The sequence below is a fragment of the Clostridium sp. TF11-13AC genome, from assembly GCF_003481065.1.
In the GTDB taxonomy this organism is placed as follows: domain Bacteria; phylum Bacillota; class Clostridia; order Lachnospirales; family Lachnospiraceae; genus Otoolea; species Otoolea fessa.
The window spans coordinates 403,700-461,370 of record NZ_QUKJ01000001.1 but is presented as its reverse complement, the minus strand read 5'-3'; the positions used below and the strand labels follow the sequence as shown (position 1 = coordinate 461,370).

51 protein-coding genes, 1 riboswitch and 1 other annotated feature (2 of these 53 running past the window's edge) are annotated in these 57,671 nt (G+C 47.6%); of the genes, 1 reads left to right on the top strand and 50 read right to left on the bottom strand.

What is annotated here, in order from left to right:
• The 28 genes from DXD12_RS01965 to DXD12_RS01825 all read right to left on the bottom strand — a co-directional run.
• Positions 1-42, bottom strand: the start of a protein-coding gene (locus tag DXD12_RS01965; RefSeq protein ID WP_118637172.1) for a WavE lipopolysaccharide synthesis family protein. It extends 1,095 nt beyond the left edge of the window; only the first 42 of its 1,137 coding nucleotides appear in the window; the start codon lies at positions 40-42; its stop codon lies beyond the left edge, outside the window.
• A gap of 3 nt (positions 43-45) precedes the next feature.
• A complete protein-coding gene (locus tag DXD12_RS01960; RefSeq protein ID WP_118490786.1) occupies positions 46-1,302 on the bottom strand; it encodes a hypothetical protein in 1,257 nt (418 codons plus the stop codon).
• 20 nt (positions 1,303-1,322) lie between these two features.
• Entirely contained in the window at positions 1,323-2,462 is a 1,140-nt protein-coding gene (locus DXD12_RS01955) for a glycosyltransferase (protein ID WP_118637170.1), read from the bottom strand.
• Complete coding sequence (locus tag DXD12_RS01950) at positions 2,459-3,688, bottom strand: Coenzyme F420 hydrogenase/dehydrogenase, beta subunit C-terminal domain (protein WP_118637168.1); 1,230 nt, start codon at positions 3,686-3,688, stop codon at positions 2,459-2,461. Before DXD12_RS01950 ends, DXD12_RS01955 begins: the two co-directional genes overlap by 4 nt.
• Before the next feature lie 12 nt (positions 3,689-3,700).
• Positions 3,701-4,852 (bottom strand): polysaccharide pyruvyl transferase family protein, encoded by a 1,152-nt coding sequence (locus DXD12_RS01945; protein ID WP_118637166.1) that lies wholly within the window; start codon positions 4,850-4,852, stop codon positions 3,701-3,703.
• Positions 4,849-5,913, bottom strand: coding sequence for a glycosyltransferase family 4 protein (locus tag DXD12_RS01940; RefSeq protein ID WP_118490778.1), 1,065 nt, complete (start codon positions 5,911-5,913; stop codon positions 4,849-4,851). Before DXD12_RS01940 ends, DXD12_RS01945 begins: the two co-directional genes overlap by 4 nt.
• Positions 5,910-7,280, bottom strand: coding sequence for a sodium:alanine symporter family protein (locus tag DXD12_RS01935; RefSeq protein WP_118637164.1), 1,371 nt, complete (start codon positions 7,278-7,280; stop codon positions 5,910-5,912). Before DXD12_RS01935 ends, DXD12_RS01940 begins: the two co-directional genes overlap by 4 nt.
• Positions 7,281-7,299: 19 nt before the next feature.
• Complete coding sequence (locus DXD12_RS01930) at positions 7,300-8,175, bottom strand: ATP-grasp fold amidoligase family protein (RefSeq protein WP_118637162.1); 876 nt, start codon at positions 8,173-8,175, stop codon at positions 7,300-7,302.
• Between the two features lie 2 nt (positions 8,176-8,177).
• Positions 8,178-8,675, bottom strand: a complete 498-nt coding sequence (gene pssE / locus DXD12_RS01925) for a PssE/Cps14G family polysaccharide biosynthesis glycosyltransferase (protein ID WP_118490772.1) — start codon at positions 8,673-8,675, stop codon at positions 8,178-8,180.
• Positions 8,676-9,140 carry a PssD/Cps14F family polysaccharide biosynthesis glycosyltransferase gene (gene pssD / locus DXD12_RS01920; protein WP_118490770.1) on the bottom strand — a complete coding sequence of 155 codons (465 nt, stop codon included), beginning with the start codon at positions 9,138-9,140 and terminating at the stop codon, positions 8,676-8,678.
• A gap of 23 nt (positions 9,141-9,163) precedes the next feature.
• The gene (locus tag DXD12_RS01915) at positions 9,164-9,712 is read right to left on the bottom strand and encodes a serine acetyltransferase (RefSeq protein ID WP_118637160.1); all 549 of its coding nucleotides are present in this window, start codon (positions 9,710-9,712) and stop codon (positions 9,164-9,166) included.
• Positions 9,713-9,722: 10 nt separating this feature from the next.
• Positions 9,723-10,970 carry a nucleotide sugar dehydrogenase gene (locus DXD12_RS01910; protein WP_118637158.1) on the bottom strand — a complete coding sequence of 416 codons (1,248 nt, stop codon included), beginning with the start codon at positions 10,968-10,970 and terminating at the stop codon, positions 9,723-9,725.
• Positions 10,971-11,698: 728 nt separating this feature from the next.
• On the bottom strand, positions 11,699-13,159 hold the full coding sequence (locus tag DXD12_RS01905; protein ID WP_118539089.1) for a sugar transferase: 1,461 nt from the start codon (positions 13,157-13,159) through the stop codon (positions 11,699-11,701).
• A 114-nt stretch (positions 13,160-13,273) separates the two neighbouring features.
• The gene (locus DXD12_RS01900) at positions 13,274-13,909 is read right to left on the bottom strand and encodes a hypothetical protein (RefSeq protein WP_118472779.1); all 636 of its coding nucleotides are present in this window, start codon (positions 13,907-13,909) and stop codon (positions 13,274-13,276) included.
• Between the two features lie 37 nt (positions 13,910-13,946).
• Positions 13,947-14,975: an LCP family protein gene (locus tag DXD12_RS01895; RefSeq protein ID WP_118637156.1), complete on the bottom strand. Its 1,029-nt coding sequence runs from the start codon at positions 14,973-14,975 to the stop codon at positions 13,947-13,949.
• A complete protein-coding gene (locus DXD12_RS01890) occupies positions 14,972-15,691 on the bottom strand; it encodes a CpsD/CapB family tyrosine-protein kinase (RefSeq protein ID WP_118472777.1) in 720 nt (239 codons plus the stop codon). The genes DXD12_RS01895 and DXD12_RS01890 overlap by 4 nt, the downstream gene beginning before the upstream one ends.
• A gap of 6 nt (positions 15,692-15,697) precedes the next feature.
• Positions 15,698-16,489, bottom strand: coding sequence for a Wzz/FepE/Etk N-terminal domain-containing protein (locus DXD12_RS01885; RefSeq protein ID WP_118472776.1), 792 nt, complete (start codon positions 16,487-16,489; stop codon positions 15,698-15,700).
• A gap of 79 nt (positions 16,490-16,568) precedes the next feature.
• A complete protein-coding gene (locus DXD12_RS01880; RefSeq protein ID WP_118472775.1) occupies positions 16,569-17,345 on the bottom strand; it encodes a CpsB/CapC family capsule biosynthesis tyrosine phosphatase in 777 nt (258 codons plus the stop codon).
• A 1-nt stretch (position 17,346) separates the two neighbouring features.
• Positions 17,347-17,556, bottom strand: coding sequence for a hypothetical protein (locus DXD12_RS15510; protein ID WP_243105326.1), 210 nt, complete (start codon positions 17,554-17,556; stop codon positions 17,347-17,349).
• A gap of 406 nt (positions 17,557-17,962) precedes the next feature.
• The gene (locus DXD12_RS01870) at positions 17,963-19,921 is read right to left on the bottom strand and encodes a fructose-1,6-bisphosphatase (RefSeq protein ID WP_118523389.1); all 1,959 of its coding nucleotides are present in this window, start codon (positions 19,919-19,921) and stop codon (positions 17,963-17,965) included.
• Between the two features lie 292 nt (positions 19,922-20,213).
• Positions 20,214-20,696 carry a GNAT family N-acetyltransferase gene (locus tag DXD12_RS01865; RefSeq protein ID WP_107000411.1) on the bottom strand — a complete coding sequence of 161 codons (483 nt, stop codon included), beginning with the start codon at positions 20,694-20,696 and terminating at the stop codon, positions 20,214-20,216.
• A 387-nt stretch (positions 20,697-21,083) separates the two neighbouring features.
• Complete coding sequence (locus DXD12_RS01860) at positions 21,084-23,735, bottom strand: valine--tRNA ligase (RefSeq protein ID WP_118637154.1); 2,652 nt, start codon at positions 23,733-23,735, stop codon at positions 21,084-21,086.
• A 110-nt stretch (positions 23,736-23,845) separates the two neighbouring features.
• A complete protein-coding gene (locus DXD12_RS01855; RefSeq protein WP_022358726.1) occupies positions 23,846-24,037 on the bottom strand; it encodes a DUF6472 family protein in 192 nt (63 codons plus the stop codon).
• A gap of 186 nt (positions 24,038-24,223) precedes the next feature.
• Positions 24,224-24,520 (bottom strand) — a binding site (T-box leader).
• Positions 24,521-24,687: 167 nt separating this feature from the next.
• Positions 24,688-25,620: a type II secretion system protein gene (locus tag DXD12_RS01850; RefSeq protein WP_243105325.1), complete on the bottom strand. Its 933-nt coding sequence runs from the start codon at positions 25,618-25,620 to the stop codon at positions 24,688-24,690.
• A 189-nt stretch (positions 25,621-25,809) separates the two neighbouring features.
• Positions 25,810-26,691, bottom strand: coding sequence for a MetQ/NlpA family ABC transporter substrate-binding protein (locus DXD12_RS01845; RefSeq protein WP_118468685.1), 882 nt, complete (start codon positions 26,689-26,691; stop codon positions 25,810-25,812).
• 111 nt (positions 26,692-26,802) lie between these two features.
• The gene (locus tag DXD12_RS01835; RefSeq protein WP_022358729.1) at positions 26,803-27,468 is read right to left on the bottom strand and encodes a methionine ABC transporter permease; all 666 of its coding nucleotides are present in this window, start codon (positions 27,466-27,468) and stop codon (positions 26,803-26,805) included.
• Position 27,469: 1 nt separating this feature from the next.
• Complete coding sequence (locus DXD12_RS01830) at positions 27,470-28,483, bottom strand: ATP-binding cassette domain-containing protein (protein WP_118482122.1); 1,014 nt, start codon at positions 28,481-28,483, stop codon at positions 27,470-27,472.
• Between the two features lie 425 nt (positions 28,484-28,908).
• Entirely contained in the window at positions 28,909-30,000 is a 1,092-nt protein-coding gene (locus DXD12_RS01825; protein WP_118637152.1) for a glycosyltransferase family 2 protein, read from the bottom strand.
• Positions 30,001-30,306: 306 nt separating this feature from the next.
• On the opposite strand from DXD12_RS01825, the gene DXD12_RS01820 reads away from it, so the two are divergent.
• Positions 30,307-31,446 (top strand): DUF362 domain-containing protein, encoded by a 1,140-nt coding sequence (locus DXD12_RS01820; RefSeq protein WP_118637150.1) that lies wholly within the window; start codon positions 30,307-30,309, stop codon positions 31,444-31,446.
• Between the two features lie 113 nt (positions 31,447-31,559).
• Here DXD12_RS01820 and DXD12_RS01815 read toward each other — a convergent pair whose 3' ends face one another.
• The 22 genes from DXD12_RS01815 to DXD12_RS01715 all read right to left on the bottom strand — a co-directional run.
• A complete protein-coding gene (locus DXD12_RS01815; RefSeq protein ID WP_118637148.1) occupies positions 31,560-32,978 on the bottom strand; it encodes a D-alanyl-D-alanine carboxypeptidase family protein in 1,419 nt (472 codons plus the stop codon).
• Positions 32,979-33,383: 405 nt separating this feature from the next.
• The gene (locus DXD12_RS01810; RefSeq protein ID WP_118637146.1) at positions 33,384-34,370 is read right to left on the bottom strand and encodes a diaminopimelate dehydrogenase; all 987 of its coding nucleotides are present in this window, start codon (positions 34,368-34,370) and stop codon (positions 33,384-33,386) included.
• 181 nt (positions 34,371-34,551) lie between these two features.
• On the bottom strand, positions 34,552-36,417 hold the full coding sequence (locus DXD12_RS01805; protein ID WP_118482126.1) for an ABC transporter ATP-binding protein: 1,866 nt from the start codon (positions 36,415-36,417) through the stop codon (positions 34,552-34,554).
• The gene (locus DXD12_RS01800; RefSeq protein WP_107000415.1) at positions 36,414-38,096 is read right to left on the bottom strand and encodes an ABC transporter ATP-binding protein; all 1,683 of its coding nucleotides are present in this window, start codon (positions 38,094-38,096) and stop codon (positions 36,414-36,416) included. The genes DXD12_RS01805 and DXD12_RS01800 overlap by 4 nt, the downstream gene beginning before the upstream one ends.
• 105 nt (positions 38,097-38,201) lie before the next feature.
• Positions 38,202-41,429, bottom strand: a complete 3,228-nt coding sequence (locus DXD12_RS01795) for an SNF2 helicase associated domain-containing protein (protein ID WP_118637144.1) — start codon at positions 41,427-41,429, stop codon at positions 38,202-38,204.
• Between the two features lie 22 nt (positions 41,430-41,451).
• Complete coding sequence (gene argS / locus DXD12_RS01790) at positions 41,452-43,221, bottom strand: arginine--tRNA ligase (RefSeq protein ID WP_022358738.1); 1,770 nt, start codon at positions 43,219-43,221, stop codon at positions 41,452-41,454.
• A 196-nt stretch (positions 43,222-43,417) separates the two neighbouring features.
• Positions 43,418-44,194 carry a peptidoglycan recognition family protein gene (locus tag DXD12_RS01785; protein WP_118490748.1) on the bottom strand — a complete coding sequence of 259 codons (777 nt, stop codon included), beginning with the start codon at positions 44,192-44,194 and terminating at the stop codon, positions 43,418-43,420.
• A gap of 305 nt (positions 44,195-44,499) precedes the next feature.
• A complete protein-coding gene (efp, locus tag DXD12_RS01780; protein WP_022358740.1) occupies positions 44,500-45,057 on the bottom strand; it encodes an elongation factor P in 558 nt (185 codons plus the stop codon).
• 70 nt (positions 45,058-45,127) lie between these two features.
• A complete protein-coding gene (locus DXD12_RS15750; RefSeq protein WP_270228417.1) occupies positions 45,128-45,259 on the bottom strand; it encodes a hypothetical protein in 132 nt (43 codons plus the stop codon).
• 36 nt (positions 45,260-45,295) lie between these two features.
• Complete coding sequence (locus DXD12_RS01775; RefSeq protein WP_107000417.1) at positions 45,296-45,811, bottom strand: YqeG family HAD IIIA-type phosphatase; 516 nt, start codon at positions 45,809-45,811, stop codon at positions 45,296-45,298.
• Positions 45,811-46,308: a transcriptional regulator NrdR gene (nrdR, locus tag DXD12_RS01770; protein WP_118637142.1), complete on the bottom strand. Its 498-nt coding sequence runs from the start codon at positions 46,306-46,308 to the stop codon at positions 45,811-45,813. Before nrdR ends, DXD12_RS01775 begins: the two co-directional genes overlap by 1 nt.
• A 263-nt stretch (positions 46,309-46,571) precedes the next feature.
• Complete coding sequence (locus DXD12_RS01765; protein WP_118637140.1) at positions 46,572-46,820, bottom strand: YlmC/YmxH family sporulation protein; 249 nt, start codon at positions 46,818-46,820, stop codon at positions 46,572-46,574.
• Between the two features lie 87 nt (positions 46,821-46,907).
• Entirely contained in the window at positions 46,908-47,831 is a 924-nt protein-coding gene (locus tag DXD12_RS01760) for a hypothetical protein (protein ID WP_118637512.1), read from the bottom strand.
• 5 nt (positions 47,832-47,836) lie between these two features.
• Complete coding sequence (locus DXD12_RS01755; RefSeq protein ID WP_118293199.1) at positions 47,837-49,066, bottom strand: sirohydrochlorin cobaltochelatase; 1,230 nt, start codon at positions 49,064-49,066, stop codon at positions 47,837-47,839.
• A gap of 41 nt (positions 49,067-49,107) precedes the next feature.
• Positions 49,108-49,285, bottom strand: a riboswitch (cobalamin riboswitch).
• 297 nt (positions 49,286-49,582) lie between these two features.
• A complete protein-coding gene (locus tag DXD12_RS01750; protein WP_147353105.1) occupies positions 49,583-50,344 on the bottom strand; it encodes a hypothetical protein in 762 nt (253 codons plus the stop codon).
• 199 nt (positions 50,345-50,543) lie between these two features.
• The gene (cmk, locus tag DXD12_RS01745) at positions 50,544-51,221 is read right to left on the bottom strand and encodes a (d)CMP kinase (protein ID WP_118468709.1); all 678 of its coding nucleotides are present in this window, start codon (positions 51,219-51,221) and stop codon (positions 50,544-50,546) included.
• Between the two features lie 23 nt (positions 51,222-51,244).
• Entirely contained in the window at positions 51,245-52,510 is a 1,266-nt protein-coding gene (locus DXD12_RS01740; RefSeq protein WP_107000000.1) for an NAD(P)/FAD-dependent oxidoreductase, read from the bottom strand.
• A 37-nt stretch (positions 52,511-52,547) separates the two neighbouring features.
• The gene (locus DXD12_RS01735) at positions 52,548-52,964 is read right to left on the bottom strand and encodes a VOC family protein (RefSeq protein WP_227589675.1); all 417 of its coding nucleotides are present in this window, start codon (positions 52,962-52,964) and stop codon (positions 52,548-52,550) included.
• Between the two features lie 177 nt (positions 52,965-53,141).
• The gene (gene pap, locus DXD12_RS01730; protein WP_117795621.1) at positions 53,142-54,650 is read right to left on the bottom strand and encodes a polyphosphate:AMP phosphotransferase; all 1,509 of its coding nucleotides are present in this window, start codon (positions 54,648-54,650) and stop codon (positions 53,142-53,144) included.
• Between the two features lie 52 nt (positions 54,651-54,702).
• Positions 54,703-55,203, bottom strand: a complete 501-nt coding sequence (locus DXD12_RS01725) for a DUF3783 domain-containing protein (RefSeq protein WP_117795623.1) — start codon at positions 55,201-55,203, stop codon at positions 54,703-54,705.
• Between the two features lie 234 nt (positions 55,204-55,437).
• Positions 55,438-56,541, bottom strand: coding sequence for a hypothetical protein (locus DXD12_RS01720; RefSeq protein ID WP_118637138.1), 1,104 nt, complete (start codon positions 56,539-56,541; stop codon positions 55,438-55,440).
• Between the two features lie 377 nt (positions 56,542-56,918).
• Positions 56,919-57,671: the final stretch of a phosphoribosylformylglycinamidine synthase gene (locus DXD12_RS01715; RefSeq protein ID WP_118637136.1), read on the bottom strand. Its footprint extends 3,012 nt past the window's final position; the window shows 753 of its 3,765 coding nt (coding positions 3,013-3,765); the start codon falls outside the window, past its right edge; the stop codon is at positions 56,919-56,921.

Genomic DNA, 57,671 nt, shown 5'->3' with positions numbered 1-57,671 from the left:
GAAAAAATCCGTGATTCTTTCCACCGTATGTTTTATTTTCATTGTCTATTTCTCCTCGTCCAACTCATCATTCAATTTGTGTTCCATATAGCACATAAGAAAGACCATACCCAATGTCCAACTTGGCTTATTCCACCAAAATGTAATATTGTATAGCAAGATTGTCAATGAAATAACAAAGCCAAGAGGCCAATATATATTTTTTATCTTATATAATTTCCAAGCACTTTTATATAATTTATAAAACCACTTGATAACAACACTTGCTCCTAGCAATCCATAAACATATACAAAAGCGAAAATCCCATTGTCCACCAACCCGATTCTTTCGTTTCCCACCGCAATATATGCTGTTGATGCAGTGCCAGAATATCCAATATTAGGATATCCGCATCCAAAAATTAAGGTTGCAGGACTTTGTTTAAGCTGTCTCACAAATTCATCTCTAGCTACTTTTCGGATTGCCATCGTGTCAATACCTGTTGTAGTATTATAAAATTGCATCTGCAAAGCTTCATTAAAACGTTCAAAAAATGCACTATTAATAAATACCACAACTGCAATAACACCAATCAAAATCATACATATTTTTCTAAATGAAAGCCTTTTCATCAGTAATATCATTACTGCATATCCAAGAACTACTGAAGCTAATTCCAATCTTGATTGTCCAATAATCAATTCGTATACAAGTTCTATCGCTACAAAAAACAGATATTTTTTGTTGTTCTCTTCCAGATATTTGCTAAGGCCCAAGAATCCGATAATAACACACATAAAACTGTCTACATATAAGCGTGTCACTCTTGCTGCCTTATATACATGCACAAACTGAACATAATCAATTAAATTCACTTGAAGCCAATAGATTATGACAGAAAGAACTCCACAAAACAGCAGACCGTTAACCACTGTATTGATATCGATTTTATCTAAAGCAATTAGCTTTCGGATAGTAAAATAACTTACTAGTATAAAGATATAATTTCGTTGTGGAGCAAATCCCATTGATAACGGTTGACCAATAAGAAAATTACATTGAACGATTGATATAATCGCCAAAACAATCAATGCACTAACATCGGATGAAAAATACATCCGAACAGATTTTCTATTTAACCTATATCGAATATACAAAAGAACAATTCCTGCCATAAAAAGCAGAAACCAAGTCATCGCATAATTAAGAAATATGATCCTAAATGTATCTGTATTGATTAGATAAAAGCAATGTTCCATCAACACAAAGACAAAGATTATAAAATATGAGTTTAATGATTTTGTTCCCACCTTAATTTCCATAAATTACTTTCCTCTACTGTTTATATTCGCGCAGAATGAACATAAAAATTCTCTAGTTGTTGAGCTGTATTTTTAATGTCGTATCCTGCATCTATTACTTCTGCTCTGCAATCCGAGCGTTTATCACAATCTGGCACAACTTTCAGCATTTGATCTGCCCAATCATTTGGATTCCATCCATGTACACGAATAAACTTCGGTGTAATATCAACTTCATCAACAATAGTGTCTGCACAAATCGTAGGCAATCCAGCAGCTTGTGCTTCTATTGCAACAATTCCAAGACCTTCAAATCTTGATGGGAATATGAACATATCCATAGCCTGTAATACGCCCGGAATATCATACGTCACACCATAGAAAATCACAGAATCTGCAATTCTCATATTTTTTGCCTTATCTTGAATGCTTTGAAGAAGTTCACCCTCTCCAACAAGCAACAATACGCTATTCAGACAGTGTTTGTGAAATTCCGCAAATGCTTCCAGAATAAAATCATGGTTCTTCTGATATACAAAACGACCTACATGACCTACTACAACCTTATCCTGTATACCAAGTTCTTCCCTGATTCTTTTTCTGGCATCTTTATTGTAAGCATACTGCTCAACATCAATACCATTCTTTACTAAGGTATAGTTTCCACTTTCGTACACAGATTTAGGAAACATGAATTTTGCTGACTTTTCTGAAATTGTGAAATAATCCGTTACAACTACCTTCATCAGCAATTTATAAATTGGGATAAAAGCATCTCTCAACGGCTTTTGACTTTGGAAATTATCATTATGCGAGTGCATGACAATCGTTGGAACGCCAGCGATTTTAGCTGCAATCGCTACCATGACATCATATGGTGTTGAAGCATCCACATGAACAACATCATATTGCTCCCGTTTGAACAGGTTGACCATGGCTCTCATTTTGATAAAAAATTTCAAAAAATCATTCTTTATGTTCGCAACATCAATTACCTGTTTTTTTCCACCAAGAGAAATTGCTTTATCCTCTAAAAATTCTTTTTTATTTCTAAAAACCAGATAATCAAATTGAATATTATCTGCTATCAGCTCATTGATCGTAACTGTAAGTTTTGAGATACCTCCGCTTCCCAGAGGTGCCATATGTATAACTTTTACGGTCTTTTGATTATCATTCATTTTCTTTTTCTCCTGTTCATTCTTACCTTTTTCATTGTTCTAAAGAAGAAATGCGAAAATGGCATCTTATGGATAATCGGCTTCAAAGCAGTCGCCATTTTGTCTTTTCTCGATGCAGGCAGATATTTTTGAATCAAATCATCATAAGACATTCGCCCAGAATCTTCAAAAAATTGCGATCTATTTTTCGGTATTTCAAAAGTATAATCTTCTTTATAGATTTTGCTTTTCAAATCATCGTTTTCTAATGTCTCAACATGAATCTTTTTAATCTTTTCCGAACCAATATCATTCAGAAAATCTTCACCTTTTCTTGTATTGATCTGTACAATGGATGTTCCTCTATCATCATCCATTTGCTTAGAGTAATCACCAATCTGCCAGAAATCTCCAATCGTAAAATCTGACATCTTATTTCTTCCACGATAAACACACTTATAACAGGACGGTCTCAATCCTAGTTTGGAGAACATTGTCTTTGTATATGTTTTAACATCAACAATATCTTCCAATGCCTGTCCATTTTGCAGCATTACCTTAATATTGACACCTGCATATCCATATTTTTTATCGCGGAAATATACTCTTGAAACTTTACTGCCATGTTTTTGAGCAATATCCTGAATCCATTCTTTGTAAAGCCCTGGTGACGGAACACCATAGCAAACCAGATCAACCGTAAGCAAGTGTTCTTTTTCTTTTTTGCCAAGATAATATAGTAAACCTTCTACCTGGCATGGAGTACCTACAAACAAAACTGTTTTATCGCTTGTAATTAGTTCTTGTCTGATTTTTTTGAATGTGTCTTTCAAATCTGACTGAACATATTTCGAGCCATACAAATCATTCAGCTCATCAAACTCCCTTGCTTCCTTATGCACAACAATGGCTGTATCATCAAATCCTGCCGCCCAAATTGTGCCACCTGAAGAAATCACCTGTTCTGCCAACAAACCAAACATACCGCCACTTGTACTAACTTTGCGAACATTCTCATTTATGTTCTGACAAGCGATATATTTAACACGATCTGTTCGTTCTTCCTCATGTTCTGATAACTGTGAGCATACTCTCTCACACAGACCACAATTCACACATGAATCAGCATCAACTACCGGATACAGAAATCCTTCTCCATCACATTGCATTGATATGCAATTTTTCGGACAAACACTCGCACACGCGGTACAGCCGCAACATTTTGTTTTATCAGATATCTGTATCATCTTCTATCTCTCCTACTTCAGAGCTGTCTCCAAGTATTTAATTGAGTCTGCTCTTAATTTTTCCAGTTTTTCTTCAACAGCGTTGTAATTGATGTCCTTTTCGACATTCATAACGTCTCCGCTGTATCTTCTCTCACTAAGCCCCAATAAGGTACAAAGGCTATCAATTCTACTATTTCTTGAATTTGCTCCTGCATTAAAGCGGTTAAACGTCATAAATTTTTTGTGATTCAGAATGCTGAAAACAGAGCCGTGGAAAGAATCTGTCAAAATATACTCAGCATGACGAATCAAATTCACAAAGTCTACTGCATCCATATCGAAGAGCTGAATATCGCCAAAACTCAAATCACATTCCACATAATTATCCAAGAACGGACAAGTAATCAGTTTCAGCCCTGTCTTGTTTTTGAACTCATTAGCAAACTTTCTATGCTCTTCATTTGTTCCCAAAAAATAGCAGAACACATACGGTTCTTCTACAACTTCTTTTTCCGGAAGCATTTGTTTCCATCCCTCTGCGTCAAACAACAGAGTGGGATCGCATACTACCTGCGCTGTTTTCCCTGTTAATTCTTTAATGATTTTTTGTCCAGCAAGTTCTCTGGTACTCAAATGCTGAAAACGGTTCAAATATTTTGCGGTAGCCTTTTTTTGAGAATTTGGAATTTGGCTCACTCCAAAGCTCGTTGCATATGCAATCTTGGACTTATTATCGGGTGCAAACTCAAGCGTGTAGAAATGGCTTCCCAGATTATTCGGCAGCCAAAGCTGGTCACTTCCACAAAGAAATGCATCATAGTTTTTCTTGCATTTTGCCACAAGTGTTTCCCAACCACCATAAGATTCCGAAAACAATGGAGCAAAATACTTGTCTACAAAAGCATCAAAACGTTGATTTCGTTGTTGCACTTGTGCCTGATAAAAAGGTTTGCTTTTTAGTGCATTATCTTTTTGGTTCCCAGAAAGTTTCGATTTCAAAAACGAGATATTAAATAATCTAGGAATTGTTTGAACAATAAAAGTTGGCGTTATTTTTTTTTTATAACGAATTATTTCCGACTTATAACCAAGCTCCTCAACTTTTTTTACTGTGGCAAGCACCTGTAATTGACTTCCGAAATTTTTTGTGTCATAGCATACTGCTAATCCGATTTTTTTCATACTCTTTTCTCCTGCATCACATCAATATAATATTGAGCTATTTCTTGATGCATCGCGTCCATGCTGTACTTTGTATGAATAAGCGCAATATTATTTTTTCCTATTTTTTCTACTGTCTCTTGATTCATACAATATGTTATTAAAGCTTCTGAGAGCTTTTCAGTGTCTCCTGGCTCTATTAATATTCCATTTTCTTCTTTCACTACTTCTGGAATTGCGCCAACCGTTGTGCTTATAATAGCCTTTCCACAAGCCATACCTTCCAAAATCGCCATCGGAAGTCCCTCATTATAAGATGGAAGCACTAATACACTAGATTTTTTTAGCAGTTCTAATTTTTTATCAAAATCAGCCCATCCCACAATAAAGATATTGCTCTTGAGATTTTTTTCCTCAACGATCTGCTTGCATCTGTCAATATCCCCATCGCCAGCCAAATAACATTTAATGTCCGGTATTTGACCCTTAACTCGTTCTATTGCTTTGATGAGGTCATACGTTCCTTTTCTTTCTCCAAGTCGCCCAAGAGATACAAAAGTATGTGGATGATCTTTGACACTCGTTATAGCGGGTTTCAATCTCTCAGTGTCTATACCATTTTCAAGAACAACACAATTTTTTAATCCAAATGTTTCATCAAACTTCTTTTTCCATTCGGCAGACAACGCAATAACCTCATCTGCTTCTTTCAATATTGAAACAATCTTATCCTTTTGATTGCTTTTTTCATAAAAGAGCATATATTCAGCACCGTGAATATGTAAAATTACTTTTTTGCCCCACTTTTTCGCGGCATGAACATACAAACCTTTTCTGAATGTACTTCCGTATGAAGCTGCATGTATATGGTAAATATCATAATTTCTTTTTGTGAAATAAAACCTAATAAATGAAAATAGCGAAAAGAATAAAACCTTTAATTTATTTCCGTCAATATAGGATTCATAAATATCTATATTAAATTTAGAATTTAATGTCTTATCTTTTTCAATTTCTTCTATAACCGTTGCCATTCCACCCTTTGATCTTGTCGGACTTGGCCCAACTACCAAAATTCTCATTTTTTTATTTTCTCCACATTGTTTCTCTTAAAATAATCATTTTTCATTTTAACGGCTTCATTACTCAACAAAATAATACCAATAAGATTAGGAATTATCATCAATCCGTTAAATGTATCGGCCAAATCCCATGCAAAGCCGAGTGTACTTTGTGATCCAATTAGAATAATAACAACCCATAACGCCTTGATAATCGGCTTTATCTTCTGTCCAAAAATATATTCTCCAGCTCTTTCTGCATAGGTGTAATAACTAATCAAACATGAAAATCCAAAAAGAACAACCGAAGCCAGACAAATAAATCCACCAATTCCGCCAGGTAAAAGTGAATCAAAAGCTCTCATCGTCAGCACCGCACCATCAAGACCACTACTCCATAATCCCGAAAGTACAATTGCAATTCCGGTTACACTACAAATAAATACAGTATCAAGAAATACTTCAACTGGTCCCCATACAGCTTGTTCAATGGGATTGTTTACTTTTGCACCACAATGCACCATTGCCGCAGTTCCCAACCCAGCCTCATTAGAATAAATACCTCTCGCAATACCATATCTCATGCATACAAATACCGAACCCACAATTCCGCCAGTTGCCGCTTTCGGATTAAATGCTGCTGTAATAATTTCTACGATTGCTCCCGGAACCTGAGTAATATGAACAATCATGATTAGCAGCCCAGCAAGAATATACGCTCCGCCCATAAAAGGTGCAACAACCTCACAGACATGACCAATTCTTCCAATTCCACCAAATACAATAATCCCGACCAATACTGCTAAAATCACTCCAGTTACTACTGTCGGGATACTATATCGTTCATTTAATGTCAATGCAATTGTATTGGTATCAACCACACCAGATATAACAAATGCAAACGGAATAACCAAAATCGAAAACAGAATACCAAGCCATTTTTGGTGCAAGCCGTCTGCCAAATAATACATTGCACCGCCGCTGACCGTCCCATCCTTATGTATTTTACGATATTTAATACCCAGTGCAATCTCAGCAAATTTAGTTGCCATACCGACAAAAGCCGCTAAAATCATCCATACAAGTGCTCCCGGTCCGCCCATAACAATTGCCGTTGCTGCACCTGCAATATTTCCGGAACCAACTATCGCAGATACCGATGTCATCGCCGCTTGAAAACTCGTAAGTTCGCCTTGTGCGGTCGGCCCTTCATCCTTTTTCTTAAAAGCCTTTATAATTGTTTGCTTCACAAGCCATGCTGGATGGCGAAACTGCATAAATCCGAATCGGACTGTATAATAGACACCAGTTCCAAGAATCAGAAGCATAATGGGAACGCCCCATACAATTCCATTCACAAAATCATTAATCTTAATAAGTGTTTCCACAATAAACCTCTCTTAAATTTTATTTTTCCTGTAACACACGGCCCAATTTAATTCTTTTAGCCATTTCAAGATCAAACGAGCGTGGGGTAAACGGATCAGATCCTGCTCCATCTGTAAATGTCAACTCACCAAAATAAATGTGGTCGTTTGCCATGTACAAATCCACCCTTACAAACTGGAATGGTTTTGCCAGCTTTCGTACCACATCTATCATTTCAGGAAAATTTTTCCCTTGTGGCAGAACATAATCACTATTTTTTACTCCACCGTTAATAATACCCTCTAATTTATTTCCGTCCATATCGTACATATCAACAGTTTCATCTGTATAACGGTCTGTAAAAACGCCATAATAGAGAGGTTCTCCATCATAGCAGTAAAACTTATAATCTCTTAACGCTCCCGATTCATCTTCCAAATATTCTTCTGCAATTATTCTATTCTTCACGCCTTTATATTGTGGTTCTTTTTTCATCTTGTAAAAATCATCTTTCAACCACTTATTCATCGTAGTAGCGGCATTCTTTTTATTAAGAGAATTTTTATCTTTGCAAATAAGAACCGCACCACTTCCATTTGTGCACTTAAGTACAAATTTATTAGGCAACCTATCATAGTTGATTTCATCCGATCCGTTATAAACGCCATACAATTTATTCAAGTACTTATTCCCAACAGTTTTCTCTACAAAATCTCTGACTTCATATTTATCAACATACCGACTTAGCTCATCAAGATGCCCGTATAATTTCAACCACTGAATTTTTTCGCCAAAATACTGCGGATTTTTCAAATTCAGTATTTTTTGATATCCTCTAAAGTAAATCAGGTAAAGAGCCGGCTTATCCGGCAAAACACGCAGAATATTTCTATATAAATTTTTCGCAAATCCCATAATTATCTCCTCAATGTTTCTATATAATTTTCAATGCTTTTTACGATAGTATTAGTATTCGATTCGTATTCCGAATACTCTGTATGTTTCACTGTTTCTATTGCCTCTGCTAATTCATTTGTGTCTCCGCACGGACAAATCAGATTCAGATCATCAAACTGTTTAACCAACTGAAGCTGGTGGTCATCAACGTGTTCTCCATATTTTGCAAGACGTGGAACAGCAATGACTTTCTTTCCTTTTTTTACTGCACCAATAATCGCACCCGTTCCACCATGAGTAATCACTATATCCGCTTTACCCATTTCCACGCTAAATTCTTCTCTGTCCATGAAATTATTATAGCGATAATTTTGGGGAACATAATCGCTGTAACCAATCTGCGCAAATACATCTTTTCCGCAAATGATTTCTTTTTCACACAGCTTATCCACAGCTATAAGCAATCTATTAAATTGAAATTTCTGGGACCCCAATGTTATAAAAATTTTCTCTGCCATTTAATAGATTCCTCCTAAATATATCGCTTTAGGATAGAACTTCAGCATCGGTTTCCACTGCACATAGAATTGATCGGCAAACTTGTAAAGTAGCTTTCCTGTTTCAGTGGGCGAAGTCACCTTTGCAAATGATTCTATATAAATAAGCTTTTTCCCCATAAGTTTTGCAATAAGGCAAATTGGAATCATCGCCAGAACGCCCGTACAGATAACCACATCTGGCTTTTCTTTCCTATAAATACCAATGGACTTCCATGTATTTACAATCATTTGCCAGACAAAATCTTTTTCCCGGCGGTTCACTTGATTCATGTAGTATGTTTTTTCGCCTTTTGCCTTTGCGCTATAATCTGTTTTTTCGGTTATAACAAAACTGTCATATTTTTCCATCAAAGGTTTTAACATCATTAGCTGCTCATAATGTCCACCCGATGAAGCCGCAAAACATATTTTTTTATCTTTCATACTTCATCTTCCAAATTTCTATATTATTCTCTAAACCACACATTTCCGTGGTCACTTACTCGTATTGCAGGATTTCCCGCTATTGTACAGTTACCCTTTTCAAACGATTTATTTACGATTGCACCAGCACCAATCATCATATTATCGCCAAGAGTTATCTTGCCAAACATTTTGACACCTGGTCCAATCCAAACATTATCTCCAATTACCGGAACAGAGCCTTTTTCGATATTTTGTCCAATGTTCACACCTTGGTGAATATCACACCATTCTCCAATCCTTGCCAACGGATGCACTACAATCAGACCATAGTGATTTATTTTCAGCCCCCCCCCGAAACAGTTGCATGGAATTGAAAACCCCAATTTTAATCCTAGCTGCTTATGTCGCCATTTCCAAAAAAGTCCAGCCAATTTGTTCTTTTGAGTATTTCTATAAAATTCATCCATCCTCAAAGCGATTTCAAATTTCCATACTTCATCTCCAATAATGGACGGTCTGCTTTTCTTTATCCCCAAAGCTCGTTTATCTTTATCCAGACAATCTTGTAAATCATCTCGTGTTTTTATCATGACTTTTTCCTCAATCTCTCTGGAAAATATCTCTCGTGTAAACTTTCTCTTTTACATCATCCAGGCACTTGTCATAGCGGTTCGCAATAATGGCGTGGCTCATTTCCTTGAACTTTGCCAGATTGTTGACCACCACAGAGCCAAAGAATGTCTCTCCGTCCTTCAGAGTCGGCTCATAGATAATGACTGTTGCGCCCTTTGCCTTCACACGCTTCATAACCCCCTGAATAGAACTCTGACGGAAGTTGTCGGAGTTAGATTTCATCGTCAAGCGGTAAACGCCAATCGTGACGGATTTCTCCTTGTCCTCATCGAACTCATTCTCTGCATCATATCCATAGTAGCCAGCCAGCTTCAGAACGCGGTCTGCAATAAATTCCTTACGAGTACGATTAGATTCCACGATTGCTTCAATCAGATTTTCCGGCACATCGGCATAGTTAGCCAAAAGCTGCTTGGTGTCTTTCGGCAGGCAATATCCACCATAGCCAAAGCTTGGATTGTTGTAGTGACTACCGATACGCGGATCAAGGCAGACACCATCAATGATCTGCTGGGTGTTCAGCCCCTTGCTTTCTGCGTAGGTGTCCAGCTCATTGAAGTAAGCCACGCGCAGAGCCAAATAGGTGTTAGCGAACAGCTTGACCGCCTCGGCCTCAGTGAAGCCCATGAACAGCGTGTCAATATTCTCCTTGATTGCACCTTCCTGGAGCAGACCAGCAAACTCATGTGCGGCTTTCACCAGACGTTCATCGTTCGGGTCAGTACCCACAATGATACGAGAAGGATACAGGTTATCGTAAAGGGCTTTAGATTCACGCAGGAACTCCGGGCTGAAAATGATATTCTTGCTGTTGAACTTTTCTCTTGCACTTGCCGTATAGCCCACAGGAATTGTAGACTTGATAACCATAATGGCATTAGGGTTATATTCCATGACCAGCTTGATTACAGCTTCAACCGCAGACGTATCAAAGTGCTGGGTGTGGCTATCGTAATTTGTGGGGGCGGCTATTACAACAAAATCTGCATCGGAGTATGCTTCCTTTGCATCCAGAGTTGCGGTTAAATTCAAGTCCTTTTCTGCCAAGTATTTTTCAATATAATCATCCTGAATCGGAGATTTCTTGTTGTTGATCATATCGACCTTAGCCTGCACAATATCGACTGCAACCACCTGATGATACTGGCTCAGAAGCACTCCCAGCGAAAGCCCTACGTATCCCGTGCCGGCCACAGCGATTTTATAATTTCTCATAGTTCTGTTCTCCCTCACCAATTTTTTATTTGATAAAACAGCAAACAAGCCCACGGCGGATTGCTCAATGGCAATCCACCGTAGGCTCGATTCGTTCTCCTTAATTTTTTACTTGCTGCTCATTTTGTGGGTCAAAACAGAGCTGCACCAAAACCTCCCACCTATAACCTCTGGATTTCAGCTTCTCCGCAGCCTGTCAGCAAATAAACACTTTTGTCGAACGAGTCGAGCCGTCGAAATCCTTTATTTATCGTGGTTTTTCTTGGTTGACCCTATTATATCTCCATCCCCAGTGCCAGCAACAGCGATTTTGAAATTCTTCATAATATTTACTCCTCCGGTCTTCCTTGGACCCAATTCCCTCAAAAGGTGTTTTTATCTATGTACACATCCCGAAGGATGGTATTTCTTGCCAATCGTATTCTTTTACCCCTCAACTTACTTCACGGCACAACAACAAGCCTGTATACAGATTGCAACAACAATCTATACGCAGGCTTGTCCTCGTACCTCCTTATTCTGTTTTCTGCTCTATCAGCTTTCGCTGTGATGGGTTAAGTATAGAGCGCAACCAGAAGCCATTAACCCCTGAAAGCACGCTGGCCGTAACGCACCATGACAAGCAGAAACAAGTTGAGGTGAAAAGGTCAAGCCGCGCAAACCCGCATGAAATCAGGCTTTTCTCTGCTCTCAATCGAAGCCATCCACTTATGGATAACTTGTCCCCCTTACACCGCCCCATCTCTCCTCAAAACCACCATCACCGTCTTCATCAGAATCTTTATATCCATTCCGATATTCCAATTAGTGATATACTCCCGGTCGAGGCGGACAACTTCTTCGAAGTCCGTGATTTCACTTCGACCGCTGACCTGCCACATACCGGTAATACCCGGCTTGATCGCCAGTCTGGCTTTATGGTGCAATTCATAGAGATTGGTCTCTGAAATCAGCGGCGGGCGGGTGCCTACAAGCGACATATCTCCTTTCAGCACATTGAAAAACTGAGGAAATTCATCCAGGCTTGTCCGGCGGATAAATTCACCGATTCCGGTCTTATGGCTTCCATCCGGCATGATTTGATTTCCGATCACGCGCGGGTCAAAATCAAGCTTGAACATCTTTCCATCGCCCAGCTTATTTTCTTTCATCAGCTCATCACGGCGTGTTTCGGCGTCCATGTACATACTTCTGAATTTGTACATTTTGAACCGTTTTCCATTTTTTCCGACTCTTTCCTGGGTAAAAAAGATCGGTCCCGGTGATGACAGATAAATCGCAGGTGCAAGAAATAAAAAGAGTACCGCCGTCAATGCACAGCCGATCAGTCCGCCTATGACATCCATCATCCGTTTGAGAAAAAGCTGGAAAGACGACGCATAATTGATGCTCGTTGTCAGCACGGTATACGGTCCTATTTTCTCCACAAACTGTCTCTTTCCCGGCACACTTGTCACTTTTGCCAGGTTCAGATGCACCGTTACGCCGGTTTCTGTCAGCTGGTTCAGCAGCTTATCCGGATATGGCACCATCTCTGAGGTTATAACAACAACCTCATCAATCCATCCCTGGCAGACATAATGGGGAAGTTCTTCCTCCTCCACTATCACAGGGATTTCTTCGATTTTCTCTCCTACATGCGATTCGTGACATCCGATCAGGCAGACCCCCGCAATCATGTATTGTGCATAATTGTTTTCCTTGATCGTTTTGACCGTCCGTCCGGCTATGTCCTCATTTGTCACAATCAGCAGAACACGCTTGTTTCCATCGACTGTTTTTTTCCGCTGCAGATGCCATTTCCAGCATTCACGCACAATATATGCGATTCCGATATAGAAGACAGCCGTCAGCATCAGTGCCAGCCTGGAATACCTCTGCCCTTCCTGCAGAAGGAACAGATATAAAAGAGCACTGCCTTCTATAAAAACGGCCTGCTTGACAGCTACTATAAATTCCACAAAATGGTCTCTTCTTATGACTCCCCGCATTGTCTCCCGGCAAACCAGCAAAATCAGATCCATCATTCCTAAAAAAATCGCCATATTCCGATACAAAATCGGTGTGTATATATCCCATCCATACCCACTGCATGCATAGGCAAGTATTAATGCCGCCTGCAGAGAAATCACATCCAGGATGATGAAATCGATATGCTTCATCCATCCGCCTGAATTTCTTCTGTACATATCTACCGCTCCCCCCGTCAATGCCTATTGCAATCGACTTTGTAAATCAGCCTCTCAAGGTACCGACAGGTACCTCTCTTACCAGATACCTGCCGGCTTCCGCGGCCTTATCAATTAGTTCTTATGAACCAATGTAAAGACTGCATTGCCCGGAATTGTTACATTAACAGAGTTTGTTGCATGATCAATCCCGTTGACCGGAGCTAATTCCCACTTATGATCGGTTTCACTGTAGTAGTAGATTTCTACATTCTGAACATCACCCAGAGCTGCTACTGCAATATTTACCGTGACCGGATCACTCACTACACCGCCATTTGCATCGGTTGTCATGAGCTGCTGTGCCGGCATAAGCGGAGAATATCCAACCAGTGCCGGATCACCCGTTACACGATACAGCGGAACACCTGCATTGATCTCAAACACTTTTTCTGCAACAGCCCAGCTATTGCCGTCTTTGATCTGCTGATCGGATGCGAACCCAACCGAACTGCCATTTGCAGTATTTCCCTGCGAAACAGTAATACCGTTGGAACCATTCTTACCACTATTCTTGATACCCGTAGATGTCTTGTTGGTAATGGTTCCCGCATTTACATTGAGACCTGCGCTCTTGGAAGAGGCAGAACCTGAACTGCTTCCTCCGCGGTTGACCGTCACATTTGTGTTCGGGCTCGCTGCCATTGCCAGTGTGCCCGGCACTGCCATGATTGCTGCTGCCATCATGAGTGCTGCGTACTTCTTTTTCATTTGAACCTTCCTTTCCGGCTTTCAAAGCCTTTGCTTTTTAAGCTTTTTCTTTATAAAAAAGATTGATGACAATCTCTTTTAGCTCATCCATATCTGGATAAAACTCTTCGAATTTTCCCTGATATATTTTTCCCGACAGTTCAATAAAATCACCGTCTTCCATGGCATCCGGACTGTTCAAAAGCGCCAGTCCCATGTCCATGTACTGGTCCTTTGCCATGTTGGTGATCGCCAATTTCTGTATTCCATCCACCAGCCGGGTTATGGTGGTTTTGTCTGCCGCCTGACTTTCCTTTGCCTTCTGAATAAACGCTTTCAGATATCCTTTCTGCCGGTGAAGACGAATACTTGCGGAACCCTCTTCGTCCACATCCCGGAAGCGGACATATTTTTCTGTCAGATCTCCGATCAGGTTGACTGTTTCTCCCATCTTGAAATCTTCTGGATACTGGTTTGCGACCATCTCGTCATCCACAGTAACCGGCACACCACCGACTGCATCATTGAAATAGGGAATCGAATCCATATTGACTGCAAAGTATCCGTCGATCTTAAGACCAAATAAAAGTTTAGAAAGGGCTTCTGCTGTCAGTTCACAGCTTTCTTCCCGCCCGTCTCCAAACGCATACGCCAGCGTCAGCTGCTGTGTCTCGGTTCCCAGAGGTTCCCCAAAATAGTCAAATACCTCTATCTCCGTCATTGTATTTCTTGGAATCAGAACAATCTGAGCCTGATCTCTGGACGCGTCCTCGGCGATCAGAAAGATGGCATCGGCATCGCCGCCTTTTCCCGAAACTACCTGTGATGCCATCTCGCCCTTCGTATCAATACCCATACAAAGAATGGCTCTCATCGCTGTATTCCGGCGATATTTCTTTCCATTCCAGGTCAAAATCCCATTTTTCTGGTCTTCTGCATCCTTGTTTTCCTGCTGCCCGCGTGCTTCCATCTCCTGCATGGCTGCTTCTCTCTCTTCATATCTGTAATACGCATGGATACCGAATCCCACGCAGGCGATTCCCAGCGCCGCTCCGGCAATCCATCGAATCATATTCTGCTTTTTCATTTATCCGACTCGTTTTCGTAATATTTACTATATTTGGAATATTTTCCATAATATCTATGATAGTATCCGCTGCCTGCCATATCGACACGATTCAGTACGGCTCCTAAAATCCGGCAGCCCGTCCGCTCAAGCTGGTTTTTTGCTTTCTGCACCAGGCGATAACTGAGCGCCCCGCTTTCAACTACCAGGATAGCTCCGTCACAGCGCTGAGAAATAATAGCTGCGTCAATGACACTTCCAAGAGGCGGCGTATCAATGATGATCGTGTCATATTCATTTCTTGCCCATTCAACCAGCCGCGCAAATGCGTCCTCTCCCAGCAATTCCGCCGGATTCGGCGCCATCGGGCCAGAGAAAATGATGTCAAGATTTGGCAGATTGGTATGATACAGAATATCCCCCAGCAGTTTCTGTCCTGTCAGGTACTGCGTCAGACCGTAAATCTGCTGCCCGAATCCGAAGCGGGATACCAGCACGGATTTACGGATATCGGCATCAATAAATAAAACTCGTCCCTCTGTCTGTGCCATTGAAATCGCCAGCTGGGAAGATGTCTCACTTTTTCCCTCATCCGGCATCGTGCTGGTCAGCATGATCACTTTCAATCCACTGCCCGAAAACTGAATGTTGGTACGGAGTGTTTTCATTGCTTCCTCATATTGATAGTCTTTTTTTTCATCCTGTGTAACCGGGATGAACAGATTCTGGTTTGCCATGCTCTCCTACCTTCTTTCGTTTTTCTCTTTTCCGGCAAATGGATTGATGATATCCCAGATGCCAGAGGTACGTTTTACTTTTTTCTCGCCTCTTCCGTGAATCTTGCTCTCCGGAATCACAGCCAGTACCGGCAGTTCCAGATATTTCTCCACATCTTCCTCTGACTGAATCGTATCATTCAAAATAACGGTCAGGCTGATGTATGCACACACCAAAAAGGCTGCTATCAAAGCGCCAATCGCAGCATTTTTGGTATTGCTCGGACTGGTCTTTTTAACAGCCACCTCACCGCTCTCGATGAGTTTCGGCGGTGTCATCTCCATGATTTCTCCTACATAGTCCGATGCTACTTCTGCCGTCGTATCAACGATCTTTTTTGCCATTTCCGCATCCGGATCCTGCGCTGAGATGCTCAGAATACGTGTATCTTTCGGATTCTCCACTTCAATCTTCTTAACCAGGTTTTTATAGTCCATGTCCAGATGAAGTTTATCGACTACCTCTTCCATGACCGAGCGGCCGGTAATGATCGTCTTGTAATCCTGCGTCAGCTGCGTGCCAATCTGCAGGTCGGCCAACGATGTCAGTGTTGTTTCTTTTGTCAGTACATAGATTTTTGCGGTTGAAGTGTACTGCGGTGTGAGCAAAAAGTAACTATATGCCCCTCCAATTGCTCCTCCAATCACAAGCGCTCCGATGATAATCCAGAGTTTCCGGAGCAATGCATACAAAATCTCTCCGACATCAATTACATCCTCGTCATCCCACGCCTGTTTTTGACTCTCTTTCGTTTCCATACCTTACAAATTTCCTTTTCTTTCTTTTTTTCTGACCGGCATTCTGCCAATCTGTTTCAGATGTATTTTAGAGTTTCTCTTATAATCGTTCATCCAGGATTATTTTTTCTGGATTCTCCACTGACAATTGTCTGGCCAATGTATCCCCGCCTTTTTTCCGGATCCAGGCAAGTGCCCTGTCACTGTCCGGTGCACGGTGATGAACCCCATGCATATCGGTTCCCAAAAAACTGATATATCCCGCCAGCAACACTTTACGGCACCAGCGCCGTTCCAGTCTCTCACGTAAATTCCAGACATTTCTAAGCTTTATCAGACTTCCGTAATTCATCTGAAGATAAGCGCCCTCCCTCTGAAGCTCTGTCAGACGTCCTGTCTTTCTGAGACACTGATAACGCTCAATATGCGCCAGCACTGGGAAATATCCCGCCAGCAGCAGCTCCCGGACTGCATTCTGTATCTGGCTCCACTGCGACTGGGGAAGGAATTCTACCAGAACATAATGACTTCCCGCCAGTGTCAGCAGTTCTCCCCTCTGAAGCATATCAGCCATGCCTTCAAAATATTGTATTTCCTGCCCGCTATACAGTCGCAGCTCCGGCATCACCTTCTGAACCGCTTTTGCCATCTGCTCCATAAGTCTCTGTATCTGTTCCGGTTTTGTCCGCCAGTGATAGACGGTATAATGAGGGGTTGCTATCACATTGCGCACACCTTGCTGATATGATTTCCGAAGCATCCGAACACTGGCGCTTATGCTTTTCGAGCCATCATCAAGTCCCGGAAGAACGTGTGTATGTATGTCCGAAATTCTTTGTTCTTTTTTTTTCGGCTCTTCCTGCGATTTTTGCAACATTCTATTCTCTCCCTTCGCTCTCAGCGCCGCTTTGTTCTCCCGTCAGATCCAGCCATCCATGCGTCTGCTTTTTTCTGCGGTAACAGCCGCAGCTTTTTGTATGTCCACTTTTTAAATGCGTTCCGTAAACCAGACAGATGTTTCCGCAATCGCATTGGCACACCCAGTATCGGTGAACTCCTGTCTTCTTCTCGCTCTGTCTTATAATCAAAAGATGTCCATATTTCCGCCAACCAGATTTTCCTGCTTTATATATGTCCCTGTATATGACATAATATGTATTATGTCATTGCTGCATTCCTTTTTTTAATAAATTTTTTATTATTGTACTATAAAATATTACAAACTACAACCGCAACGCAAACTGGAATATTACGTTTTTTTTGTTTTGAAAATAATGTAATCAGAAAATCAACGTTTTCCTTTTTTCTTTTCTCTCATCGGCTGTAAAAGTCCTCAAATCACGGCACACTGTATATGACATGATACATATTATGTCATTGCCGTATTCCTTTTCATTTTACACTCTCTGATTTCTGAATATTTGCCTCTACAGCATTCACTGCAATCGGATCACTTACGTGATTTCCATTTGCATCCGTTGTCTGGCGAATGATCTACCGCGTAAATTTCTCCGCGATCGCACCGCTATAGTACGCATTCAGCAGTTTTTCCAGATCTTTGATCTTCTCTTTCAGTTCCCGTCCGATATCGGTATCCCCGACGCACTTGCGCTCCGGCACCCATTTGACCATACGGCTCTCGGAATGGATATCACTCTCCTTCTCGATCGCCGCCTCGGTGGACTCAAACGGATCGTGCGCTGCCAGAATCAGACCGTAGGAGTTGTAAATCAGCGTATACCCCGCGATACCGGTTTCTTTCTGATATGCCCTTGAGAAACCACCGTCGATGACGAGAAGCTTACCGCCGCATTTGAGCGGGCTCTCGCCGTCTTTGGATTTGACCGGGACGTGACCGTTGATGATGTGCGCGCCCTCCGGCTCCAGACCAAACTCACGGAGAATGCGGTCAAGCACTTCCTCATTTTCCAGCATATCGTAATACGGATTTTTTACTTCTTTATGTGTCTCTTTTTCTGCCAGAAAATAGCGCTCAAACGTTGCCATCTTGTCCTTGCCGAACAGCGGGGAATTTTCATTCAGCCAGATATACCACATCATGTCCCTGCCTTTTTCCCGCTCTGCCTTATCGACCGCGACAAACCCCTTGCGGACATAATTGTCCAGAATATCGTATAGCGCCTTTCCCTTATATTGCTTGCCGTAGATCTCTACCTCCTTGAAGGTACCGTCCTTATTTAACGGAACGCAGCCATGGTAAAGAAGATTGTTGTTGTATACTTTATAGAGACTTCCCTTCGCCAGCAGAAACTTCATATGCTGCTGCAGCTTCTCGCAGTTCATGAACGCACGTTCCAGACGTTCCATGATATCCGCTTCTTCCGGTGTAAATGCATATGGATCCTTCGGATCCACCGTCGGGAAATTCATATCAAGCATCTTGTACTCTCTGCCATCCATTTCCAGAACGCCGCGTTCAAAATCAATATGATGCAGAAGATTTCGTTTCTCCAGACCAAATTCCGGATGGCGCTTGATGATCTGCCCTTCCGCCTTGAACTGGATGATCGAGATCGCCTTGTGCATCTTCTGGTTCATCTCGCGCTCAGACGCACTGTAAGAGTCACTGCCCTTTAACTGGAAGCAGGTGCACGGGTCATCCCCATATGTATTGATCGCAAAGGTTGCCAATGGAAGAAGGTTGATGCCGTAACCATCCTCCAAAATATCCAGGTTTCCATATCTCGCGCAGATACGGATTGCGTTTGCAATACACCCCATCTGTCCCGCTGCCGCGCCCATCCAGAGCACATCGTGATTGCCCCACTGGACATCAATCGAGTGATAGGTCATCATCTTGTCCATGATGATATGCGGTCCCGGACCCCTGTCATAGATATCGCCTACGATATGAAGATGATCGACCGTCAGGCGCTGAATCAGCTCGCTTAGCGCTATAATAAAGGCTTTCGCCCGTCCCACACGGACAATCGTCTGGACGATGGCATCGTAGTAGGATTCCTTGTCCTGCAGATCACCGCGCTCAGTCAGAAGTTCTTCCAGCACATAGGCAAATTCCTTCGGAAGCGCCTTGCGGATCTTCGAACGCGTGTACTTGCTCGCTGCCCGGCGGCAGACCGCAATCAGACGATAGAGTGTGATCTTATACCAGTCATCCGGGTTCTTCTCCGTCTGCAGAATCCGGCTCATTTTCTCCGCCGGATAGTAAATAAGGGTTGCCAGTGACTGCTTATCCTGACGGCTCAGGGTATTTCCAAATACATCGTCAATCTTTCGCTTGACGGAACCGGAACCATTTTTCAATACATGAGAAAATGCCTCGTATTCCCCATGGATATCGGTCAGGAAATGTTCCGTTCCTTTCGGCAGATTTAAGATCGATTCCAGATTGATGATCTCCGTCGATGCCGCTGCAATCGTCGGGTAAAGCTCTGCCAGTCGATCCAGATAACGCGCCTGCAATGATTTCATGTTTTCTCTAACCCCTCCTGTTTGCGGACGCCCCTTTTGACCCTTTTTCACCCAATCCCGTGCAGCCTGCTTCCGATGCCCGTTATGCATATAAAACACACGCAAAAGATACACGCAGAAAGATGGAAAAGAATTTGTAATGCTTGTTGCAAACAATTACAAAAAATCGAAATGGCGTCTCATTTTTAATTCTGATACTTGTATCTTATCACACTTCTATTAAAAACGCCATTTCGATTCCTATAATAAGTATTATTAGTATTTGCGGGCAATCACGTATTTCTTCTTAAATTTAAAACTTATACCGCATCTGATACCAGATCACGTTTCCATGCACCGATTCCGAGATCCCCTCATTCACAAATCCAAACTTGGCATAATAGGCTATCAATTTTTCCTTGCACGTCAACACAAGTCCCTTCCTCCCCTGTTTTCTGGCATCCTCGATGGCGCACTGGAGCAACTGTCCCGCATAGCCATGTTTCCGGTATGCCGGGATCGTATTGACACCAAAAATCATCTGCCATGCGCCGTTTTCATCGTGCATTTCTGCCCGTTCGTACATCTCATCCGTCAGATCCGGCTTGTCTGTGACGAAGCCGTCCACAAACGCAATCAGCTTTTCGCCTTCAAACATGAGCCAGAAATGATTTCCATAATACTTAATTCTCTCCTCAAACTCCTCTTTCGTTGCGGCTTCCGCTGCCGGAAAGCATTCTGCTTCCACGGCTGCAATCTGAGCCAGATCTGCTATTGTCGCTGTTCTTATCTCCATAATATCTCGTATAATCCAATTATCCTCGTTCGAGGATAAAAAAATAATCTCCTTTCTCTCTTCAAAGGCATTCGCCCATATAATTCAAGTCGAACGTCCGTGAGACTTGGCGCGTGATTCTGGTCAGCGAAGCTGACATATTCTTTACAGAATCACTGCGCATCCTCGCGGAGCGTTTATCTCAGTCGGAGAATGGACTCCCACTGAGATAAATTTGCTATTACTCACCACCTGAAGAGGTGGGAGTCTTCTCGACTGAGATAAAAAACAGAATAATTTCGGTTCTTTCTTTGCAAATAAGCCAATGCATATAGTTTTCCCCATACACATCGGCTTATTTCACGCATCAGGCGGATCTCTCGATCCTGCCTTTTACTTCATATTCAACTATTTCCGCAGCTGTGCCAGGCGCTCCTGTACCTGTGCCATCATCTGGCGGTATTTCTCCAGCTTCTCGCGCTCTTCGGCAATCTTTGCCTCCGGTGCGCGGCTGACGAACTTTTCATTGCTTAACATACCCTCGGAACGGGCAAGCTCTTTTTTCAGCTTCTCTTCTTCCTTGCTGAGGCGTTCGATCTCTTTGTCCAGATCAACTAACTCTGCAAACGGCATATAGATGGTTGCCTTTGCAGTCACAGCCGATACAGCATCGTCTGCGATTCCGCTCTTGTCCTTCTGAAGAATAACATCGCTCGCATAGCCAAGAGTTGCAAAGAAGACGCGGCTGTGCTCGAAGATGGACAGAACTTCCGGATCTTCAGATACAACGTATACTTTTGCCTTCTTGCTCGGCGGTACGTTCATGGATGTGCGGACACCGCGGATCGCGCGGACTGCATCCTTGATCGTCTCAACTGCCTTCTCTTCCTCTGCAAAGTTCCACTCATCCTTGTAGACCGGCCAGGAAGAAATCATGATGGACGGTTCCTCATCCTGCAGGTTGCAGAAGATTTCCTCGGTAATAAACGGCATATATGGATGCAGCAGTTTCAAGGACTGGATCAGAACCGTTTTCAGGGTCCAGAGTGCAGCTGCCTTGGTGGTATCCTCCTCGGACCAGAGTCTCGGTTTTACCATCTCAATGTACCAGTCACAGAATTCCTCCCAGATGAAATCATAAACCTTCTGGAGGGCGATTCCCAGCTCGTACTTATCCATGTTCTCGGTGACATCTTTTGCCAGCGTGTTGACCTTGGAGAGGATCCAGCGGTCAGCCATCTGCAGGTCAGAAAGTTTTACATCCGTTACCGGCGCTTTCTCAATGTTCATCATGATGAAACGGGATGCATTCCACACCTTGTTTGCAAAGTTGCGACTTGCTTCTACACGCTCCCAGTAGAAACGCATATCGTTGCCCGGTGCGTTACCGGTCATCAGGGTCATACGGAGTGCATCGGCGCCGTACTTGTCGATAACCTCCAGCGGATCGATACCATTTCCAAGGGATTTACTCATCTTACGTCCCTGAGAATCACGTACCAGACCGTGGATCAGGACGGTGTGGAACGGCTCTTTGCCAGTCTGCTCCAGACCGGAGAATACCATACGGATAACCCAGAAGAAAATGATATCGTATCCGGTTACCAGCACGTCGGTCGGATAGAAATATTCATATTCCGGTGTGTCCTTCGGCCAGCCCAGCGTGGAGAACGGCCACAGGGCGGAAGAGAACCAGGTATCCAGCGTGTCCTCATCCTGATGCAGATGGGTGCCGCCGCATTTCGGGCATACCGCCGGTGCGCTCTTGGCAACGGTCATCTCGCCGCAGTCATCACAATAATATGCCGGAATCCGGTGTCCCCACCAGAGCTGACGGGAAATACACCAGTCACGGATGCCCTCAAGCCAGTGCAGATAGGTCTTTCCAAAGCTCTCCGGAACGAATTTAAGTCTGCCGGATTTAAGTGCCTCTACCGCCGGTTTCGCCATCTCTTCCATCTTGACAAACCACTGCGGTTTTACCATCGGCTCTACGGTTGTGCCGCAGCGGTCGTGAGTACCTACGTTGTGGGAATGCGGAACGACTTTGACTAAAAGTCCCATTTCCTTCAGATCCTCTACCATGGCTTTTCTCGCCTCGTAGCGGTCCATGCCCTGATATTTGCCCGGTACGCTGATGGTTGCATCGTCATTCATGATGCAGATCTCTTCCAGGTTGTGGCGTTTTCCTACCTCAAAGTCGTTCGGGTCATGTGCCGGTGTGATCTTTACGCAGCCGGTACCGAACTCTTTATCTACATACTCATCCGCGATGACTGGAATCTCTCGGTCGGTCAGCGGCAGTTTTAACATCTTGCCTACGATATCCTTGTAGCGCTCATCCTCCGGGTTGACAGCTACCGCAGTATCGCCTAACAGCGTCTCCGGACGGGTGGTTGCGATCTCGACGAAACGTCCCTCTTCGCCGACGATCGGGTAATTGATGTGCCAGAAAAAGCCGTCCTGCTCCTCATGCTCTACCTCGGCATCCGAAATGGAAGTCTGGCAGACCGGGCACCAGTTGATGATACGGGATCCCTTGTAAATATAACCTTTTTCATACAGTCTGGTAAATACTTCCAGAACCGCCTCGGAACAGCCCTCGTCCATCGTGAAACGCTCGCGGTCCCAGTCAGCGGAGGAACCCAGCTTGTGAAGCTGTTTTACGATACGGCTGCCGTACTCTTCTTTCCACTCCCATGCTTTCTCCAGGAAGCCCTCACGACCCAGATCATGCTTGTCAATGCCCTGCTCTTTCAGCTTATTGATAACCTTAACCTCCGTTGCGATCGCCGCATGGTCGGTACCCGGCTGCCACAGTGCCTCATAGCCCTGCATTCTCTTGTAACGGATCAGGATATCCTGCATGGTGTTATCCAGCGCATGTCCCATATGAAGCTGTCCGGTAATATTTGGCGGCGGCATCACAATCGTGAACGGCTTCTTGCCGTTTCTGCGTCCACGCTCTGCATCGGCGTGGAAATATTTGCTGTCCAGCCATTTCTGATACAGGCGATCTTCAATATCCGCCGGATTATATGTCTTTTCCAGTTCTTTCATTGATCGATTCTCCTTTTGTGTTTTAACTCATCAAATGCTGTTTATCCTCGCATTCTATCATGAACCGCATCTTGTTTACCTTCATTTTGTGTAATTTCCGATGCAGTTTCTTACATCTGTTTCCGGACAATCTTGTACTCATCATCCGTCTGGTAGTACGGGCAGACAAAACGCTGGTTGCTTAAAAATGCCGCCATCTCGTCCTCATCCAAATCTGCCTCGCACAGATAATACCCATAATCATCGTCATAGACATAATTGCCGCACGTATCACAGCTTGTCAGCGGACCCTGTTTTTTCATCTGTTTTGTCCTTTCCGAAGCGCGTTTCCTATGAAAAAGAATGTGCCTTGGCACATTCTCGCGCCGAGCGCGGTCGCTTGCGACATGTTTCTGCTTCGCGCGAGTGCGCATCCTCGCGGAGCGTTTTTTGTTTCATAGGACGTAATTTCCTATGAAATGAAAAAGCCCCTTGCAGACATATCATCTGCAAAGGGCGTCATATACGCGGTACCACCTTAATTCAATCAGGATTTCCGCCTGCCGGTGTTTTCTTTGCACACATCCAGACTTTACCCCAATCCTCTTGATTCTATAACGGGAACTCCCGGGATCTCTTATCCACCACTCTCTTTCACAACATTCCTAAGTCATAGCAGAACGCGGTTTTTCAGAAATCCGGCTCCGAAGCTACCTTCCACATCCGTTTCCCGGAACCGTCTCTCAACCTGCGCGGTTCTCTCTGTCAGGGCTTCTATGTGTACTCCTCTTCTTCACTGCCTTTCATTTTTCAGTTCCTTGTTATCATAGAGGTTTTTCGGGAAAATGTCAAGGTTTTCGGCACAGGTTGATAAATGATATATGCCCGTTACTGGGCACGTATGCGTGAACAGTAACATATGCCCTGGCTCCTCCCACTTTAAAGACGCCCCGCTGTAACAGCTGCACAGTCCCTACTTCGGCAGCGTATCCTTATACTGTGGATACGTCCCATCTGTCACCAGCTTTGCGTATGCATCATATGCCTCCTGCAGATTCTCATACTTTTTATCCTTCGAAAGATATTCCTTATACTGTGTTGGAGTCAGATGACCGGCGATTGCTATATAATTACCAGCTTTATTCACTCGCATAGCGGTAGTTGTTTCTGAAATATAAAACCTTCCATCTGCTGTACTGATAATAACCGGTATCTTCTTTCCTGCACCAACCGAATCTGAGGATATATCTACAGATGTCCAAAATAAATATCGCTTCGACTTATCCTTTGCATCTCCCAGATAGGCCCAGGTTCCCTTTTTTAACAGGCTGTCCTCCTCAATCTTCGCCTGTATCTTGGGAAGCATATTGGATTTTGTACAGTTGGAATCAATTTCAAAATTGTTGTTATCACCCAGCATTTCCAATATGCCACTATTATTCAAGGGCTCATGTACATCGCAATTGATATTAAACGCATATTTCTGTTCCGAACCGCCTGTACCCTTTCCGCTTTTCCAGTTAAAAAGCACTCCCGAATCCGACCGATAGGAAACTTCACACTCCCCACCCGGAACCGGATAACCAATCCAGTTGGCCGTATCACCCTGATCATTATAATGCATCACTCCACCTATCGTCACCGGGTCATGCGACTGCCATTTTTCTTTTTTCTGCTTCAGCTTTACAACCTTCACTTCATTCTCTGTATCCTCAATCATGACCGCTGCCATAACCTCTGCATATGCAGAACGGACATTGGCAAGATCCGTGGCCTCCCGGCTGGTCTCCAGCTGCCTGGTAAAAATAGGAATAGAAATTGCAGTTAAAATGGAAACTATCGCAACGACTACCAAAAGCTCCGCCAGCGTAAAGCCCTTTTTCCTGTTCTGTATATGAATTTCCATTCTTATCACCCGCCTGTCACCTTTATCTTTTTCTTATTCTATCACATGATTTAAAAAAATTCACGCAAAACATTTTTCATCTGACGCACATTCCCATAAATTGAAAGAAGAGACCTCCGCCTGCGGTTTTCACCGCAAAGCATCCGCCTCTTCCCAATTTCGTTGCTGTAATCAGGTCCCTGCCGTCAATTAAAACAGCGGAACAACCGCTCCATCGTACTTCGTCTCGATAAATTCTTTGATATCATCGCTTGTCAGGACTTCCATCAGAGCTTTTGTCTTGTCGCTCTCCTCGTCACCTTCACGGACTGCTACGACATTTCCGTATGTCTGGGCTGCCAGAGAATCAGAAGCCTCTACTGCCAGAGCATCGGTTACCTTTAAACCAGCCTCGATTGCGTAGTTGCCGTTGATAACTGCAATATCAGCATCCTGTAAGGAACGCGGAAGCTGTGCTGCCTCAAGCTCTACGATATCCAGGTTCTTCGGGTTTTCTGTAATATCATTGATAGTTGCGGTCAGACCTGCATCCTCTTTCAGTGTCAGAAGACCCTGATCCTGAAGAAGCAGAAGTGCTCTTGCCTCGTTGGTTACATCGTTTGGCACCAGAACCTCTGCGCCATCAGCCAGCTCATCTAAAGAATCGCTCTTGCCTGCGTAGATGCCGAATGGCTCATAATGGATTGCACCTGCACTTACCAGGTGAGTGCCATTTTCCTCATTGAAGGTATCCAGATATGGTTTGTGCTGGAAGTAGTTTGCATCCAGATCGCCGGACTCCAGTGCGTTGTTCGGCTGTACATAATCAGTATACTCTACGATCTCCAGATCGTAGCCCTTATCTGCCAGAAGGTCTCTTGCAGCTTCCAGGATCTCAGCGTGCGGTGCCGGGCTTGCGCCTACTACCAGCTTCTCCAGATCGCCGTCTGCCTCTTTAGCCTCTGCGGTGCTCTCCTCTGCTGTCTCTGCAGCAGTCTCAGCAGTTGTCTCATTCGAGCTGGAAGAGCAGCCTGCTAAGGATGCAGCTGCCAGCAGTGCCAGGAATGTGGTTCCTAAGAATGATTTTTTCATAGTGATTTCCTCCTCTTTGTGTGTTTAAACAGTTCCTTTAAATTTATATTTCAGAAATGTCCTGCATCTGCCACAGACGATAGGCTACATTTCATTTCTGTAAATATCTTATTAACGGATTCTCTTATCACTTCTTCTCGAACTCCGCGTAAAGATCTCCTGAATCAGCTGTGCGATAATAACCAGAATCACAACGGTAACCAGCATCATATCTGCCTGATAACGGTGGTATCCATATCGGATCGCCACATCGCCCAGACCGCCGGCGCCGACACAGCCTGCCATCGCGGAATATCCGAGGATTGTCGTGATCGAAATCGCTGCGCCGACTAACAGGGACGGCTTGGACTCCGGAAGCAGCACCTTGAAAATAATCTGCCAGGTTGAAGCGCCCATTGATTTTGCTGCTTCAATCACGCCTGCATCAATTTCCTTTAATGATGCCTCTACCATACGGCTGATGTACGGGAACGCCGCGATTACCAGCGGTACAACTGCCGCATTTGCTCCGATCGTCTTTCCCACGATCGCGCGGGTCAGCGGCATTACCATCGCTAACAGGATGATAAACGGCACCGAACGGAGCAGGTTGACAATCACGCCCGCCACTTTGTTGAACAGCGGCACCGGACGGATGCCGTCTTTATCGGTTACAACCAGCGCCACGCCGAGCGGAATGCCGATCAAATAAGAAATCAGGGAAGAAAGACCTACCATATATAAGGTTCTCCAGGTCTCTTTTACCAGCATACTGACTGTCTTCGCATCAAATACCATCTTAGCGCACCTCCTCATAGGTCACACCGACCGTTTTTAAATAATTGCAGATACGCCCTGCATCTACCTCGTCCTCCGGGAGCTGCAGAAGCATCTGTCCCATCGCCTTGCCCCCGATATCGTGGGTATCCGCGAGAAGGATATTGACCGGAACCTTGCAGGCTAATACCATATTGGAAATAATTGGCTCCGAGGATTCCTGTCCATTGAAAATAACGCGGATCTGGCGCGCTCTGGTAAAGCTTGTCTTCTGCCCTGCCGTCTCACCGAGAATCAGCTGCCGCCCAATCTCCGACTTCGGACCGGAGAAAATCTCTGATACCTTGCCAGACTCTGCAATGTGGCTGTGGTCGATGATCGCCACACGGTCACAGATAGACTCAATCACCGCCATCTCATGGGTAATCACGATCACAGTAATGCCGCGTTCGCGATTAATCTTCTTGAGAAGCTCCAAAATCGATTTTGTCGTGTTCGGGTCGAGCGCACTCGTCGCCTCATCGCAAAGCAGCACCTTCGGGTTCGTGGACATCGCGCGTGCAATCGCCACTCGCTGTTTCTGTCCGCCGGAGAGCTGTGCCGGATATGCCTTCATCCGTTCTTCCAGACCGACTAATTTTAAAAGCTCAGCCGCCCGTTTCTTCGCCTCTGCTTTCGGGACACCGGCAATCTCCATCGGAAAGCACACATTCTGGAGTACATTTCTCTGTGCCAGAAGATTGAACTGCTGGAAAATCATCCCCATCGACTGTCTGGCTTTCCGAATCTCCGCCTCCTTCATCATCGACAGGTTCTGTCCCTCAAAAATAACCCGTCCCGCCGTCGGTGTCTCCAGATAATTGATACACCGGACCAACGTACTCTTTCCTGCACCTGACAGACCGATAATTCCAAAAATCTCACCTTGCAGGATTTCCAGGTTAATATCATCTAACGCGGTCACCGTTCCGTTCGTTGTCTGGAATTGCTTTCCCAGTCCTTCCAGGCAGATGATCGCTTTCTTTCTCTGCTCCATTGTCTTTTCCCCTCTCTTTTTCGAATATACAGCATTGATACCCTGTCGCATAAAAGATGCCACTACTGTTTTTCTGTCACAGGAAGCAGTTAGTGCCTTTTTGTGTCATAAGGAATTCCAAGGAATTTCCTATGACACAAAAAAGCCGCGAATCCAGTACGGATCGCGGCTTCCTATGCTATACTTACAGGTCTATCCGACCAGCCCGTTCCGTCTTTCATGCACACAAATATGACAGCACATCATACACATGCCGTTCATCATCATATTCATCTGCATGGCTTTACTCTGACGCATCGGACCTGTCCCCTTTCAGCTTATATTCCCTTATTCCTGATAGGAATTATTTGTTTATGAAGATACACCCATTTTCCGGGTTTGTCAAGTGTTTCCTGAATTTTTAAGAGCTATTTTTTAGAGCTATTTCACTCCTGCTCCGGTTTTTGCACAGCTTCTCTTCTTTTTGATGTCTGGAGTTCCCGTGCTTCTGCACGGCTGCGGCGCAAATTTTCTCCTGGCATCTCCTGTTTCCGGCTGCGCCCTTTCTCACGCTCGCGGATGCGATCCGGCGTGCAGCTCTCAATGATATAGCGCGGGCGGTGCTTCGACTCCAGATAAATCTTTCCGACATACTCTCCGACGATTCCGACCGAGAGAAGAAGCAGTCCGCCGATAAACCAGAGCGATACCATCATGCTCGCCCAGCCGGTGATCGTATTGCCCCGGAAGAAATCAACCACCGCCCAGATAAGGAATCCAATACTGACAAAAAATGCCGCAATTCCCATGAACGTAATCATCCGGATCGGCTTTGTGCTCAGCGAAGTGATGCCCTCGATCGCAAAAGCCAGCATCTTTTTCAGCGGATATTTGCTCTCCCCTGCTGCCCGCTCTTTACGGTCATAATATACCACATCGGACGGATAGCCGATCATCGGGACAATCCCGCGCAGAAACAGATTGACCTCCGAAAATTCCGCCAGCCCTTCCAGTGCCCTCCGGCTCATCAGGCGGTAATCCGCATGATTATACACGGTGTTCGCTCCCAGCGCATTCATAATCTTATAAAATCCCAGCGCAGTTGTACGCTTAAAAAATGTATCCGTCGCCCTGTGGCGGCGCACACCGTACACGATGTCACAGCCAGCCATATACCGCTCGATCATCGCGTCGCATGCGTCCACATCATCCTGCAGATCGGCATCCATCGAGATCGCCGCGTCACACCGCCGTCTCGCCGCCTCAAAAAGCCCGGCTAAAAGCGCGTTCTGATGACCGCGGTTGCGGCTCAGCTTCACACCTGCAAACCGCTCGTCCTTCTCATGGAGTTCCTCGATCAGCTTCCATGTTCTATCCTTCGAACCGTCGTCTACCATCAGCACCCGGCTTCCCGGATGAATCCGGCGGCTGCGGGTTAAATCATCTAATTTTTTTCCTAAAAATTCTGCCGTCAATGGCAGAACTTCCTCTTCGTTGTAGCAAGGCACCACGATATAGATAACCGGTGCATTTCTCATACTGTCATCTCCTGCCCGGGTCACTGTCCCTTCTATGCAGACAAGTCCCCTCGTATTTTCAAAAGCAGGTTTCCAGATACAGGTATCTTGCCAGAATCCTCCTGCAGCTGAAATCTGCTTTTTCCGTATTTTCCTATTATATAGGAACTACATTAAAAAGAAAAGTAAATTTTTGACACATCCACCCGATTCCGGTATAATAGAATTGATATTTTTATCACTTTACTATTACTCGCCACCTAAAGAGGTGGGCGTCTTCTCGACTGAGAAAAAATCAAAAAAAGCCATCTATCAGGAGGTATTCATATGTCAAAAACCGAAAAAGCAAAGGTATATTTTACAGATTTCCACACCATTGCATTTGGCGACGGTCTCCCTACCAAATTAAAAAAACTGATCCGTAAAGCCGGGATCGGTTCCATCGATATGGACGGTAAATTTGTCGCTATCAAGATGCACTTTGGTGAACTTGGAAATATCAGTTATCTGCGTCCGAATTATGCCAAAGCCGTTGTTGATGTCATCAAAGAGCTGGGCGGCAAACCATTTTTAACAGACTGCAATACGATGTATCCAGGCAGCCGCAAGAATGCGCTCGAGCACCTGGAATGCGCCTGGGAAAACGGATTTACCCCGTTGACTGTTGGATGTCCAATCATCATCGGTGATGGATTAAAAGGCACCGATGACATCGCTGTTCCGGTGGCCGGAGGCGAATACATCAAAGAAGCTAAGATCGGCCGCGCCGTCATGGACGCCGATGTCTTTATCAGCCTGACCCATTTCAAGGGACATGAGATGACCGGCTTCGGCGGTACGATCAAAAATATCGGCATGGGCTGCGGTTCTCGCGCCGGTAAGACCGATCAGCACAGCAGTGGAAAACCACACGTCAAGGAAAAGCTCTGCCGGGGCTGCCGCCGCTGTCAGAGGGAATGTGCCAACGGCGGTCTCGTTTTCGATGAAGCCTCCAGAAAAATGCACGTGGATGCTGAGCACTGCGTCGGCTGCGGACGGTGTCTCGGCGCCTGCAATTTTGACGCAATCGAATTTGACAACAACGCAGCCAACGAGCTATTAAACTGCCGTATGGCGGAATACACAAAAGCCGTTGTGGATGGACGTCCAAACTTCCATATTTCCCTGGTCGTTGACGTCTCCCCGAACTGCGACTGCCACGGTGAAAATGACGTACCGATCCTTCCAAATCTTGGTATGTTTGCTTCTTTCGATCCGCTGGCACTCGATCAGGCCTGTGTGGACGCCTGTCTGGCCGCTGCTCCGATGCCGGGCAGCCAGCTTGCAAAACATCTTGCTGATCCGGATTTCCACGATCACCATGACCATTTCACAAATTCCACACCAGAATCTGAGTGGAAAAGCTGCCTGGCACACGCGGAGAAGATCGGTCTGGGAAGCCGGGAGTATGAATTGATCACACTATAATAACATCGCCCCCATCTGCCAGCTGTGCCGCCGGTCTTTTTGCGGCCGCAGAGCTGTGAAAAACGGAGCCGCCCCGGTCTTTTCTGCCGGTCGGCTCCGTTTTATGCTCTTCTTTATTTCTGAATCCAGACACCATTCGCATCGACTCTATATCCGTCCGGTGTCGTTCCATTGACAAACAATGCTCCGTCAGCACTCACATAATACCAGTATCCATTCGTCTGAATCCAGCGGCTCTTCGCCATAGCCCCGCTTTCGGTATAATAATGCCAGGAGCCGTTTACCATCTGCCAGTCACGCGCCATCCACGCATCTGCATGGAAATAGTATGTCTCCCCCTTGATCAGGAGACTCTCATTTGCCGCGTAGGTTCCGTTTGCTTTCAGGTATTTCCATTCATTTCCAAACTGCTGCCACGCACCGTCGCCCTGAGCAGCTGCATTGCCAGATCCAGAGCTACCCGGTCCGCCCTGACTGCCGGAAGACGAGGTATTTGTGCTGGTCGTATTGCCGGACGGCTTGCTGGAATTTGACGTACTGTTGTTCGCCGCATCCGATACCGAGGTGTTCGTGCCAGCCGGTGTGCCGGATGCGCTTCCCGCCACTGCAAAACCATAGTCCAGCAGCTTCTTCGTATCGTCATAATGGGTCTGCGAACTCTTTAAAATAACTGCAATCAGGCGCACGCCATTTCGCTCTGCACACGTTACCAGCGTGTTGCCTGCCAGGGAGGTATAACCGGTCTTTCCGCCTATGATTCCCTCATAGTACTGGGAATTTGCCGGATTGAGCATCTTATGTCCCATCGTAAGCGTCCGCACCGTCGGCACGCTGGCAGTCGCCGGGAAATCGTAATGCAGGGTCGATGCAACCTGACGCACCGTCGCATTATTGAATGCAGCATTTGCAATCAGCGCCATATCATGTGCGGTTGTAAAATGGTTCGCATTGTTCAGACCATTCGGGTTTGCAAAATGCGTATGCGTGCATCCTAAGGACGCTGCCTTCTCATTCATCTTATCCGCAAACGCGCTGACACTGCCGGACACATGCTCCGCCAGTCCGTTTGCCACCTCATTTGCCGATTTTAAAAGCAGACCATAGAGACAGTCCTTAACCGTAAAGGTATCACCCGCCTTGACCTGCAGCGTCACCGCGCCCGATTCCAGATTCGAAACTGCCGTCTGGGAAAAGGTTACCGTATCACTCAGATTACAGTTTTCCGCTACCAGAAGCGCCGTCATCAGCTTCGTGATGCTGGCTGGATAATACTGCGTATCCGCATTCTTGGAAAACAGGAACTGGTTGTGCGTCGCATCATAGAGCACTGCGCCCTGCGCTGCCACCGTCGGCTGAGCTGCATTCTGTGAAGTAACCGTTGCTCCCGAAGGAACTGCGCCGGAGACCGTGCCTCCTGCCGCCTGTCCCGGACCGGTCGCCCCGTCTGTCGCAGCAAATGCAGTCCATGACACAGACATCACAAGTGCCATTCCCAGGCAGAGGGAACGCACGGATTTTTTCCATTTATTCATCGTATATTGTCCTTCCTGTATGTATTTTCGCTTTTCTCCTACCCGCCAGCTCTCGCAAACGTAAAGTTACGTTCACTCATTGCGCGGACTTTAACGGATTTTGCCAGTGCTGCGCAGGTACAAATCATGCAAATCTGTCTTACATTTTACTTCATTTTAAGCGACAATACAAGTTGAAAGGAAAATTTGAAATTATTACAATTTTATTACAAAAACAGGTAGCCGAAGGACATTCAGATCCTCCAGCTACCGCTTGATTCTTTTTGTATCTTCTCTTTAAATCGTTGACCAGCTTCACCGGTTTCCAGTTAACGCCGTCTTTGCATACGCCGTGCGTCACAGAATCCATCTTGTCATGCAGATCTTCTGCATTCCAGACGCTTTCTATTTTTATTTAATAAATTTTTACAGATACTTCTTCCGCAGATCTGCCCCACTCTCTGCCGACAGATACGCCGGTGCCACATCAAAGACGGTCTTGCAGCCCTTCTGGCCTTCCTGGTTCATCTTGTATGCCGCGCGTGCGTATGCCACGATGATGGAGGAAGTAAATTCCGGGTTGGAATCCAGCTTTAAGCTGTACTCGATGATATGGTGGTTCTCTTTGTTCCAGCCGGTCTTACCGCTGCGGAGTACAAAACCACCGTGCGGGAGACGGTTGTGATCGCGTTTCAGTTCTTCTTCGGTGATGAAATGAACCGTTGTGTCATAATCAGAAAAGTAGTTCGGCATGGTCTTGATCTCATTCTCGATCTTTGCCTGATCCGCTCCCTCTTCTGCCACAACAAAGCACTCTCTGGTGTGTTTTTCGCGGGTGGTCAGCTCTGGGCTGCTGCCGCTTCTGACTGCCTCCAGTGCACTCTCAACTGGGATTGTGTACTGTCTGGCATCCTTGACGCCCTTGATCCGGCGGATCGCATCGGAATGTCCCTGGCTGACGCCCTTGCCCCAGAATGTATAATTTTCGCCCTCCGGCAGGCATGCAGCTGCATAGAGACGGTTCAGGGAGAACATACCCGGATCCCAGCCAACGGAGATGATGCCAACCTTTCCGGATTTCTGTGCGGACTCATCGACTGCTGCGAAATGCTCTGGAATCTTTGCATGGGTATCGAAGCTGTCCACTACGTTAAACCACTGTGCATATTTCGGGGTCTGGACCGGCAGATCCGTAGCCGAACCGCCGCAGAGAATCAAAACGTCGATCTCGTCTTTCTTCGCCTCTGCCTCATTTACATGATAAACCGGTACGCCCTCGGTCAGGATCTTGACCGTTTCCGGCGCACGCCGTGTAAATACTGCTTTCAGTTCCATATCCGGATTCTGGCGGATCGCACACTCCACGCCGCGTCCCAGATTTCCATATCCTAAAATTCCAACTCGGATACTCATAGATATTCCTCCTAACGGTACAAAATTTGCCACGGATCCGGCTCTATTTTCCAGCTTACGTGATCCGATTTTACTTAAAAATTTCAAGTGTTCCCATTATACACTAGATCCATCCGTTTTTCAATATAGGTGAGTTCACGCGTACAGGAAACAAATTCTCATTTAATTCTCAACGAAAGCCTTATTCCAGCTCCTTCATTCCGGTATACAGCTCAAAATACCGCCCTTTCTGCGCCAGCAGATCTTCATGGTCGCCGCGCTCAATGATCTGCCCGTGCTCCAGCACCATGATCGCATTGGCGTTGCGGACTGTCGAAAGCCGGTGGGCGATGACAAAGGTCGTCCGGTCCGCCATCAGCCGGTCCATGCCGTGCTCGATGTGCTTCTCCGTCCGCGTATCGACCGAACTCGTCGCCTCATCCAGAATCAGGATCGGTGCTTTAGAAACTGCTGCCCGCGCAATGTTTAATAGCTGGCGCTGTCCCTGGCTTAAGTTTGCACCGTCGCCCTCCAGCATCGTGTCATACCCATCCGGCAGACGCATGATAAAGGAATGCGCCGATGCCGTTTTTGCCGCCTCAACAACTTCTTCATCCGTGGCATCCAGCCGCCCGTATCGAATATTTTCCCGTACCGTGCCGGTAAAAAGATGCGTATCCTGCAGAACCATCGCGATATTTTCCCGCAGCTCCTTCCGGTGCATCCGGCGGACATCGACGCCGTCCACCGTGATCGAGCCGCCCTGTATATCATAAAAACGGTTGATCAGATTCGTGATCGTCGTTTTTCCGGCTCCCGTCGAGCCGACAAAGGCGATCTTCTGTCCCGGCTTCGCATAGAGCGAAATATCCTTCAAAATCACCTGCCCAGGCTCATAGCCGAAAGTCACATGGTCAAGCACCACCTCACCGCGGATCGGCGCGATCGAAACCGCATCCGACGCATCTGCCGCCTCTGGTTCCGCATCCAGCACTGTAAACACGCGCTCCGCGCCTGCCAGCGCCGAAAATACGTTTCCAACCTGCATGGAAAGCTCGTTGATCGGTCTGGAAAATTGCCGCGAAAAACCTAAAAATACGGTCAGTCCACCGACATCAAAGTTCCGGAACACACAGAGCAGACCGCCAATGCAGGCTGTCAGTCCATAATTTAACTGGCTTAAATTGTTCATGACCGGTCCCATCACACCGCCGAAAAACTGCGCCCGGATCTGTTTTTCTTTCAGATCCGCATTGAGCCATCCAAATTCTTCCTCTGCGATCTCCTCATGGCAGAATACCTTGACGACCTTCTGCCCCTGCACGGTCTCCTCAATATAGCCGTTCATCGCGCCAAGCGCCGCCTGCTGGGCAGAGAAATATTTCTGGCTCCGTCCGGCAACAAATTTACCGGCACGCAGCATCACCGGCATCATGGCAAGCGTAATCACCGTCAGCCACACGTTCGTGTAAATCATCAGCACCAGCGTTCCCACAATACTGAGTGCGCCGGATAAAAGCTGCACCAGCGTACTGCTGAGCATCATGCCGATCGTATCCACATCGTTTGTAAAACGGCTCATCAGATCGCCGTTGCTGCCGGTATCATAAAACCGAAGCGGAAGCGTCTGCATATGGTTAAACAGCTCTTCCCGCAGCCGCTGCAGCGCGTTTTGCGCCACCTGCAGCATGATGCGCGACTGCATATAGGCAGCGGCAACGCTGACTAAATAAACCGCTCCCATCACGCACAGGGAACGGAACAGCCCCGCCACATCGCCCCGGCTGCCATCTAAAGGCACAATATACCGGTTGATGATCGGGCGCAGCATATAGGCGCCCGCCAGATTTGTCACCGTCCCCAGGATCACACAGAAAAAGGCGACTGTCATCGCCATCCGGTCGCGTTTTAAGTATGAAAGCAGGCGCAGCATCGTCTGACCGCCCGCCTTGGGCTTTCCGCCCTTCATGACCGCCATCCGTTCCGGTCCCCGGCGGCGTTTCGGCGCGTCGGCTATGCGGCTGCCATATCGGCGTTTCAGGCTTTCAATCTGTTTTTCATCCATCATGCCATCCCCTCCCCGTCTGCCCGTTTTCCATATTGCGTCTCATAGATCTCCCGGTACGCCTCACAGGATGCCAGCAGCTTCTCCTGCGTTCCCTCTCCGATAATCCTGCCGTCCTCAAGGACGAGAATCCGATCCGCGTATTCCAGCGAACTCAGCCGCTGTGCGATAATAAATTTCGTCGTATCTTTCAAATCTTCCCGGAATGCCGTCCGGATCGCCGCCTCCGTTGCCGTATCGACCGCACTGGTGCTGTCGTCGAGAATCAGGATCTTCGGCTTCTTTAAGAGTGCCCTTGCGATGCACAGCCGTTGTTTCTGACCGCCAGATACATTGACGCCGCCCTGTCCCATCTCCGTTTTGTAGCCTTCGGCAAACGAATTCACAAAGGAATCTGCCTGCGCATACACTGCTGCCCGCCGCACTTCTTCCTCCGTCGCCGTCTCATCACCCCAGCGCAGGTTTTCCTCGATCGTGCCGGAAAACAGGACGTTTTTCTGTAAAACCATGCCAACGCCGTCCCGGAGATTTTTCAGGGAATACTCCCGCACATCGATACCATCCACCCGCACACTCCCCTCTGTCACATCATAGAGGCGGGGAATCAGCTGTACCAGCGACGTTTTTCCGCTTCCGGTCGCACCGAGGATGCCGATCGTCTCTCCCGGCTCTGCCGTCAGGCTGATGTGGGATAGAACCGGCTCACCGCCTTCGCGGTATGAAAAGGAAACATCCTTAAATTCCACGCGTCCTTTCTCAACCTTCCGGTCCTTCTGTGATGCATTTTCATCGCTCAGATCAATCGGCTCATCCAGCACCTCATCGATTCGCCGGATGGACGCCATCGCGCGGGAACTCTGCAAAAATACCATTGAGAGCATCATAAGTGACATCAGAATCTGTACAATGTAGGTCGTAAATGCCGTCAGATCCCCGACCGCCATCCGTCCGCCGATAATCAGGTTTCCGCCGAACCAGACAACTGCCAGTGTCGTCACATTCATCGCGAACATCATGACCGGCATCGTCGCAATTACGATCTTCAGCGCCCGCAGCCCTGCCTCCTTGAGCTCCCGGTTCGTGTCGGCAAACCGCTTTTCCTCGTAGTCTTCCCGCACAAAGGATTTCACCACCCGCACGTTCGTCAGCACCTCCTGGATGCCGCTATTGAGCGTATCCAGCGCTTTCTGCATGGCTGTAAACCGCGGGTAGGCAGTCCGTAGGATCCAGACGATCGCCGCCGTCAGAAGCGGAATCACCACCAGGATGACAGCTGCCAGTTCCGCATTCATCCAGAATGCCATCACAAGCGCCCCCAGGAACATGCCCGGCGCGCGCAGCATCATCCGAAGTCCCATCATAATCAGGTTCTGTACCTGCTGGATATCGTTCGTCAGACGGGTTACCAGCGATCCCGTGCTGAACGTATCGATATTTTTAAATGAAAACTGCTGCACTCTGGCAAATAAGTCGCGGCGCAGATCGCTGGTAAAGGAAATCGACGCCTTCGCTGCAAAATATGCCCCCAGAATGCCGCCTGCCGCCATCAAAAAGGAGGTAATCGCCATCACAAGTCCCATTTTGAGAATGTATCCGCCGTCTTTCTGCGCCACGCCATGGTTAATAATCATCGACATAAATTTGGGCAGCAGAATCTCACCCAGCACCTCCGTTACCATCATGAGCGGTCCCAGAATAAAGGCGCTCTTATATGGCAGTATATATGATTTGTATCGTTTCCATTGCTTCACGCTTTTTCCTCCTGCCCGTTATTTCTGCAAATTTTTTTATGGATTCTGTTCAAACAGCTCCATCAGTTCATTCTGGCTCAAATCGCCCAGTGAAACCATTCCCTCTGAAACCACCTGCGCCGCCAGCGCAAGTTTCGCATTCTGCAGCTTCAAAAGATTTTCTTCTATCGTATCCTTTAAGATCAGTTTGTATACCGTGACCGGCTTTTCCTGCCCGATCCGGTACGCGCGGTCGGTCGCCTGGTTCTGCGCTGCCACATTCCACCACGGATCGTAATGAATCACGATATCCGCCGCCGTCAGGTTGAGTCCCGTTCCCCCGGCTTTCAGGGAAATAAGGAACACCGGAACCTCATCCGAGGCAAACGCCTGCACCATCCGGCTGCGTTCTTCCTTCGGGGTCGCGCCGACCAGAAGATGGGACGAAATGCCCTCCTGTAAAAGACGTTCCCGAATCCGCTCCAGCATCGAGGCAAACTGGGAAAAGAGCAGGATCTTATGTCCCGCCGCAGACGCCGATGCGATCAGCGAAACACAGGTTTCCAGCTTCGCCGATTCCCCCGTATAATCTTCAAAACAGAGTGCCGGATCGCAGCAGATCTGGCGCAGCCGCATGAGCTGGGAAAGCACTTCCAATTTCCCATTACCCGACCACGCGCCGCCAGCCAGCGCCTCTTTCAGTTTCAACGCCGACGCCGTATAAAGCTTCTGCTGCCGCCCAGACGCCGCTGAATAAACGATCCTCTCTTCCTTGCCCGGAAGCTCCCGCAGCACATCCTTTTTCAAGCGGCGCAGGACAAACGGTCCCGTCATCCGCCGCAATGCCGTCAATGCTTCCGGATCCTGATTTTTCACGATTGGCAGCTCATACCGCTCACGAAACTTCCGGTAACTGTATAAAAATCCCGGCATCAGGAAATCAAAAATGCTCCAAAGCTCGCTGAGCCGGTTTTCCACCGGCGTTCCCGTCAGGGCGAAACGGACATTCGCCGAAATCTCCTTTACCGCCTTCGCTCCCTGTGTCTTTGCATTTTTAATGACCTGCGCCTCGTCAATAATCTCATATTCAAACGTGCGTCCCAGATACGCTGCCCGATCCCGTTTCAACAGATCATAGGACGTGATGATCACCTGCGCCCTCTCAGACGCCTCCATCCGCATCTGCTCCTCCAGCTGTTCCTGCCGTTCTTTCGCCGTCCCGGCAATCAGAAGCACGCGGATCTCCGGCGAAAACCGGGCAAATTCCTGTCCCCAGTTGTAGACGAGCGACGCCGGGCAGACGATCAAAGACGGAAGAGGTAATTCTGACCCACTGCCTTCATTTCCAGCCGCTTTCTGCTCGGTTTTTTCCTGATAAAATGCCGTCAGAAGCGCAATCACCTGCAGCGTTTTTCCCAGTCCCATATCATCTGCCAGGATCCCGCCGAAATGATACCGCGCCAGCGTCCGCATCCACGTATATCCGATCTTCTGGTATTCCCTCAGCGTCTTTTCCAGCACCGCCGGAACCGCATAGCTGACACTCTGCGCCGTTTTTAGATCGCGCACCATCATCCCGTAGGCTTCATCCCGCTGAAACAGTTTCATCCTGCCGTCGCCCGAGAGACTGTCCAGATAAAAAGCACGGTAGGCAGGTATCTTCGCCTCCCCCGCCTGAAATTCACTCTTTGTCAGTCCCAGATCCGCAGTCAGGCTGTCAAGCGCCTGCAGGCCGCCGCCCGAGAGCTGCAAAAATTCGCCATTTTTCATGCGGTAATATTTCTTTTTTTGGCGGTATTCACTGAGTACCTGCAAAAGCTCCGCCGGGTCGATTCCCGCCGTCTCAATCTTCAGATCCAGCCAGCCGCCTCCAAGAGAAACCCCCATCGACACTTCCGGCGGAGGCAGGACGCGCAGATGGCGGACAGACTCTGACAGCCATACCTCGCCCACCTCCTGAAACTGCGTCATTCCCTCGCTCAGAACCTGGTACAGCGCTTCTTCATCCCCGCGGATCACCAGCTCGCCGCTCTCATCCTCCCAGTAAGAGAAGTACCGCGTGATCAGGCGGCTGATATAAAATTCCGCCGGTACATCCCGGCAGATCTCCCGCGGAACATGCTCGTCCGCCAGCGGCGAAAACGTAAAATCTCCGTAGGAAAGCGTCGGACGCAGACGCAGCTCGTCCGGCGAATCACTGTCAAACTCAAACCGGGCTTTCAACGCCTCTGGGCGGTATTTCTCCCAATCGATCTCCGGGCTCTGCAAGATCCCAAGTGCCTCCATGCCTTCCAGCACCCGCGCATAAAAGAGCGGAATATCCCGGCTTCCAACCAGCAGCTCCCGCTTCTCTTTCCGGCTTCCGCACTCTCTTCCGCCCTGTTCCATCTGCTCCAGAAAAACGCCCATCGTTTCTGTATACAGTTCACTGCATCCAAACAGATGCAATCCATCTGCCACATACAGACGCTGTTCTCCCCGGAACGAAGTTAGAGCCGATGGAATCGTAACCGCAATTCCATCGCCCATTGCTTCCACCTCCACCGGGAAACGCGGATCCTTGCGCTCAACCCGGCACACACGTTCAGCACCTTTCTCGTCCTCCGTCTGGACTTCTTTTCCCTCTAAAAGATCAAACAGCCGATCCCTCGCTGCAGATCCCAGCGTTAACGCCCGCATCACCGGAAGCGGCAGCCCCGCATGACCGCGCATCTCCTCATAATGGCGTATGTAGGCGTCCGCCTCCTCCAGCAGAAGATCTAAAAATGGGCGGCTTTCCGGCGCAAAGGCAGACGGGACGTGTTCAAACGCCATGCCTTTTCCGTATTCCACCCGTTTTCCGCTGTGAACCGCCTGTGCAAATTCCAGCAGGTTTTTCACAATATACCGTTTTTCCCGTCCGATCCGTGCCTCCAAAAGCACTTCGCCGCGCCGGATCTGTAAATAGGGATGCAGATAGACCGGTTCCCGCTCTTCCTCGCCCAGAATCCGCGCTACTTCCCGGTTCGTGTACTCCCGGATCATCATCCGGATCTCCGGCGAAGTCGAAACCGGCGGTGTATGCTCGGCTTTCTGCTGGCGGGCAAACGCCTCCTGAAGCGCTTTTGCATGCACGCAGGGACCCCGGAATGAATTTCCCTCCGCACAAGAACAAGAGTAGTCATAGATCTGACTACCCTTGATAAAAATTCTTGTCTGATATACCTTTGTCTCATCCTCAATCTGTCCCTGTACCCGTACTTCGCCCTTCCAGAAGGTATCTACGGACATTTTTATTATTTTCATGAGGATTCCTCCATATTACAGATTACATGTGTTCCGGCGATTCCATTCCGAGCAGATCCATACAGGTATCCAGCACCCGCTTGGTCAGCGTGATCAGGCTGATAAAGGCTGCCTGCTTCGCTGCGTCCTCCTCGGAGAGGATCTTATTTTCCAGATAGAATGCATTGAACGCATCCGCCACTGCCGCCATGTATTGGCAGAGCTTATGCGGCGCCGTCTCGTAGAATGCAGATTCTGTCACCTCGCCGAAACGGCAAAGCGCCATCTGAAGTGCTTTCTCTGTCTCGCTCTCAGCCGGACGGATCGGAACCACTTTAGCATCCGCACCGCGCAGTTCCTTGTATTTCTCCAGAATGGACTTGATGCGGACGATCATATACTGGATATGTGGACCTGTATTTCCCTCGAAGGAAATAAAGCGGTCTACATCGAAAATGTAATCTTTGGTCGCCTGATTCGAAAGATCGGCATATTTAAGTGCCGCCAGACCGACAATCTCCGCCGTGCGTGTCATCTCGTCCGCCGGAACCTTCTGCTTCTCCTGAATCTTCTCATATACCTTCTCATCGATATTCTTGATCAGGTGCTCCAGACGCATAACACCGCCCTCACGTGTCTTGAACGGACCACCGTCCTTGCCGTTCATCGTACCGAAGCCCAAGAAGATCATCGGCGTATCTTCTTTGACGATGCCCGCCTTCTTCGCCACACGGAATACCTGGATAAAATGAAGCTCCTGGCGCTTGTCTACGACGTAAATGTAGCGGTCCGGATGGAAATCCTGCTCACGTTCGATGATCGTCGCCAGATCGGAAGTCGCATACAGCGCCGCACCATCGGATTTGCGGACGATACAAGGCGGATATTCCTTCGCATCCCCTTCCTGTGCGATATCGACAACCAGCGCGCCATCGCTCTCATAGGCAAGACCTTTTTTCTGTAAATCCTCGATCAGTCCCGGAATATATGGCTGCGCATCGCTCTCGCCCTTCCAAAGGTCGAACGATACATTTAAATTGCCATAGTTCTTTTTCAGATCCTTCAAGGACACGTTCATGATGTGCTTCCAGATCGCATGGAACGGTGCATAGCCACTCTGCAGTTTGAAGGTTGCCTGCTGTGCCCGCTCACGGAATGCCGCATCTACCTTGGATTTCGCGCTCGCTGCCGGATAGATATCCTCCAGCTCGGAAATCGTAAACGGCGGCTCCGACGGATACTCGCCGGTATAATCCGGGTCAAAATATACCAGATCCGGCTGACGGTCATGCAGCTCCTCGATGATCAGTCCCATCTGCAATCCCCAGTCACCCAGATGCACATCGCTGATGACATGGTGTCCCATATAGCGGCTGATGCGCTTGATGCTCTCTCCGATGACCGCAGAACGTAAGTGTCCGACATGCAGCGGTTTTGCTACATTGGCTCCGCCGTAATCGATGATGATCGTCTCCGGCTTCTTAGCTGCGTTGAGTCCCAGCTTTTCATCCTCTGCCACCTGCTGTACATAGGATGCCAGGTAGCACGGATTCAGGCGGATATTGATAAATCCAGGCATCACGGCGTTGATCTCAGAAAACATCTTGCTTCCGGCTGTCTTTTCCACCACCTCATTGGCAATATCGATCGGTTTCTTTTTATACGCTTTGGCAGCTGCCATCGCGCCGTTACACTGATACTCGCAGAGATCCGGGCGGTTTGATACCGTTACGCGGATGTACTTCTCATCGTACCCGCAGCCGGTAAACGCCGGTTTCAGTTCTTCCACGATCAAATCTAAAATCGTTTTCATACTAGATTCCCTTTCATAATTTATATCGCATATTTTCAAGAATGCCTCTGCATTCTTGTTGCGAGATGCGCGTCATGCAAAGCATGACATATTTCTTTTGCGCATCTTAAGCAATCCTGCCGGAGGCTATATCAGATGGGAGCCCCACTCCCACCACTGATACTAATTTGCTCCTCGCCACCTGAAGAGGTGGGAGTCATCTCTCATCTGATATATCCTTCCGCATTGCCTTTTTCACATCCTTGCGGAACTGCTTCCAGGCATCCTCATGATCCACGAAATACTTCGGGCACGCCTTTCCAGTTACGTCATAATGACGGATCACGTCCTTCGGACTTAAATCGAGCTGTTTGCACAGCCATGCGGTCAGTTTTACCAGCGAGTCATACGTCTCGTCTGTGAACTTTCCGTCCGCCGCCGGATGGCAGCACTCGATTGAAACGGTGTCCGCATTCCTCTCATTGGAGGCATATGCCTTCTCCCCGACCGGAACGCACTCGATGATCTCGCCGTCCAGACCGATCACGAAATTGCTGCTGACGGAAACAGTGTTACTGCCGCTCTGATCTTTCAATCCCTCAAAATAATCATGGTTCTGCTGTGCCGTCGTCCCAGGATTTGCCACATAGTGAATCACGATCCCGTTGATGACCGGGATATTCGTCCCCGGTCTGGAATATCGGTTGACCGTGAGAAGCTGCTCATCAACCCAGTTTGGCATCTCGATCGTGGACGGATCGATCAGCTTGCGGATCATTTTCCCGCGCAGCGTCCAGCCTGTTCCCGCACCCAGGAGGAAAATAAGCAGACACAAAAACAGCCGCATCATCACACGGCGCTTCTTCTGCTGCCTCGTCCGCTCCCGGCGGATTGCCGTCTGCCTGCCGGATGTACGCCTCTTCCTGCCACCAGATCTGCGCCCCGGCTCATCCTCTTCCCCCAGACGCAGACGGTCTTCTCTTCCGTTCTCCATATTTATCACTCCCCATGAGCACCGTTCGCTCCGAACCCGCTCTCTGAGATGAACCAACGGACGCGTCATAGACGCCTCCCCGATATGTTAAGCAAAAAAACTGTTGTAAAATCTCGACGTTTCCTCCGGATCTTACAACAGTTTCTCTGCTTGCTACTGTTCATGCGCTGCATAACCAGCAAAGGAAAATGCCTGCCACAAACAGTAATCTCTGTTTCCAGTCAGAAACCTGTCAGTGACACGACTGCCTCCCCACAAGGGTACAAACGGTATCGTGAAGACCTTTCTGACGTATATGTTATAACTTAGACTCTGGACAGATATTCACCAGTACGTGTATCGATCTTGATCTTATCGCCCTGGTTTACGAATAACGGTACATATACAGTAGCGCCAGTCTCTACAACTGCCGGTTTGGTAGCGCCTGTAGCGGTATCGCCCTTGAAGCCCGGCTCTGTATCTGTGATCTCAAGCTCTACGAACAGCGGCGGTTCTACGGAGAATACCTTGCCGTTGTAAGAACAGATCTTGCACATCTCGTTCTCTTTTACGAACTTGAGTGCGTCGCCGATTGTCTCCTGGTTTAAAGCTACCTGCTCATATGTGTTTACATCCATGAAGTTGTATAAGTCGCCATCGGAATACAGATACTGCATATCAACTCTGTCGATTCTGGCAGACGGGAACTTCTCGGTCGGACGGAAGGTTTTCTCTACAACGCCGCCATTCATTACGTTCTTAATTTTAGTACGAACGAACGCAGCTCCCTTTCCCGGTTTTACGTGCTGAAATTCCATGATCTGGTATACGTTGCCATCAATCTCCAGTGTGATGCCGTTTCTAAAATCGCCCGCTGATATCATAAATGATGCTCCTCCTTGAAAATACTCGCTTTATCTTTTTTATTTTATACTATAAAATCCTCTTTTTCAACTACTTTTTTGAAAACACAGGGCACATCATGTCAATTCCGCCCCTTATTTTTCTAAAATTGCCGATATTTTTTCTGAAAACAACTGATTTTCCACCGTTTCCGGCACTCCTGTCAGCATCCAGTTCTGCCACTTGGCAAGCTCTTTCAAACCGTTCAAAAACACCCAACTACAAACTTCCGCTATTTTTTTCCTGTCTTCTCACATAGAACCACAGGACAATTTTCTCCAGATACCGCTTTAACACGATCTGGATCTCTTCCTTCGGATTGATCGGCTTTACAAGAATCGAATAGATGCCTGTCCGCCTCGCCCCATACACATCCGTAAAGAGCTGATCCCCGACAAACATCGTCGAGCGCTCGCCCGTTCCCATCCGGCGCATCGCCTGCCTGTATCCGCTGCGCTTCGGTTTTCTGCCCTTGTAAATATAATCCGAACCTACCTGTCCGGCAAACGGGGCGACCCGCGCCTCCTTATTATTCGAGAGCAGACAGGTGTGGAACCCGATCGCCCGCAAACGTTCAAACAGCTGTACTGCCCGCTCGTCCGCCGGGGCACCGTGCGGCACCAGCGTATTGTCAATATCAAATATGATACCCCGCATTCCCTTCTGGTAAAACTGCTCATACGGGATATCATACGCAGAATCCAGCCATTCATCCGGATAAAACGCATTTCCCATCATCTGGTCTCTTCCCCGTTCTTTCTAGACTCATACGACGGCACATTCCGCTGCTGTATCTTCTGCAGTTCCTCCATAAATGTATCGACGTCTTTAAACTCCCGGTATACCGATGCAAACCGCACATAGGTAACCACATCCAGATCCTTTAACCGCTCCATCACAAGTTCCCCGATCACCGCGGTCGAGATCTCCCGTTCTTCCCGGTTAAATAAATTGTTTTCCACATCGTCGATCAACGCCGAAATCTGTCCCGGAGAGACTGGGCGCTTGTGGCAGGAATGCAGGATTCCTGCCTCTATCTTCGCCCGGTCGTACATCTCCCGGGTATTATCCTTTTTGACAACCATCAGAGGGATTGTCTCAAGTTTTTCATATGTGGTAAAACGCTTTCCACAAGTCTCGCACTGTCTCCGGCGTCTGATAGAACTGTTGTCATCCGCAGGCCGTGAATCGATTACTTTCGTGTCAGCCGCGTTGCAAAATGGACACTTCAATCGCTCTTCCCCTTTTCTGGTTTTATTGATATGCCCCCGCCAGGTTTTCATAACATATCATACTTATTATAATATCGCAGGAAGTGCGCTTCTGCAAGCAGAAGTTTTCCGTTACTCCTTCTTTATTCGTTACTGTTCACACATGCGTGAACAGTAACGGAATTTGCCGTGGCTTCGCATTCAAATACGGCAAATTCCTGCTGCCACCACGTTTTCTTACGGCACTTTCGGTTCCAAAAGTGCCTACCCGTGAACAGTAATCTTTATTCCTTCTTTTTCTCTTCTTTCAGCCTCACCAGAATAATGTCATCCCCTATCTGGCAGATGTCGCAGAATGGAATTATGTACTCTTTTTCCCGCCCCAGAAAGCCCCAGACACAGCCCGGTCCCGGCACGATGATCGCAAGCATTTTTCCCGTGCTGATGTCAAAATCGACGTCGCCCACAAAACCAAGGCGCTTGCAATCTTTTACATTTATAACTTCCCGCTGTTTGAGTTCACAGATACGCATAGACATAAACCTCCCGGATCCTTCTGTAATCAAAATATGTACAAAAGGACCGGGAGGTTCTTCCTGGACAGGTATTTTTATCTACTTTTATTTCGTAACTTCTGATAACGTCACGCTGTCAAAATGCAACGTATAATCAATCAGATGCGGCTGGCTCATCGCCACCGTCAAGGCACTGACCGCTACATCCTCATCCAGCGTTACCGGAATCTGGAACTCGGAATTGCCCTCGGTCTGGATCGGACCATACTGCACGTCATCCACCAGCATATACTCATAGTTCGGGCTGCTCCAGACAATATCGGCAGTCACCTTTCCATCCTTGACGATAATGGTCGCCGGGCTGTCCACCGATGCTCTGCCGGAACCTCCCTGCAGGGTTACCTCACAGGTATAAGTGCCGTCTGCCACATCTGCAGTCTGCCCTGTCGGTTTCTGGGCATCTGCCGCATCATCGCTATTCTCCGTCTCGGATGATGCCGCTTCCGCGTCCTCTGCCTCTCCGGAAACCGGATTTTCTACCCTTACTTTGTGGTCGTACCAGGTGCCCTTCTTACCAATCAGAGCCAGGTCAAATTCTTCTCCGAGCGCCGGAACCGGCACATCGAAGCCGTTGACCTCCTCGCTCAGACCGTCGCTGTAAGTAACCGTGTCCACGGTTGGCTGCAGCCAACCGGCTTCATCTTCCTTTGCCTCGTCCGCAGTACCCAGATACAGGTTCACGATATTTTTCGAGGTCAGGCTGATATGAAGTGTCGCCTCGCCATCCTTGACCGTCAGGACACCTTTTCCATTTTTCGATTCATTGACCTTGAACATACTGCTGTCCGTCTTAAAATCGACGGTGTAGACGCCGTCTGCAAGGTCAATGCTGCTCTTTTGATCGGCATTCTCGGTTTCTGCGCTCTCTGTCTGCGCCACGGTGTCAGCTGCGTCCTGTTTCTGTCCTCCGCACGCTCCGAGAAAAGCGGCAGCAAGCAGAAGCGCCGCTAAATTTAATTTCTTTTTCATATACATTATTTCACAATAGAATCAATGGCTGTCCGTGTATGAGCAACATAGAAGGATTCTACTGCTTTAATTCTGCCCAGACCGGAAATCTGAGTATCTACCTTGTCAAATGCACCTGATGCCTCAAACTGGCTCTTCCAGGAATCCTCGTCATCGCCTGCCATGTCGTTGTTTGCGTGATCACCTGCAACTACCATCAGCGGACGAAGAACGACATTCTTATAACCTGCTGCCTTCACTGCCTCGATAACAGACTCACAGGAGGTCTCTTCCGGCTCGCCCTCTACGGTACCGATAAATACATTGCTATATCCAAGATTCTGCATCTGGGTCTGCATCTGGCTGTAGGTTACCTTTGCAACGTGTGCGGTACCATGCCCCATCAGAACGAATGCAGTTCCCTGATCGGCTGCGTCAGCTGCATCTTTAAAACCAGCTTCCGAAGCTTCTTCTGCTACAACTGCTTTTGCAACTGCCTCTTTATCTGCATTGATAACGGTTGCATCGTCGCCAACCTCACCCAACAGCGGCTCTGCGACAGCTATCTGCTCGAATTTATCCTGATACTTCTCGAGCGCCTCAACCATCTCGTCATACTCAGCACCGTGCATGAGGTGGGTCGGCTGGACAACCAGCTCTTTAACTCCGTTCTCCACGGCGCGCTCCAGTGCCTGATCCATATTGTCGATGCACTCGCCGTCACGAGCCTCAACGTGGTTGATAATGATCTGTGCGGTAAATGCACGGCGGACTGCCCAATCCGGGAATGCATCCTGGATGGAATCCTCGATACTCTTGATATCTTTCACACGGCTGTCGTTGAAGGAAGTACCAAAGCTGACTACCAGGATCTCCTTGTCGCCAATCTCATCCTGATTGCGCGGATCGTCCAGGCTCGCGTCGCCGGTATCACGACCAAAATAATCTGGATCTGCGTTCTCGCCTTCTACCAGCTCCTTCTGCTCGTCAGTCAGGGCATCCCATGCCTCTTTGGCTGCCTTGCACTGCTCATCCGTGTCATCGGTGCGCTCCTGTACATAGATGTCATCGATCAGCTTTGCCACCTTATCTGCTGCTTCCTGATCGGAATCGGCACTCTCAGCTGCCTCGGTCTCTGCCTCAGAAGCCGCCTCCGTCGAGGTTGCCTGGCTGGATGTACTGCCGCCGCAGGCTCCAAGCAATACGGACATCGTAACTGCCGCTGCACTTACAACTACTTTTTTGTTTTTTCTCATGTTTTCCTCCTTGTGTGACTCGCACAAAAATAGTTTTAACCGATATGTTCACGACAGCCGGCAGGTTTCCTGGCTTTCGGGTCATCATGCACGCCGCGCCTTCTCACTTTCGCAATGGCATCTGCGGCGCCACTCTCCGGTTCACAGTGACGAGATCGCACAGGTTTTGCACCTGTTTCCCTTTTACCCCCTGTCCACGCCTGCCAATCCGAGCAATCTGACTGATCTGGCACAAACAGCGGCACCCACTGCCCATATCAGCTTGTTTCATTATAGATGGGGTATGTTTAAAAGTCAATTTATCCCGGAAATTATATTGAAAAAGAATGTGCCTTGGCACATTCTCGCGCCGAGCGCGGTCGCTTGCGACATGTTTCTGCTTCGCGCGAGTGCGCATCATTGGCACGTTAGTGCCTTTTTGTGTAACAGGGAGTTCCAAGGAATTTCCTGTTACACAAAAAAGCACCTCTCATCCGGATAAAAGGTGCTCTCCTCCTCTTAATGATTTTATATTTTTTATGGCATAAATTTCCGGTAAATCGAAATAATTTTCTCATTCTTCACCGTCACAGCCGTGTTGTATGGCTTAAACTCCCCGATCAGCCGATCACGGATCGCGAATAATTCTTCCGCGGTATACACCTGCGGCGGTGTATCCGGGTCAGAATCATCTGTCAGGACAAAGTTCTCATCCATCTGCAGCGTAACCTCTCCCAGCTTATGGTAACTTCTCCCGACTGCCATCTCCGAGCCATAAAAGGAATCCTCCTCTACCATTCTCAGCTCTTCTCCCCCCTGTGCCGGACCGCCATTGATCTCGATCCGCCCAGACTCCTGTCGGTCAATCGAAGTAATGAGACATTCTTTCCCATCGATAAGCAGCGTATCTCCCGCCTGCAGTTCATCGATATCTGCCTTATGAAAATGCTCATAGTCATAGACCGTCAATGTGATGATAACATTGCTTTCATCCTGATGGATCTGCTGCGGTTTGAACCCAGCTGCAAAGGTACAGTTGTCAAAATGCGTCATATTGAGGGTTTCCCGGACTGGTTCAACCGTGAGCGGTTCCGTCCGCTCAGTTTCCTGCGTTTTATCCCGTTTGGGCTGCTCCTGCGCCTGATCATTTTCAGCCACAGCCTCACGGATCGCCCCCTGGCTCTCCTCATCGACAGCCCCTTCCTGTGTGGCTGTCTCCGATGCCACGCCCGCACAGGCGGTCATCCATACACTCATCCCAAGTGCTGCGGCGATCCATGTTTGTTTCAATCGTCTCATGTTTGCTGCCGCCCCTTTTCGGCTTCTCCTTTTTCCTGGCATTTTCGTAACTGTTCAGTACCTTCACAGTCACGCGCAAAAATCCACCAAAAATTGCCTACGGCAATGGGATTTTTGCCTGCTGGCCCATGTTTTCGTACGGTCAGCGCAGTAAATGCGCAGACCTACTGAACTGTTACACATTTTCTAAATTAAAGTCTTACGCCTGCTTTTTCTTTGCCGCCTCAACCAGCTTCTCCATCTCCCGCATTACTTCTTCAAAATTCAACGCAGAAGTATCCAGTAAAATGGCGTCCTCCGCCTGCTTGAGAGGCGACAATTCCCGGTGCATATCGCGGTAATCGCGCTCGATGATATCCTGCTCGATCGCCTCCAGGGAACAGCTTTCCCCGCGTTCGGTCAGCTCTTTATAACGGCGTTCAGCTCTCACATGACTGCTCGCGGTCAGATATACTTTCAGGGTCGCATCCGGCAGAACCGCCGTTCCGATATCCCGGCCATCCATCACGACATCCCGGCGTCCGGCTAATTCACGCTGCAGCTCCACCAGTTTTTTGCGGACCGGCGCATAGACAGAGGTATTCGAAGCCATATTTCCAACCGCCTCCGTCCGAAGCTCGCTGCTGACATTCTCCCCATTTAAATAAACCTGCTGGATCCCATTTTCATATTCCAGTGAAATGGAAACCGTCTCACAGGCGCGTCCGATCGCCGCCTCATCATGGCTGTCGATGCCCTGGCGCAGAAAATACAATGCCATCGCCCGGTACATCGCCCCCGTATCTACATAAATATATCCATAATCTTCTGCCAGCTTCTTTGCCACTGTGCTCTTCCCAGCCCCGGCTGGTCCATCAATCGCTATATTAATCGGCATTTTGTTTCCCCTTTTTCATATCGTTATAATTCATGATTTTCCGCTGCGCTCCGTCCTGCCAGCACACCGGTCGACCACGCAATTTGTAAGTTGTAGCCGCCCGTGACTGCATCGAGATCCAGCACTTCCCCTGCAAAATAAAGCCCTGGAAGCTTCTTCGACTCCATCGTGGATGGATTAACTTCTTTTACCGTCACACCGCCCTGGGTAATGATCGCCTCATTGAAACCTCGCAGCCCGGTCAGCGTCAGGGTAAAATGCTTTGTCACCTCCGCCAGCCGTCTCCTCTCTTCCCTCGTCACGGCGTTGACCTGCTTGTCCGGCTCAATGCCGCTGCGGCGAATTATGACCGGTATCAGTTTTGATGGGTACAGATGGTTCAGCGCATTTTTAAACTGTTTATTCTTCTCCGCCTCAAAATCGCGCAGAATCCGCGCATCGAGCTGTTCCATGGAAAGCGCCGGTTTCAGATCGATCATCAGAGTCAGCGGAGCCTTTTTCAGTTTTTTCGCCGCATAACTGCTGGCACTCAAGAGTACCGGACCCGAAACGCCGTAATGGGTAAACAGCATCTCACCAAATTCACGGTAAACCTCTTTCTTTCCATTTAAAACAGCAGCTTCCACGTTCCGCAGGGAGAGTCCCTGCAGCTCCTTCACATCTTCCTTCGTCTCAAACGGAACAAGCGCCGGCGAAAGTTCCGTTACCTTGTGCCCTGCTGCCTCCGCAAACCGGTAACCATCGCCGGTTGAGCCGGTCGTCGGGTAGGACAAACCGCCCGTCGCCACGATCACTGCATCCGCAGCTATGTAGGAGTCCTTTTTCCCACGCTCATTACCGCCCTGCGCCAGAATCACACCTTTTAATACACCATCCTCCAGCCACAGTTCCCGGACTCCCTGATTCAATTCTACTTTCACGCGCAGCTCCCGCAGCCGTCTTGCAAGCGCCGATGTCACATCCGACGCCCGGTCAGACACCGGAAAGACACGGTTGCCGCGCTCCACCTTAACATGACAGCCGTTCGCCTCCAGAAAATCCTTCATATCCTGATTGGTAAAACCATAAAATGCACTGTACAAAAAGCGGCTGTTTGTCACAACACTGTCAAACAGACCCTCCATATCACAGTCATTCGTCACATTGCAGCGCCCTTTTCCCGTGATATAGATTTTCTTTCCCAGTTTCTCATTCTTTTCATAGATCGTTACCGCGCAGCCATTTTCCGCCGCCGCAATCGCAGCCGCCATACCGGCTGCCCCGCCGCCGATCACGATTATTTTTTTCATATTGCTATCCTTTTCGTTTTTATATCGCCTGATGCTATCAATCCTGTACCAGGTGGATCGCAAATCCGCCGACTTCTTCTTTAAAATAGGCGAAAATACAGCGCCCCTGCTCATCAAAGCGCTTCGTCTCTTCCCGAAGCGTCATACCGCGGTTCACAAAGTATCGGATCGCCGCCTCGCAATCATTTACGCCAAAGCCAATATGGCCGTAGGTTCCGTGGCTCTCCACCTTCATATTTTCCGTCAGGTCACCGCTGAACACAGCTTTCTCCGTCTCGCGCGGCATCAGCCCCATCAGGCGCGCCAGTGTCTCAGCAACCTCCCAGGCCTCGTCTTCCGATTTTGTATTGATTCCCACGTGTTTTACGTGCATATGAAATAATTCCATCGGGGTTGGATCCCCCGCATGCTCTGCCATAAATGCTAGTGTGCGCTCTTTTGCTGTCTGCTCCATTTTGTCCGCTTCCTTTCTATCGCTACACTTAACGCAAAGTTACACAAATGTTTGTGTTTTTCAAAATTGCCGTCTTTTTCTTTAAATATTGATTTTACTGTATCTTACGAAGAATTGCAACCGCGCTTCTTCATATTTCCACACATGATTACCAAATCGGCCGTCCGCTTCTTTCTATCACTTACGCAGCTTTTTTACCTCACGGATCTTCTCCTCCATCGCCTCCACAACCGTTTCCAGCACCTTGACGCGCGCGAAATATTTGGAATTTCCTTCTATGATCGTCCACGGGGCATAGGTAGTAGAGGTCCGCACCAGCATCTCATTGACTGCCTGCTCGTATGCGTCCCATTTTTCACGGTTGCGCCAGTCTTCGTCCGTGATCTTCCACTGTTTTGCCGGAGCCTCCATGCGCTCCTTAAAGCGGCGTTCCTGCTCATCTTTATCAATATGAATCCAGAATTTCACGATCACCGCGCCAAAATTCGCCATGTGCTCTTCCATCTCGTTGATTTCCTGATATGCCCGTTTCCAGTCCGCCTCACTGCAGAAGCCCTCGATCCGCTCCACCATCACGCGCCCGTACCAGGTGCGGTCGAAGATCGCAATATGCCCCGCTTTCGGCATCTCCCGCCAGAAACGCCACAGATAATGGTGTACCTTCTCCACATCATTCGGTGCCGCCGTCGGATTGACCTTGTAGCCGCGTGGATCCAGGTGGCTTGTCAGGCGCCGGATCGCACCGCCTTTTCCCGCCGCATCCCAGCCTTCAAAGCCGATCACCACCGGAATCCGCAGCCGGTACAGCTCGCCGTGCAGCACCTCCAGCTTTTTCTGCAGCTTATCCAGACGTTCCTTATATTCCTCGCGTGTCAGTGTTTTCGTCAGATCCACGCCGGAAAGCACGCCATTTTTAAACCGCTCATCTGGAAGTTTGACCGGCGGATGCACCGCCCCTTCCTCGCGTTCCATTCGGCGGCGGTTCAGCTCATACTCCAGCCGGTCTGTGACGGTGGATAAAATCTTGACTGCCGCATAATTTTTATCAGTCGCTTCCACGATCGTCCACGGCGCGTACCCGGTATCCGTCCGCTGCAGCATTTCCTCATTCATCTCCAGAAATGTATCGTAATCCTTGTTGCGCTTCCAGTCCGCCTCCGTCACACGCCACGCAGTCTCTTTGCTTTCTTCCAGCCGTTTAAAGCGCTTTTTCTGCTCGTCCCTGGAAATATACAGAAACAATTTGATCAGAATCATGCCGGAATCTGCCAGCTGCTTTTCAAATGAAAGGATATCCCGGAACGCCCCGTTTAGCTCCTGCCGCTTCGTCTCTTTGTCAAACCGGTCAACGGTAACCTTATCGTACCAACTCTTGTCAAAGATCATCATTCGCCCATCTTCCGGTGTCTTCGTCCAATACCGCCAGAGAAATGGACGCATCCGTTCCTCTTCTCCCGTCTCCCGGCTCGCATAAACATCAAAGCCGCGCGGATCCAGCGGCTGGATCAGGCGGTTGATCTGCGTTCCCTTACCGCCTGCCCCGAAGCCGTCAAATACGATGACAACCGGGATCTTTTCCGCCTTACAGGCGCGCTGCAATTCTCCCAGCTTCACATCCATCTCTTCCCGAAGCTTCTTGTAGTTTTCCTTATCCACTGATTTATTCAAATCTACTTTTTCCAGCATCTTTCCACCTCCACATCAAGCAGTAAAATGACCTTTCACCAATCCCATGGCATCACAATGCTTCGTCTTTACCTTTCCCCGTCATCATCTCATGCTCTTTTTTGATCTCTTCATATAATTGTACCGAATCCCACTTCATATTATACGGTGTCAGGACTGCTTTATAATCAATCCGTCCGACTCCCTTTTTTCGGAGTGCATAGATAAATGCATCGATCTGGGCGGAAGAAAAGCCTGCCATGATCGCCATCTCATCCGAGAAATCCATTTTCCTGGAAGAATCATTCTCCGGCACTTCTCGCTGCAGCCTCCCGTCTGCCTGTTTCTGCGCGGTCCCTTCTTTTTGCGTTTCCTCCCCGGCCTCTATTGCCTGTCCGGCTTCCCTGAGGACATCCTCATTCAGTCCTTTCACACCAGCCAGCACGCCCACCGGCAGCCCGTACTCCTCCTTTTTCACTGCCCTTAAACGGAATCCCAGCGGCATAAGCGCCTGCTGCACCTTCATTTTTCTTTTGGAATCAGTAAAATTATACAATAATACAGTTGGTTTCATCGTAATTTATCGATTCTCCTCTCTGTTTCTTATTCCCGCCTCATCAATTCTCCGGCTTCTCAATATGATTCTCTATTATATCCTTTTTCTCCCCTTCTGTGCAAGAAAAACAAAAAACAGCGGCATCAGCCACTTGCTTTCGCTCGTCCGCTGTCTGCCGCTGTCTGATTTTTATTTCATTTATGTATGTTTCCGCATTTCAGATTCTCTTCCGGTCTGCAGTCGGATATCTCCTTAGTGAAGAACACCATTTGCATCCGCTATCATACCGTTCGGAGCTACCATGTTCGTCCAGAGTGCTCCGCTATTCAGGTCAAACAGATACCATGCGCCATCGATGAACTGATAGCCTGTCTTTCTTGCACCGCGAGTGCCGTCGGATACCGGATTCAGATAATACTTGTACGGTCCAATCTGCTGCCAGCCGGTCAGCATCTTGCCTCTCGTACCATCGGATACCGGGTTTAAATAGAACCAGTTATTATCAGTATAGATCCAGTCTGTATCCATGAATCCGTTTGCATTCAGATGATACCACTCATTATCAACATATACCCAGTTGTTCTTAACCGGTACACCATTGATGTAGTAAGACCAGCCGTAAATGCTGTTTACCCACTGACCATTCGCATTTGCCGGAGTGGAACCACCAGAAGAATTATCGGTCGGAGGTGTACCTGTATACACATCTGAAGAATTCATATAATATTCATCGGACTCGTCACTCCACTCACCCTTATCGCTTCCGTCAACCGCGCGCACCTTAAAGGTATAATCGCCGGATTTCGTCATGTATGGGTAGAAATTGTAGCTTGTGCCTGTAGTTGTAACAGTCGTTACGGTAGAACTGTTGCGGTACAGTTTAACTTCATACTTGCTTGCATACGATACGCTGTCCCAGGTTGCGGTACGATTGCTCCAGCTAAGATCTTCGACCGTATCCAAATCGCCGTCAACAGCTGACATCGTAATCTTAACTTTCCACTCGCTCTTATCGCCAGATCGCTTCGTAACTTTGTAAGCCGACTTGGTTGCAGAAAGCTTTGTGCCGGATAACTGATAACCGTCCTTTGCCTCGATCGTCAGGTAGATGACCGGCTTATCACCTCTCTCCCACTCGCTGTCGTCATTGTCAAACTCCTGCTCGGTAATCTCAACATTACCCTTCGTAACTTGTACATCCGGATCCCCGATGCTGTCGCCCGCTTCCGGTTTCGCATTGACACGGAACTTAACTTCCGAGATCTTTTTGTCAGCCGCGTATGCCGGAATACTCATAGCCAGTGCCGCCATGATAGCAAGAGCGGAAACCGCCGCTGCCTTCAGGTTATGTCTCATATCCCATCCTCCTTTTTTAATGTACTCTCGCGTACAAACTCTTGTTTCCATTATAACAAACATATCTGCCTGCGTCAAAATAAACTGTCGGTATTTTCAAAATTTTTCCCTTGTTTTTTGAAGTAAATGTCTGCTTTCTGTTATTAACAGGATAGCACACTTTTATTACCTGAGAATAACTTTTTGTTTAAGGTTTTCTGACATTTTCGTCAATGATAAAATTTATATCATAATTGATATTTCCTGTGACATAAAAAAGAATGTGCCTTTTTGTGTGATGGGGAATTCCAAGGAATTTTCTATCGCACAAAAAATAGACCGGGGCAGATTTCTGCGGTCCGGTCTATTTCTACCTTACTTAAAAGCAGGTGTTCATTTTATTTGAAATACTCCACACCTGAAGCAAACAGCTGCATATCCTGATTTCCATAGATATTCATGCCTGTATCGCTCCAGCAGCGCTCGTTGTGACCCATCTTACCAAGAATACGTCCATCCGGGCTTGTGATACCCTCGATGCACTGGTAGGAACCGTTCGGGTTCCACTCCTCGCTGACGGATAAGTTTCCGTTCGGATCGCTGTACTGGATCGCGATCTGACCATTTGCGCGAAGTTTTGCAAGCCACTCCTCGTTGGCTACGAAACGTCCTTCACCATGGGACATCGGATTGCAGTATACGCCTCCCAGCTCTGCTTTTCTGAGCCACGGGGACAGGTTAGATACAACCTTTAAGTATGCCATGCGGGAAATGTGGCGTCCAATGTTGTTGGTTGTCAGAGTCGGGGAATCTGCTTTCTGCGGCTCAATCTTGCCTCCGGTTAAAAGTCCCAGTTTGATTAATGTCTGGAAGCCATTGCAGATACCCAGTACCAGGCCATCCCGGTCATGAAGCAGTTTGTCGATCTCCTCCATCATCGCCTCGTTGCGGAATACCGTAGCGAAGAATTTAGCCGAACCATCCGGCTCATCACCTGCGGAGAATCCACCCGGGAACATAATGATCTGGGATTTCTTGATATCCTCTTTGTACTGCTCGATGGAAGAACGGATATCGGATGCATTCTGGTTGCGGAATACACGCACAATCGTCTCCGCTCCGGCTGCCTCAAACGCTTTCGCGCTGTCCAG

What these genes read in the sequence shown, in the direction of transcription:
- DXD12_RS01960 (WP_118490786.1), bottom strand. Translation starts at nt 1,302, where the DNA reads ATGGAAATTAAGGTGGGAACAAAATCATTAAACTCATATTTTATAATC.
- DXD12_RS01955 (WP_118637170.1), bottom strand. Translation starts at nt 2,462, where the DNA reads ATGAATGATAATCAAAAGACCGTAAAAGTTATACATATGGCACCTCTG.
- DXD12_RS01950 (WP_118637168.1), bottom strand. Translation starts at nt 3,688, where the DNA reads ATGATACAGATATCTGATAAAACAAAATGTTGCGGCTGTACCGCGTGT.
- DXD12_RS01945 (WP_118637166.1), bottom strand. Translation starts at nt 4,852, where the DNA reads ATGAAAAAAATCGGATTAGCAGTATGCTATGACACAAAAAATTTCGGA.
- DXD12_RS01940 (WP_118490778.1), bottom strand. Translation starts at nt 5,913, where the DNA reads ATGAGAATTTTGGTAGTTGGGCCAAGTCCGACAAGATCAAAGGGTGGA.
- DXD12_RS01930 (WP_118637162.1), bottom strand. Translation starts at nt 8,175, where the DNA reads ATGGGATTTGCGAAAAATTTATATAGAAATATTCTGCGTGTTTTGCCG.
- pssE (WP_118490772.1), bottom strand. Translation starts at nt 8,675, where the DNA reads ATGGCAGAGAAAATTTTTATAACATTGGGGTCCCAGAAATTTCAATTT.
- pssD (WP_118490770.1), bottom strand. Translation starts at nt 9,140, where the DNA reads ATGAAAGATAAAAAAATATGTTTTGCGGCTTCATCGGGTGGACATTAT.
- DXD12_RS01915 (WP_118637160.1), bottom strand. Translation starts at nt 9,712, where the DNA reads ATGATAAAAACACGAGATGATTTACAAGATTGTCTGGATAAAGATAAA.
- DXD12_RS01910 (WP_118637158.1), bottom strand. Translation starts at nt 10,970, where the DNA reads ATGAGAAATTATAAAATCGCTGTGGCCGGCACGGGATACGTAGGGCTT.
- DXD12_RS01905 (WP_118539089.1), bottom strand. Translation starts at nt 13,159, where the DNA reads ATGTACAGAAGAAATTCAGGCGGATGGATGAAGCATATCGATTTCATC.
- DXD12_RS01900 (WP_118472779.1), bottom strand. Translation starts at nt 13,909, where the DNA reads ATGAAAAAGAAGTACGCAGCACTCATGATGGCAGCAGCAATCATGGCA.
- DXD12_RS01895 (WP_118637156.1), bottom strand. Translation starts at nt 14,975, where the DNA reads ATGAAAAAGCAGAATATGATTCGATGGATTGCCGGAGCGGCGCTGGGA.
- DXD12_RS01890 (WP_118472777.1), bottom strand. Translation starts at nt 15,691, where the DNA reads ATGGCAAACCAGAATCTGTTCATCCCGGTTACACAGGATGAAAAAAAA.
- DXD12_RS01885 (WP_118472776.1), bottom strand. Translation starts at nt 16,489, where the DNA reads ATGGAAACGAAAGAGAGTCAAAAACAGGCGTGGGATGACGAGGATGTA.
- DXD12_RS01880 (WP_118472775.1), bottom strand. Translation starts at nt 17,345, where the DNA reads ATGTTGCAAAAATCGCAGGAAGAGCCGAAAAAAAAAGAACAAAGAATT.
- DXD12_RS01870 (WP_118523389.1), bottom strand. Translation starts at nt 19,921, where the DNA reads ATGAAATCATTGCAGGCGCGTTATCTGGATCGACTGGCAGAGCTTTAC.
- DXD12_RS01865 (WP_107000411.1), bottom strand. Translation starts at nt 20,696, where the DNA reads ATGGAGATAAGAACAGCGACAATAGCAGATCTGGCTCAGATTGCAGCC.
- DXD12_RS01860 (WP_118637154.1), bottom strand. Translation starts at nt 23,735, where the DNA reads ATGAAAGAACTGGAAAAGACATATAATCCGGCGGATATTGAAGATCGC.
- DXD12_RS01855 (WP_022358726.1), bottom strand. Translation starts at nt 24,037, where the DNA reads ATGAAAAAACAGGGTCCGCTGACAAGCTGTGATACGTGCGGCAATTAT.
- DXD12_RS01850 (WP_243105325.1), bottom strand. Translation starts at nt 25,620, where the DNA reads ATGGAAATTCATATACAGAACAGGAAAAAGGGCTTTACGCTGGCGGAG.
- DXD12_RS01845 (WP_118468685.1), bottom strand. Translation starts at nt 26,691, where the DNA reads ATGAAAAAATCATTCTTAGGAACCACATTCCTGGCACTGCTGGCAGCT.
- DXD12_RS01835 (WP_022358729.1), bottom strand. Translation starts at nt 27,468, where the DNA reads ATGGTATTTGATGCGAAGACAGTCAGTATGCTGGTAAAAGAGACCTGG.
- DXD12_RS01830 (WP_118482122.1), bottom strand. Translation starts at nt 28,483, where the DNA reads ATGGAGCAGAGAAAGAAAGCGATCATCTGCCTGGAAGGACTGGGAAAG.
- DXD12_RS01825 (WP_118637152.1), bottom strand. Translation starts at nt 30,000, where the DNA reads ATGAGAAATGCACCGGTTATCTATATCGTGGTGCCTTGCTACAACGAA.
- DXD12_RS01820 (WP_118637150.1), top strand. Translation starts at nt 30,307, where the DNA reads ATGTCAAAAACCGAAAAAGCAAAGGTATATTTTACAGATTTCCACACC.
- DXD12_RS01815 (WP_118637148.1), bottom strand. Translation starts at nt 32,978, where the DNA reads ATGAATAAATGGAAAAAATCCGTGCGTTCCCTCTGCCTGGGAATGGCA.
- DXD12_RS01810 (WP_118637146.1), bottom strand. Translation starts at nt 34,370, where the DNA reads ATGAGTATCCGAGTTGGAATTTTAGGATATGGAAATCTGGGACGCGGC.
- DXD12_RS01805 (WP_118482126.1), bottom strand. Translation starts at nt 36,417, where the DNA reads ATGATGGATGAAAAACAGATTGAAAGCCTGAAACGCCGATATGGCAGC.
- DXD12_RS01800 (WP_107000415.1), bottom strand. Translation starts at nt 38,096, where the DNA reads ATGATGGTAACGGAGGTGCTGGGTGAGATTCTGCTGCCCAAATTTATG.
- DXD12_RS01795 (WP_118637144.1), bottom strand. Translation starts at nt 41,429, where the DNA reads ATGAAAATAATAAAAATGTCCGTAGATACCTTCTGGAAGGGCGAAGTA.
- argS (WP_022358738.1), bottom strand. Translation starts at nt 43,221, where the DNA reads ATGAAAACGATTTTAGATTTGATCGTGGAAGAACTGAAACCGGCGTTT.
- DXD12_RS01785 (WP_118490748.1), bottom strand. Translation starts at nt 44,194, where the DNA reads ATGGAGAACGGAAGAGAAGACCGTCTGCGTCTGGGGGAAGAGGATGAG.
- efp (WP_022358740.1), bottom strand. Translation starts at nt 45,057, where the DNA reads ATGATATCAGCGGGCGATTTTAGAAACGGCATCACACTGGAGATTGAT.
- DXD12_RS01775 (WP_107000417.1), bottom strand. Translation starts at nt 45,811, where the DNA reads ATGGGAAATGCGTTTTATCCGGATGAATGGCTGGATTCTGCGTATGAT.
- DXD12_RS01765 (WP_118637140.1), bottom strand. Translation starts at nt 46,820, where the DNA reads ATGCGTATCTGTGAACTCAAACAGCGGGAAGTTATAAATGTAAAAGAT.
- DXD12_RS01760 (WP_118637512.1), bottom strand. Translation starts at nt 47,831, where the DNA reads ATGAAAAAGAAATTAAATTTAGCGGCGCTTCTGCTTGCTGCCGCTTTT.
- DXD12_RS01755 (WP_118293199.1), bottom strand. Translation starts at nt 49,066, where the DNA reads ATGAGAAAAAACAAAAAAGTAGTTGTAAGTGCAGCGGCAGTTACGATG.
- DXD12_RS01750 (WP_147353105.1), bottom strand. Translation starts at nt 50,344, where the DNA reads ATGAGACGATTGAAACAAACATGGATCGCCGCAGCACTTGGGATGAGT.
- cmk (WP_118468709.1), bottom strand. Translation starts at nt 51,221, where the DNA reads ATGCCGATTAATATAGCGATTGATGGACCAGCCGGGGCTGGGAAGAGC.
- DXD12_RS01740 (WP_107000000.1), bottom strand. Translation starts at nt 52,510, where the DNA reads ATGAAAAAAATAATCGTGATCGGCGGCGGGGCAGCCGGTATGGCGGCT.
- DXD12_RS01735 (WP_227589675.1), bottom strand. Translation starts at nt 52,964, where the DNA reads ATGGAGCAGACAGCAAAAGAGCGCACACTAGCATTTATGGCAGAGCAT.
- pap (WP_117795621.1), bottom strand. Translation starts at nt 54,650, where the DNA reads ATGCTGGAAAAAGTAGATTTGAATAAATCAGTGGATAAGGAAAACTAC.
- DXD12_RS01725 (WP_117795623.1), bottom strand. Translation starts at nt 55,203, where the DNA reads ATGAAACCAACTGTATTATTGTATAATTTTACTGATTCCAAAAGAAAA.
- DXD12_RS01720 (WP_118637138.1), bottom strand. Translation starts at nt 56,541, where the DNA reads ATGAGACATAACCTGAAGGCAGCGGCGGTTTCCGCTCTTGCTATCATG.